Raw genomic sequence first — 41422 nt, 5'->3', positions numbered from 1 at the left:
CTGACGGCATGGATGCTGACGGCATGGACGCTGACGGCGTGGATGCTGACGCGGATGCTGACGCGGATGCTGACGCGGATGCTGACGGCATGGACGCTGACGGCGTGGATGCTGATGCGGATGCCGATGGCATGGATGCCGACGGTGTGGACGCTGACGGCATGGATGCTGACGGCATGGACGCTGACGGCGTGGATGCTGACGCGGACGCTGACGCGGATGCGGATGCTGACGGCATGGATGCAGATGCGGATGCGGACGCGGATGCTGATGGCGTGGACGCGGACGCGGACGCCGACGCGGATGCGGATGCTGATGGCGTGGACGCAGATGCAGATGCAGATGCGGATGCGGATGGCGTCGACGCAGATGCGGACGCGGATGCGGATGCTGACGGCATGGACGCAGATGCGGACGCGGATGCGGATGCTGACGGCATGGACGCAGACGCAGACGCAGATGCGGATGGCGCTGACGCAGACGCGGATACCGATGCCGACGGTGCAGACCCCGACGCCGACGCCGACGCCGACGGTACCGACGCGGACGCGACGGACGGTGGCCAGACCACGGTTCCTGAAGCGGCCGTGACGCAGACGCGGATCGTGCGCGGTACCGGGGTCACTCAGGTGGTCATCGGAACCGGGTTCCAGCCCGGCGAGACCGTTTCGGCCACCGTCCTCTCGACACCGTTCGAGTTGACCCCCGTGGTCGCCGACGCCGCCGGCAACGTGCGGTTCACCTTCCCGGTCGGGTCCACCTTCGAACTCGGTGCACACCGCGTCGAGGTGCGGGGCTCGGTATCGGGAGAGCTGCCCACCGATCGTGAGCGCACCGCGTTCACGGTGGTGGCGGCCCCGGCCGTTCCCGGGTCGCTCCCGGCGACGGGTGGAGAGATGAACGGTCTCGCGCTGGGAGGTCTCGGAATGGCGATGCTGATCGCCGGTGCTGCGGCACTGACGCTCCGCCGACGGAACACCGCTGAAGAGAGGTAGGGGGGTGGGTAGGCCTCGGGCGGGCTTGCCCACCGTCGCAACCAACGCCGCCGGCGACGGAACCACTCCGTCGCCGGCGGCGGCCCCTCCCCGCGGAGGGCCGGTCGTGGCGGTCGCGACGGCACTGACGCTGGCGATCGTCGCCGGATACGTGTTCGTCAGCGCCTCGTTCACCCTGCCGCCGACAGCGGCCCAGGCTGCCGTGCGCCAGACCTTCGCGCCGTACTTCTCGCAGCAATGGAACGTGTTCGCCCCGAACATCATGCGGTCGAATCGCGAGCTCCAGGTGCAGGTGCAGTGGCGGGAGGATGGGGAGCTCGTTCACAGCGAGTGGATCGACGTGACCGAGACCGAATTCGCGGCGGCCCGCGGCATCCCTCTTCCTTCTCGTATCTCGAAGAGCTCGTTCAACGCGGCGCAGGCCTACATGTCGCGCTACAACGCACTGTCGAGCCCGCAGAAGACGAGGGTGCGCGATACCTTCATCGAAGCGGTCGGGGGCGGAGAGTTCGCACCGATCCAGGACTCCCGGCTGCTCGACGAGATCGACGCAGCCGGATCCGCCGGCGGCGACGAGGAGTTCGAGCCGGTCACCGATGCCGACGTCGTCGACGAGAGCGCCGCGGCCGAGGCGAGCGGAAACCGTTCGGCCGTGGTGCGGTTTCTCCGTTACGACTACATGCTGGTGCGCTTCGCGTCCGCGTTCGGCTCCGCGTACTTCGACCAGGACGTGGAACGCGTCCGTTGGAGGGTCGAGACACAGCGCACCAACGACTTCCTGCACCGGTTCGACGACGAACCGCAGTCGGAGGCCTCGGTCGTCACCTTCGGATGGCGTCAGCCCGGGCGTGACGTCGACCCCGAGGTTCTCGCCATCTTCGACGACGTCGTGGAGAGGTACACCGGACGATGACCGTCACACGCACGCCGCAACAGTCTCCTCCGACACGTCTGAGTCGCATCGCGAGTCCAGCGCGGCTGTGGACCGGTCTCTCGCGATGGCTCACCGAACGCAAGCACTCCACGATCAGCTTCTCGCTCATGCGGATTCTGCTCTCGGCGGCCATGCTGGCGGTGCTCGTGCCCAGCATCCCCGACCGACACTACCTGTGGGGCCCGGGGTCGTGGTGGGTCGAGCCCGAGGCGAGTCGCCGCGGGTGGTGGGAGCCGCTGCGTCTGCTCTTCTCCAAGGACAGCATCCTTCTGTTCGACATCGTCTACGGGGCGCTGCTGGTGCTGGTGCTGGTGTTCCTCGTCGGCTGGAAGACGCGCTGGGTCACCCCGGTGCTGCTCCTGCTCTGGGTCGGGTTGTCCACGAACAGCACGCTGCTCACGAACGGCGGCGACACGCTCATGCGGATCGTGCTGCTGTTCGCGGTCTTCGCCGACCTCAGCTCGCACTTCTCGGTGGACGCGTGGCTGCGGCGTCGTCGAGGAGGTGCGGCGGCGCCCCGCCCGCGGTGGCTCCGACCCGTGCCGGTGTGGGCGTCGAACTGGGCGCACAACACCGTGCTGATCCTCTGCGTTTACCAGATCCTTCTGGTGTATCTCGTCTCGTCCGTGCTGAAACTGGCCGGTGAGGAGTGGCTGCAGGGGACGGCGATCTACTACGCGCTCAGCATCGACCAGTTCCGTGTGCTGCCGGGGCTCAGCGACCTGGCGTGGCAGTTCACCCCCGGCGTGATGCTGGCCACCTGGACGGCGCTGTGGGTGCAGCTCCTCTTCCCCGTGTTGATTCTCTGGCGCCCGACGCGCTACGTCGCCCTCGTGCTCATCACCGGCATGCACCTCGGCATCGCCGTCCTCTTGGGCCTCTGGCCCTTCTCTCTGACGATGATCGCGCTGGATCTCCTGCTCGTGCGCGATCGTTCGTGGACGCGCGCGTGGGGTGGGGCGCGGCGAGTCGGTCGAGCCATGAGGCGCGTGGTCGACGACGCCCGGGCGGACGACGGGGGATCCGGGCGGGGGAGCGGGCGCTCCGCGCGGGGGCGCACCCGCGTGGCTCGAGGGCCACGGCGTCCCACGCACGAGCCCCAGCCGATACCCGACGGTCGCGCCCTCTGACCTGTCGCGGGCCGGTTCGGGGCGCATTCCTCGCCTCGGGGCGAGGAATTCCGCGCCCCAACCGGAAGAACGCGCCCCGATCCCGCACCGCGCTCGCCGCGCGGGCGCGCGTTCGAAGCCGACGGACAGGTCGCCGCGCCTAGGATGAATCCCTATGTGCGGAATCATCGGATACGTCGGCCCCCGGCAGAGTCAGAGCATCCTTCTCGCGGGCCTCGCCCGACTGGAATACCGCGGATACGACTCGGCGGGTGTCGCCGTGATCGACGCCGACGGCGGCCTCGGCATGCGCAAGCGCGCGGGCAAGCTCGCCGTGCTCCGCGACGATCTCGTCGAGCACCCCCTGAGCGACGGCACCACCGGTATCGGGCACACCCGATGGGCGACCCACGGTGGACCGACCGACTCCAACGCGCACCCGCACCTGGCCGACGACGACAAGCTCGCCGTCATCCACAACGGCATCATCGAGAACTTCTCCGAGCTGAAGGCCGAGCTGGTCAGCGACGGCTACACCTTCCTCAGCCAGACCGACACCGAGGTCGCAGCCGTGCTCATCGGTCGCGAGTACCGCAAGACGGGCGACCTCGTCGCCGCCTTCCGTGCCGTCGTCTCCCGACTGGAGGGCGCGTACACGCTCCTCGCGATGCACCAGGACCACCCGGGACTCGTCGTCGGCGCGCGCCGCAACTCGCCGCTGGTGATCGGTCTGGGCGACGGCGAGAACTTCCTCGGCTCCGACGTCGCCGCCTTCGTCGAGCACACCCGCCACGCCCTGGCCATCGGTCAGGACGAGATCGTCGCGATCACCCCGTCGGGCGTCGAGGTCACCGACTTCGACGGCGCCCCCGTCGAGGTCGAGCCGTTCGAGGTGACCTGGGACGCCTCGGCGGCCGAAAAGGGTGGATGGTCGTCGTTCATGGCCAAGGAGGTGTCGGAAGAGCCCGACGCCGTCTCCAACACGCTGCGCGGTCGCCTCCACGACGGTGCGGTGGTCATCCCCGAACTCGAGGGACTCGACGACCTGTTCCGCGACGTCTCCCGCGTCATCGTCATCGCCTGCGGCACGGCGGCGTATGCCGGCCAGGTCGGCAAGTACGCGCTCGAGCAGTGGACCCGCGTGCCGGTCGACGTCGAGCTCGCCCACGAGTTCCGCTACCGCGACCCGGTGCTCGGACCCGACACCCTCGTCGTCTCGATCAGCCAGTCGGGCGAGACCATGGACACCCTCATGGCGGTCAAGTACGCCCGCGAGCGCGGCGCGAAGACCCTGTCGATCTGCAACACGCAGGGCGCCACCATCCCGCGCGAGTCCGACGCGGTCGTCTACACCCACGCCGGTCCCGAGGTCGCCGTGGCCTCGACCAAGGCCTTCGTCGCGCAGATCACCGCGCTCTACCTCTTCGGCCTGCACGTCGCGCGACTGCGCGGGTCGCTCTCGGCCGCCGAGATCGCCGACCACGTGGTCGAGCTCGAGTCGGTGCCTGGCAAGATCGCGCAGATCCTCGAGCGCGAGCAGCCCCGCATCGAGCAGTTCGCGCACTGGATGGCCGACACGCGCTCGGTGCTCTTCCTCGGTCGTCACGTCGGGTTCCCCATCGCGATGGAGGGCGCGCTCAAGCTGAAGGAGCTCGCCTACATCCACGCGGAGGGGTTCGCTGCCGGTGAGCTGAAGCACGGCCCGATCGCGCTCATCGAAGCCGGGCAGCCCGTGTTCGTGATCGTCCCGTCGCCGCGCGGCTCGGGCGAGCTGCACCGCAAGGTGATCTCGAGCATCGAGGAGATCAGCGCCCGCGGCGCCCGGGTCATCGCGATCGCCGAGGAGGGCGACGCTGCGGTGCTCCCGCAGGCCGACGAGGTTCTGCGCATCCCGCTCGCAGGTCCCCTGTTCGAGCCGCTGCTCGCCGTCGTGCCGCTGCACATCTTCGCGATGGGTCTGGCGACGGCGAAGGGTCTCGACGTCGACCAGCCGCGCAACCTCGCGAAGTCCGTCACGGTCGAATAGGCACCGCCCGCGGGGCGCAGAAGGAGCACTCGGTGATCGTCGGCATCGGCGTCGACCTGGTCGACATCGCGCGGTTCGAGAGGTCGATCGCGCGCACCCCTCGGCTGCTCACGCGGTTGTTCTCTCCGGACGAGCGGATGCTGAAGCCCCGGTCGCTCGCCGCTCGCTATGCTGCGAAGGAGGCCCTGATCAAGGCTCTGGGCGGCTCCGACGGCGTGCACTGGAGTGAGATCGAGATCGCTTCCGAAGCATCCGGGAGGCCTCTCTTTCGTCTCTCAGGGTCGACGGCGGCCGTCCTCACGGAGCGCGGCATCACCGCCGTGCACCTGTCGATGAGCCACGACGCGGGAATCGCGACGGCCTACGTGGTGGCCGAAGCAGAGAAGGGTGCGGCATGAACCGACTCCCCACCGGGCGCCTGCACGAGGCGCGCATCGACGTCGAGGCGATCGCCGACAACGTGCGACACCTCCGTCGGCTGACCGATTCCGAGGTCATCGCCGTCGTCAAGGCCGACGGGTACGGGCACGGCGCGTTCCGCTCTGCGGTCGCCGCCCTCCAGGGCGGGGCCACCCGCATCGGTGTCGCCGATGTCACGGAGGCGCTGGCCCTGCGCCGCGCGGGGATCCGCGCACCCATCCTCGCCTGGCTGCACGCGCCCGGCGAGACCTTCGACGACGCGATCGCCGCCGACATCGAGCTCGGCATCTCCGGGCTCGATCAGCTGCTGCAGGTCGCGGCCGCCGCATCCACGTCGCGCCCCGTCTCGGTGCACCTCAAGATCGAGACCGGCCTGTCGCGCAACGGGATCGCCCCCGCCGACTACCGCGTCGTCTTCGCCGAGGCCGCGCGCCTCGAGCGCATCGGCAAGCTGACGGTCGTCGGCCTCTTCTCGCACCTGTCGAACACGTCTCCCGAAGACGATCGGGCCGCGCTCGCCGCGTTCCAGGAGGGCGTCGTGCTCGCGGCGGCGGCGGGACTGCACCCGCCGCTGCGCCACATCGCCGCGACCCACGCCGCCATCGCCCTCCCGGAGTCGCGGATGGGGTGCGTCCGCATCGGCATCGGCATCTACGGACTCTCGCCGTTCGACGACCGCTCGTCGGCCGATCTCGGTCTTCGTCCGGCGATGACGCTGCGATCGGTGGTCGCCGCGGTGCGCCGGGTGCCGGCGGGTACGGGCGTGTCGTACGGGTACGACTACCGCACGCAGACCGACACCACCCTGGCCCTCGTGCCGCTGGGGTACGCCGACGGTGTTCCGCGCCAGGCCTCCGGATCGGGGCCCGTCCGCATCGGCGGCAACGAGTACCGCGTCGCCGGCCGCATCGCGATGGACCAGTTCGTCGTCGACGTCGGCGACGCTCCGGTCGCGGTCGGCGACGAGGTCGTGCTGTTCGGCGACCCGACCCTCGGTCACCCCGCCGCCTCGGACTGGGCGGATGCTGCGGGGACGATCGACTACGAGATCGTGACCCGCATCGGACCGCGCGTGCCTCGCGTGCAGGTGTCGTCGTGACGGTTCCCGCCGAGTTGCTCGGCACGCGCGAGGTCACGACCGCGGCCGACATGGAGCTGCTCGGTCGCGCGATCGGTGCCGCCCTCGAGCCGGGCGACGTCGTCGTGCTGAACGGCCCGCTGGGGGCGGGCAAGACCACGCTGACCCGCGGGATCGGTGCCGGACTCGGGATCCGCGGTCCGGTGCAGAGCCCCACCTTCGTTCTCGCGCGGACGCACCCGTCGCTGGTCGACGGTCCGCCGCTCGTGCACGTCGACGCCTATCGGCTCGGGTCGGCGGTGGAACTCGACGACCTCGACATCGATGTCGACCGTTCCGTCGTCGTCGTCGAGTGGGGCGGCGGCATGGCCGAGCACCTCGCCGACGCGTGGTGGGAGATCGATCTGGTCCGGCAGACCGGCGGACGCGGCATCGATACGGCCTGTGGTGACCTCTCCCGCGCGAGCGCCGACCTCGACGCCGACGCCCCGCGTACGGTCACGATCTCACGGCGGCCCTGAGGGCGGGCGCCTCCACACCGGGCGCGAGCACCTCGGTGAGCGAGCGCAGCACCTCGTCGGGGCGTTCGACGGCCGCGTAGTGACCGGCGTCGCGCAGACGCTCCGCGGAGAAGTCTCGGATCCGCCGGGCGAACCACGCGTCGTCGGACGGAGCGGAGAACACATCGCGCTCGCCGGCGACGGCTCGCACGACGCACCGGATGCGTCGCCAGCGGCGGTCGTCGTAGGTGCGCGCCGCCCGGGCCGCGCGCAAGAACGCGACCGGCCGGATCTCTCCGGCGAGGGCATCGGACACGGAACGATCGACCTCGTTCGGGTGGCGGAACAGCGGGGCGGCGAAGGCGCGGAGAAGCCCGACGTTCCTCAGGAAGAGAAGCAGGGGAGCCGCGGCCCGGCCGAGCGAGTGCAGCACGTGCATGGCGAGCAGCATGCCCGCGAACCCGGGAAGCCGGAGCCCGCCGCGGAGGGGGCGGCGAAGCACGTCGAGCACCCCGCCGCCGGTCGCGGAGACGAGACCGACGGCGAGCGTCTCCTCCGGGTGCCTGGCCGCGATGTCGAGGGCGACGAAACCGCCGAGGGAATGCCCGACGATGCGCCACCGGTCGTATCCGCACGCCCGGATGACATCGACGACCGCGGCGGAGAGATGCTCGAGCGAGGGTGCGCGTACGCCGCTGTCGCCCCAGCCGGGGAGATCGATGAGCACCACGTCGGTCAGCGGGTGCGCGGAGCGGTCGGATGCCGCCAGCAGCGGCGTCCAGGTCGTCCACCGGGCTGCGGCACCGTGAAGCATCACCACGGCCGCACCGCCGGTGCGGCGTCCCGCGTAAGACGTGATCGCCCCGACGGCCGTCGGCACGACGACCCGGCTCAGCCCCAGAGGGGTCGCGTTCACTTCGAGGGCGGTCGGCGTGGTCACGTGGTGTATTCGTGGCGGCGGCTGCTTCGGATGGCGTGGGCCGAGGCGATTATCCTGGACGAGTGTTCCTCGGCATCGATACCTCCCTCGGCACGTCCGTCGCCGTCGTCGAGGACGACGGGGTCATCGTCGCCGAAGCGTCGAGCGAGAACCCGCTCGGGCACGCCGAGGTCATCGGCGACCTGCTCGCGCGGGTCGTGGGGGAGTCGTCCGCGCCGCTGACGCATGTCGCGGCGGGCATGGGTCCCGGCCCCTTCACGGGGCTCCGCGTCGGCATCGCGGCCGCCCGCGCCTTCGCCCTCGGGCGGGGGCTGCCGGTCGTCCCCGTCGCCAGTCACGACGCCGTCGCCCTCGGCGTCCTCCTGCGCCGCGCGCTCGTCGACGGTCTCGACGCCGACTCCGCCCGCTTCGCCGTCGTCACCGACGCGCGCCGACGCGAATTCGCCTACTCGGTCTACGACGGGCTCGATGACGACGGCCTCCCGGTGCGGGAGGTCGGCCCGACGCTCGTCCCGCGCGACGACCTCGATCGCGTGCTCACAGACCTCGACGTCACGCGGCTGGACGCCGCATCCGTCCCGGCGGCCATGGTCGCGCTGATGGGTGCGCGCTCCGTCGCCGCCGGCCGAGAGGTCGCCGCCTCCGAACCCCTCTACCTCCGCGCCCCCGATGTCACCGTGGGCGGCGCGCGCAAGCGGGTGGGCTCGTGAATCTGCGTCCTGCCACCGTCGACGATCTCGACGCGATCATGGTGCTCGAACGCGCGTCGTTCCAGGGCGATGCCTGGTCGCCGGCCGTCATGCGCGCGGAGCTCGCCTCGGTGCACAACTGGTACGTGGTCGCCGAGGCACCCGGGCGTCTCGACGGCTATGCCGGCCTGCGCGCTCCCAGGGGGAGCACCGACGCCGACATCCAGACCATCGCGCTCGCCGCATCCGCCCGCGGGCGGGGGCAGGGAAGGGCGCTCCTGCGCGAGCTGTTGGGAGAGGCCGAGCGTCGCCGCATCCGCGAGGTGTTCCTCGACGTCCGCGACGACAACGCCACGGCCCAGAACCTCTACCGCTCGGAGGGATTCGTGGAGATCGGCCGACGCCCCAACTATTACCCCGACGGCAACGTCGACGCCGTGGTCATGCGGCTCGATGTCGCAGCGTGGCGTGCCGCGACGAACCCGTCTGCCACCGACGCGGGAGCGTGCACGTGAGCGGGCCGCTGGTGCTGGGTATCGAGACCAGCTGCGACGAGACGGGCATCGGCATCGTGCGGGGCCGCGAGCTGCTGTCGAACACCATCGCGTCCAGCATGGACGAGCAGGCCCGGTACGGCGGCGTCGTGCCCGAGGTCGCTGCCCGCGCGCACCTCGAAGCGCTGCAGCCGTCGATCGAGGCGGCCCTCGCCGAAGCATCCGTGACGCTCGACGACCTCGACGCGATCGCGGTGACGAGCGGGCCGGGTCTCGCCGGCGCCCTCATGGTGGGAGTGGGCGCGGCGAAGGCGCTCGCCGTGTCGCTCGGAAAGCCGCTCTACGCCGTCAATCACCTCGTCGGGCACATCGCCGCCGACATCCTCACCGAAGACGCCGACCGTCTCGAATACCCCACGGTCGCCCTCCTCGTCAGCGGCGGTCACACGTCGCTGCTGCTCGTGCGAGACCTCACGAGCGACGTCGAACTGCTCGGTGAGACCGTCGACGATGCCGCGGGCGAGGCGTTCGACAAGGTCGCGCGCGTGCTGGGGCTGCCCTATCCCGGGGGGCCCGAGATCGACCGTGCCGCGGCCGAGGGCGACCCGCTCGCGATCCGATTCCCCCGCGGCCTCTCGCGGGCATCCGACATAGCCGAGCACCGCTACGACTTCTCGTTCTCCGGGCTCAAGACCGCCGTCGCGCGCTGGGTGGAGCAGCGGGAGGACGCGGGCGAGCCCGTGCCGGTGGCCGACGTCGCGGCGTCTTTCCGAGAGGCCGTGGTCGACGTGCTGGTGACCAAGGCGCTCGACGCGTGCGCCCGTCACGGCGTGCCCCGCCTGCTGCTCGGGGGCGGCGTCATCGCCAACCGGCGCCTGCGCGACGTCGCACTGGAGCGTGCCGAGGCGGCGGGCGTCACCGTCCGCATCCCGCCGCTGAGCCTGTGCACCGACAACGGCGCCATGATCGCCGCGCTCGCGGCCGAGCTCATCACCGCCGGCCGCGAACCCTCCACCCTGGCGTTCGGCGCCGATTCGACGCTCCCCGTGACGGAGATCCAGGTATGAGCGACCACGAGCGTCTCGACGACGGCGCCCCCGTGCTGCCCGGACCGCCGCCCCCCGTGCCCGACCTCGACGCGGTGTCGGCGTCGGTCGAACGGCGTCGACGCGCGACGGTCCCTGTGCCCGAAGAGCTCGAACGCCCCGTCGAGACCGACGGTGCCACCGCTGTGCTCGCCGTCGATGATGTGGCCGTCGACGACGTGGCCGTCGCGACCGCCCACGAGGCGCCGCAACGCTCGCCGCGCCCCGTCGTAGGGCCGTGGGCGCTCGGGCTCGCGATCGTGTCGCTCGCTGCTTCGTTCGTCGGGGGATGGATGCTGCCGCTCGGGCTCGTCGCGATCGTGACGGCGATCGTCGCCTCGCGCCGACCGGTCGAGCGTCGGGGCATCGTCGTCTGGGCGATCGTGCTCGGCGCGCTCTCGGTGCTCTACAGCGCCGGCTGGCTGCTGTGGGCAGCCTCGCGCGCCGGCCTCATCGGCTGACCACCCCGCGTCGCCGCCCCGCGTCCCCGCCCCGCCGCGCCCCGCGTTCCCCTGTCACGTATCGCGGATCGCACCCGCCGTCTGCGACAGGAGAGCGAAAAAGAAGAAGCTCCCCTGTCGCGAACGGCGTGTGTGAAGGGCCAATCGCGACAGGGGAGCGGACGCAGGGGAGCGGATGCAGGGGAGCGGATGCGGCGGGGGAACGGGCGTCAGGACACCCGGTCGGCGAGGAGTGCGAGACGGCGCGAGCCGATCCGCGTGAGCAGGAGCGTCGCGGAGTCGTCGCCGTGTAGTCGGAGCTTGCCGCGGAGCGTCGCGGGATCGACGTCGACCCCCCGCTTCTTGATCTCGAGGGTGCCGATGCCTCGCGCGCGCAGCACCTTGGCCAGCGCACGGGTGTCGGACGGCACCTCTTCTCGCACGCGGAACGACGAGACGAACGGGCTCGTCAGCGCCGCATCCGAGGTGAGGTATGCCATGCCGGGCGAGAGCATGCCGGCCTCGAGTGCGCGTGCGACATCGCCGATCAGGCGCGCGCGGATCACGGCTCCGTCGGGCTCGTGCACGAACGCGCCGAGTTCGCGAACATCGACGTCTTCGGCGTCGGCGGGGCTCGTAATCTCCCACGACTGCTCGCCCCGTGTCACGAGTGCGGCTCGCCGCGCGCCCTCCCGGGCCAGCGTTCCCGACCACAGCACGAGCTCGACGGTGGAGCCGTCGGCGCTGACCCACTGTGCTTCGAGGTCGTCGGGGATCGTGTCGCGGTCGAAGGCGGGACCGAGCTTCATCCCGCCGGGAAGACGCCGCAGCTGCGCGAAGGCCCAGTCCAGCGGCGGGGAGTAGTCGGCGACCGACACGCGACTCGTCTCGGTGTGTCCGGCCGTGCGCCGAGCGGGGTCGAGCCACACGGCGTCGACGCCCGCCAGGTCCGCGGTCTCGGCCGTCGCGTGCCGCACCTCGACGGCATCGCCGAAGGGCGCCAGGTTGTACGCGGCGATCGCAGAGGTCACCTCGTCGGCGTCCACCGCCCGAACCCGCAGTCCGAGCGCGGCGAACCCCATCGCGTCGCCGCCGATACCGCAGCCCAGGTCGGCCACGCGCGAGACGCCCGCGTCGCGAAAACGCGCCGCGTGCCTCCCGGCGATCGACAGGCGGGTGGCCTGTTCGAGGCCCGCCTTGGTGAACAGCATCCGCTCGGCGAACTCTCCGAACTTCGCCGTCGCCCGGGTGCGCAACCGGGACTGCCCGACGACCGCCGAGACGAGTTCGGGGGAGTGACCCGCTGCTCGAAGCCGCGACACCGTCTGCGCCACGTCGCCCGAATGGGCCGCCGTCTCGTCGAGAAGGCGGAGGCCGTCGGGGGTCAACAGGGCGGTCAGTTCGGCGATGTCCATCGGATCCACCCTAGGTCGGCGCCGTGGCGCGCATCCGCAAACCCCCTACCCGGGGATCCCCCGGAGCCCGAAACCCCCTCGGGGCCCCCGGGAGATCCCGGAGGCATCCCCGATGTGCCTACGCGGGGGTGCTCCTACTTTGAGATGACACAGACCACTGTCGGGCTCCGGCCCTGAGCAAAGGGAATAGAAATGCCAGATGAGATCAACGTCGGCGACATCTTCGACTCGGGCAACTCCGCAGTCATCGACTCCGGCAACACCACCGAGGAGAACAACGAGCTGAACGTCGGTGTCGTCGTCGACAACGCGTTCAACGAGGACAACTCGGTCAACGACTCCGGCAACCTGGGCGTCGACGTGAACGACTCGTTCAACGAGACCACCGACACCGAGGTCACCAACGAAGACTGGGACATCGACAACTCGGGCAACACCGAGACCGTCGAAGAGGACAACTCGGTCAACGACTCGTTCAACGACGAGTCCGACAACTCGGTCAACGACTCGTTCAACGACGAGTCGGTCAACGACTCGCACAACACCCTCACCTACACCTCGTGGGACGACCACTCCATCAACGCCGGCAACCGTGAGTACAACACGGGCTTCGGCGACCTGCACTTCGGCGGCGCAGCGGGCGCTGCCGCGGCCGGTGGCGGCGAGACCCACATCTGGAGCCAGAGCACGATCGTCGACCAGTCGGTCAACAGCAACATCGTCTCGGGCGGCGACGTCCTCGGTTTCTCGGGCAACTCGGCCGTGGTCGCGTCCGGTGAGGACGCGATGGCCGCCGGCGGCGACATCACCGTCACCACGTCGCTCGACACCTCGACCAACATCGACGCCGAGGGTGACGTCAACATCGGCAACGAGACGACGATCAGCAACGTAGTCGGCTCGCACAACTCCTACCTCGACGAGTCGGTCACCACCGACGAGTCGGTCGTCATCGACGTGGACGACTCGTTCAACGACTACTCCGACAACTACGACCTGTCGGACTCGTTCAACGACTTCACCGACATCGACAGCGACCTCACGGTCAACGCCGATGTCGACCTCGTCGCCGACAGCGACGGCTCCGCGATCATCGACGGATCCGACTTCACCTTCTGATCGATCGACCCGGCCGCCGCGTTCGCGCGGCGGCCGGGTCATCCGCCCCCTCCACTTCCGCTTCGGAACACTCCTAGAAAGACACGGACATGCCTGACTTCTTCGCCGAAGACATCGCCGACTCGTTCAACACGGTCGAGTCGAACTCGAACAACACCAGCTCGACCACGAACAGCGCCACGGTCGGCTTCGACGTCACCGACGTCGGAAACACCGACGACTCGGTCAACGACAGCGGCAACACCGCCATCGGACTCGACAACGTCGGCAACGTCGACGAGACCACCACCGAGACCAACACCACCATCGGTGTCACCGACTCGTTCAACGAGTTCTTCGAAGAGACCGACAACTCGATCAACAACTCGGGCAACGACCTCTCCGACAACTCGATCAACGACTCGGGCAACGACAGCTCGATGAACAACTCGGGCAACTCGTACAGCTTCGACATCACCGACGACCACTCGATCAACGCCGGCAACCGCGACTACAACACCGGCTTCGGCGACCTGCACCTCGGTGGGGGCGCCGGCGGCGGCGGCGACCTGTGGATCAACAACTCGGCGACGATCGTCGACCAGTCGGTCAACGGCAACATCGCGGCCGAGGGTGACGTCGCATTCGGCGGTGCCAGCGAAGCGGTCGTCGCGTCGGGCGAGGGTTCGTGGGCTGCGGGCGGCGACATCTCCGTCACCCAGACGCGCGACGACTCGACCAACATCGACGCCGGCGGCGACGTGAACATCGGCAACACGACGACGATCTCGAACGAGCTGTTCTCGAACAACTCGTACACCGACTCGTCCGAGTACACGGATGCTTCGCAGGACTGGGACGTCACCGACTCGTTCAACGACGACTCGACCAACGTGGCCGTCGACAACTCGTTCAACGACGAGCTGACCGAGACGAACACCAGCGCGTGGGACATCGACGCCGACGTGATCTGGGGCAGTGACGACTCCGTCATCGCCGACGACGTGAGCGTGGACGTCGACTTCGACGCTCTGTGAGCACTCCCGTGAGGGTCTTCGCGACCTGATCGAACCGATGACCCCGGTGGCTGCCCCTGCCACCGGGGTCATCGCTCCGTTCACGGCCCTGCGTAGGCGAAAACAGGCGACAATGGCATCACCCCGGTGTGATGCGACGAAGGAGATCTCGGATGAGCCAGACCGTTCCTGCGACCACCGATCAGAGCACCACCGCCGGAGACGACACCTCTCCTACCGCGGTCGAGCTGGCGAACAAGGATCTCGTGGTCCTCGTCGAGCGCACGAAGGGCTTCACATCCGTCGCGGGGCGGGAGGACCTGGCCGAACGCCTCGACCAGACCCGCGCCCGCCTTCTCGACCCCCAGGTGCGGGTCGTCATCGTGGGCCAGTTCAAGCAGGGCAAGAGCAAGCTCGTCAACGCGCTCGTGAACGCGCCGGCCTGTCCCGTCGACGACGACGTCGCCACCAGCGTTCCGACGTACGTCTCCTACGCAGACGAGGCTTCGGCCGTCGTCCTCACCCGCGACGACAGCGGGGTCGAGCCCCGCGTGGAACGCACGACCATCCCGCTCACCGATCTCGCCGAGTACGTCTCGGAGCGCGGCAACCCGAACAACGCCCGCGACATCCTCGCCGCCGAGGTCATGCTCCCGCGCGAGATCCTCCGCGGCGGGCTCAAGCTCATCGACTCGCCCGGCGTCGGAGGGATCGAGTCGACCCGTTCGGTGAGCACTCTGGCCGCCCTGTCGACCGCGCACGCCGTGCTGCTGGTCTCCGACGCATCGCAGGAGTACACCGAGCCCGAGGTGCAGTTCCTCAAGCACGCTCTGCGGGTGTCCCCGAACGTGGCCGCCGTGCTCTCCAAGACCGACGTGTACCCCGAGTGGCGCCAGATCGAGCGCATCGACCGATCGCACCTCGGTGCTGTCGGCAAGATCCCGATCTTCGCCGTCTCGAGCGATCTGCGCCTGACCGCGGCCGACGAGCAGGACCGGGAGCTCAATGAGGAGTCGGGGTTCCCGGCTCTCGTGACACATCTTCGTCGCGACGTGCTCGGCAAGGCCGAGGCGCTGCACCAGCGCGCGGCGATGCACGACCTCATGTCGGTCACCGACCAGCTCTCGCTCAGCGTCAAGACGGAGCTGAACGCGCTGCTGCACCCCGAAGACACCCCGCAGATGATCGCCCGTCTCGACGAGGCCAAGGCGCGGGCCGACGAGTTCCGCGGGCGTTCCTCCCGGTGGCAGGTCGCACTCGGCGACGGTATCGCCGATCTCATCTCCGACACCGAGCACGACCTCCGCGACCGACTCCGCAAAGTCCAGCGCGAGGCCGAGGCGTCGATCGATGAGGGCGACCCCGGTCCGATCTGGGACCAAATCACCGAGTGGCTCGACCAGCGGGTCTCCGCCGCCGTGTCGGAGACGTTCGTCTGGACGAACGAGCGCTCCCAGTGGCTCGCGGAGCGGGTCGCCGAGGAGTTCATCACCGAGGAGGCGGGCATCCCCCTCATCCGCGTCGGCGACACCGACGGTCTGCTCGATCCCGTCGAAGACATGCAGGGCATCCAGGAGGGTCGCCTCGGCGCTGCTGAGAAGATCTACATCGGCGTCCGCGGTTCCTACGGCGGCGTGCTGATGGCGGGTCTCGCGACCAGCCTCGTCGGACTGTCGCTGCTCAACCCGATCTCGTTGCTGGTCGGTGTCGTGGTCGGACGCCGCGCATATAAAGAGGACATGTCGAACCGCCTCAACCGCCGGCAGGCCGAGGCGAAGAACCTCGTGCGCCGTCACATCGAAGACGTCGTGTTCCAGGTGGGCAAGCAGCTCAGAGACCGCCTGAGGTCGGTGCAGCGCGCCGCCCGCGATCACTTCGGCGGTATCGCCGACGAGCTGCACCGCTCGCTCTCCGATTCCGTGCTCGTCGCCAAGCAGGCGGCGGTGACCTATCAGAGCGACCGCGACTCACGGGTGAAGCAGCTGGAGATGCATCTCAACCGCATCGAGGCCCTCCGCAAGGAGATCCCGGCCCTGGTCTCCGGCGAGAGCACCGCGAAGAAGTCCATCCGATGAGCCGGGCGGGACTCGCCGACGCGGCGACCCTCGTAGAGGAGGCTCTCGAGCTCTACGCCGATGACCGCGTCGCGGTCGCGTCGCTCGAGCGGCACGCGCGCCGACTCCGTGAGCCGCTGCGGCTGGCCGTGGCGGGCATGGTCAAGGCGGGCAAGTCGACCGTGTTGAACGCCCTCATCGGCGAGCAGATCGCGCCCACCGACGCCGGTGAGTGCACCAAGATCGTCACCTGGTACCGCTACTCGGTCTCGGCGCGCATCACCGCCCACCTGAAGGGCGGAGGGGAGACGCGCTTGCCCGTCAAGCGCGCCGACGGTGCCCTGGTGATCGAACTGGGCGCGTTGACGGCCGACCAGGTCGAGTGGATCGACGTCGCGTGGCCCTCCGAGAGCCTCCGCTCCCTCGTGATCATCGACACCCCCGGCATCGCCTCGCTGTCGCAGGACGTCTCCGCTCGCTCGCACGCGTTCCTCGCTCCCGACGATGCGCCGTCCGACGCCGACGCCATCCTCTACCTGCTGCGGCACATCCACGCATCCGACATCGGATTCCTCGAGGCCTTCCGCGATAACGCGGCCGGTTCGTCGCAGACGGTGAACGCCGTCGCCCTGCTGTCGCGGGCCGACGAGATCGGCTCCGGTCGCATCGACTCGCTGCTGTCGGCCGCTCGCGTGGCCGACAGGTATCGACGCGACGGCGAGCTGCGGGCCCTCGCGCTCGGCTGCATCCCCGTGGCGGGTCTGCTCGCCGAGGGCGCGCGAGCGCTCCGAGAGAGCGAGTTCGCCGCGTTCCGTGAACTCGCGAGCCTCGACAGGGCCACGCGAGACCGGATGCTGGTGTCGGTCGATCGATTCACCCGACCCTCCACCGCGACAACCCTGTCGGTCGAGGAGCGCAAGCGCCTGCTCGCCCGCTTCGGCATCTTCGGCGTCCGCCTCGGTTCCGCGCTGGTGCGCGCGGGAGCATCCAGTTCGACCGACCTCGCCCAGCGCCTCGTGCAGCAGAGCGGTTTGCTCGAGGTGCAGCAGTTCATCGTCGAGCAGTTCCGCGCGCGGGCATCCGTGCTGAAGACGCGGGCCGTGCTGGCGGGTCTGGAAGACCTGCTGCGCGAGAAGCCCCGAGACGGCTCCGAAGACGTGCGTGCGGGCCTCGAGCGCCTGGTAGCGACGAACCACGAGCTGCGCGAACTGGTGCTGCTGTCGGAATTCCGAACGACGATCCCGCGGCTGGAGCCCGCAGATGCCGTCGAGGCCGAGCGCATCATCGGCGGCTCCGGCACGGCGGTCGCCGCGCGCCTCGGGCTCACCGACTCGGCGCGTACCGACGAGGTGCGCGAGACGCTCGCCTCGTCGCTGGCGAAGTGGCGGACCCTCAGCGAATCGCCGCTGAGTGATCGCGCCACGATCGAGATCTGCCGGGTGGTGATCCGCAGCCTCGAGGGGATCGCCTCACAGGTCGGAGCTGCTCCCGGAGCCGATCGGTCCCCGGCGGATGTCGTGGCCGCGGGCAGTCCAGCGTAGGGCCGGCGGGAACAGCCCGATCAGCAGGCCCAGGAGGGCCAATCCGAGCTGGATGAGCATGATGCGCTCCAGCGGAATGCCCCGATCGCCGACGGCGAGCAGTTCGCGCGCGATGAGCACGACTCCCGCCTGCGTCAGCAGGACACCGAACTGCCACCACCGCACGTTCGGGCGGCGGTTGGAGAACGACACCTGCAGCATGATCTGGATGAACAGCAGCAGCACCTGCATGCCGAAGAGCACCCAGAAGATGATGTCGGCCGCGGCGGTGTAGGTCTCGTCGGCTCGCGTCGCATCGACGGCCTTCACGATGTCGATGATCGCGGGCAGCTGCGCCTCGCGGATGATGAACATGTAGACGACGACCACGGCGCCCACCGCCATGCTCAAGATCCAGGCGACCTGACTCAGACCGACGGTGAAGGGGAGAGGGAGCTTCACGATGACGGGCGCACCGGGCTTGTCGGCGACAGACGGTCGCGCGGGCGGCTTGCGCTCCTCGAAGTCGTCATCGTCGTCGGGATCGTTCCCGCGGCTCGCCGGAGTGTATGCCCGCGAACGCGCGAGGGCCCGGCCCGCAGAATCATCGGATCTGCGGGCCAGGCCGTCGGACGGTGTCATCGACTAGAAGGTGTCGTCTGCCGACGAGTCGTCCACGATGACCGTGTCGGTCGAGTCGAAAACGGCGTCGCTGTTGACGGTCGTGTCGACGTCGGTCGTCTCGGTGCTCGTGTCGTTCAGCGAGTTGTCGACGTCGACGTTGGTCGAGCTGTCGTTCGCCGAACCGTCGAGGGCGACGTCGGTGGAGGTGTCCGTCGTCGTCGACGCATCCGTGGCTTCGTTGTACGAGTCATCGATGTCGGTGACGTCGGTGTCGTTGCCGACGTTCGCGTCGCCGCCGGCGTTGATGGTGGTCGAGTTGTCCTGCGTCTTGTCGATGGCGATGTCATCGCCCGCTGCCATCGAGCCGTCGCCCGAAGCGACGTTGGCCTCGTTGTCGAAGAGCTGGTTCACATCGCCCTCGGCCCAGATGTTCTGGTTGACCGACTGGTCGATGATCGTGTCGCGGTCGTCGATCGACGTGAACTGGTTGGTGATGTTCTTGATCTCGCGCACCACGGGGTTGTCCGGCGTGTGGTGCTCGGGGGTCGGCGCGGGAGTCGGCTTCGGCGAGGGGATGACGTCGTGACGCTCCACCAGCACGGGGGCGACCGAGCACACATCTGCGTGGCTGACGGAACTGAGCCCACGCGAGGCCAGCATCCCATCGGGATCCTCCTCGAACTCTGCGGCGGCCTCAGGGTCGCGCAGAAGGCTCAGGATGAATTCGATCAGCGCGTCGGCGACACTGGCCAGGGTTACGCTCATGCTCGGCTCCTTATGAAGATCTTTGTATTCGAACAGTACGACCGGCGCGCGATTCGCGCGTCGGGGTTACCCCCGAAGTGGTGAGAACCCCAGTAGGGGTTCCGGGGGGAAGCTAGGGGAACGACATGACGAGCCCGCTTCGCAGCGACGCGGTTCACGCGGAGACTCGTTCGCGCGCGGAGGAATCCTCCGCGGTGAGAGCCGCACGCAGCTTCGCGATCAGGTCGGAACGGGTCGTCGCCCCCAGCCGCCGGCGGATGCGGGCGATGTGGTGCTCAGCCGTTCGAGGCGAGATGAAGATCGATTCGCCGATCTCCACATACGTCTTGCCCTGCAGCACGAGCTCGGCGACCTCGCGCTCCCGCGGGCTCAGCGATGCGCCGTGCGCTGCGGGGGGAGTGGAGGAAGGCTGATCCGTCGACTCGGCGGGTGCGGCAGCGGGGCGCGACTCCTCGCGGGGGTGCAACTGCCGCGCACACGCCAGGAGACGCGAGATCGCCCGTTTGTCGTCGGTACGGCCTGCCGCGTGTCCGGCGAGCCGTGCTCCGTCCCACGCGAGTCCGACCGATGCGAGCCCGAGAGCGGCAGCCTCGACCACGTCGGGGTCGACCTTGCCGGCGAGGACAGCCGTCCACACCCTTCCGGCCTGCGCCATCTGCGCGGCGAGCGCGTTGGTCCCCGCCGCTTCGACGAGTGCGCGAGCGTGAGGACGTAGGTCGTCGGGCTGGCCACGGAGGATGCCGCGCTGGATGCCGGTCCAGTGCAGTGGCACGCCCCAGACGCTGCCCTTGCTCAGCCGGGCGACGCTCTCGAGCGCTCGCTGGAAGTGGGGATCCATGCGCGCCTCGTCGCCGACGCGTACCGCCGCCAGCACGAACTCGCCCAGGGGCAGGATGCTGAAGACGTCGAACTGCGACCGCATCACGTTCGAGCGCGCGCGTCGCCACTGCGCGGTCAGCTCCCCCAGGTCTCCGTAGCGACGGGCGATGGCCACCGACAGTGCGCTCGCGAGCGTCGCGTCGCGCGGTGAGAGCGGGCGAGGGGCCGCCAAGGCCTGCGCCAGCGCGGCCTCGGCGTCGACGCGGTGTTCGCACTGCAGCGACACCCACGAGCTCCACAGGAGCAGACGCGGACGCGCCCACGGTCCGCCGTGGCCGCGAGCGACCGCGTCGGCGATGACGGAGTGCGCGACATCGAGCTCGCCGATATTCAGCGCCATCAGCGTCGCGATGACGGCGGGGAGCTCCCCGATCGGCGCCGCCGTTCCGGATGCGGAGTACACCTCCGCGGCGCGTACGAGGTCGACGAGTGCGTACTGCGCCGATGCGGTGGTGCTCTCCTGGACTCCGCGTGCCATCAGGTCGAGAGAGACGGAGAGCGTGGACGGCATCGTCGGCGCTCCATCGTGCACCTTCTTCGCGTCGTCGAGCGCGACCGGGTCGCCCGCGGCCAGAGCGACGGTCGCGGCCCGGGCCGCCGAGTCGCTTCCGAGGCGGCCCGAGGCGCGGTAGACGGCGGCCGCCGATTCGACGTCTCCGCGAGCGGCCCAGATCGACGCCGACAGATCGATGGCGCGATCGCGATCGGGGTGGGCGGTGTCGAGGTCGATTCCCTCCAACAGCGCCGCCGCCGTGTCGATGTCGCCGGCGACCCACGCGGCCGATGCCTCGCGGATGCGAACGGACAGGGGATCGGCGCCGGCACTGCCGGCCCGGCGGAAGAGCTCGGCCGCGGCGGCGGGATCGCGCGAGAGACTGGCGTCGCCCTCTCGCAGCAGCATCGCGGCGATCCGGTCGTCGCTGATCCCGTCGACGATCCCGTCTTCGAGATCCGATGCGGTGGGAGTCGATGTCACGTACAGGTCGACGATGCGAGCGATGGGCAGCGTCGCGCGCACCGCATCGGTCACCAGAGGGACGGGCCTGCCGTTGCGCTGCAGCATCCCTTCGCTGTATCCCGCGAAGAGGAGATCCTCCGACGCCGTCGCCGCTGAGGACGGCGACAGGCTGACGGCGACGACGGCCTCGGCGACCGCTTCGTCGATGCCCGCGAGTCGGTGGGCGATGACGTCCTGCAGATCGCCGGTGATGTGTCCGTGGTCGCCCGCGCCGCCGCAGGACGTGTCATGCACGCGGATCGCCTCGGCGACGAGCCACGGCGTACCGGCCGTGAGCGCGAGAATCGCCGCGACGCAGACGTCGCCGAGATCCGGCAGGTCTGCCAGGTCGTGGTGACTCAGGTGCCTGAGGACGACAGCGGGATGCGCGCGCTCGATCGTGTCGGCGAGCTGTCGCATCGCGGCGGTGCGCGGCCAGGGTCGCGAGGCGACGATGATCTGCGCCGACGGGTCGGCCAGCCAGTCGATCAGCGAGGTGAGCCGGCGCTCGTCGAGCCGGTGGGCGTCATCGAGGAAGACCACATCGGTGCCGTCGAGGTCGGCGGTATCGGAGTTCGTGCGCAGAAGGGTCGATGTCACCCCGCGGTCGGTCAACCGCCGTCGGGCGTGGCGGAGCAGCAGCGTCTTGCCCGAGCCGGCCGGACCGGTGATGATCGCCCGGCGCGGTTCGTCGCCGGAATCGATCAGCGCATCGAGCTGCTGGCGCGCCGCACGGCCCCACACGGGGTCTGCGGATCCGAGCGTTGCGAGGTCGAAAGGGCGTGACTGTGTCATGACGTTTCCCCCAGTCATTCGCGTCAGACGGCCGAGGCGGTCTCGGTGGGGGTGCTTTCCGGCGCGGGAGCCGGAGCCGGAGCCTCGGTGGCCGGTGGCGTTTCGACCGGGGGCTCGGGATCGGGGGTGACGGGCGGGGTCGACGGCTCAGGAGCCGGGTCGGCCGGGGGCGTCGTGGCCGGCGGTGCGCTCGGCTCCTGGGTCGGCGTCGTGGTCGGCGTGGACGGTGTCGTCGGCGGTGTCGTCGCGGGGGTCGATCCGCCACCGGTCGAGCCGCTGGGCGTGCTCGGCTGTGCGGTCGACGGGCTGCCACCCGAGCCCGACGAGGGGTTCGAGTTCGAACCCGCCTGGTTCGAGGTCGAGGGGTTCGTCGACGTGTTCGGCTTGCCTGAGGCGCGCGTCGGTGTCTTCGAGGTGTTCGACTTCGAGGTGTTCGACTTGGGCTTCTGCGTCGAGTTGTTCGGGGTCGACGGGGCGGCGATCTCGAGCACGGGAACGTCGCTGATCGGCGCATTGACGCCGAAGGGCGTCTCGACGACCTCATCGTCGGAATCCATCGCTGACAGGCTGCCCGCGGCCAGGGCGTCGTTGAAAAACGCCGCGCCCTGCCCTGAGGCCTGCACCGGCTGCTCGGCGTTGCCGGCCAGGGCGGCGACGCCCGACAGCGTCACGCCCGCCGCGAGGACGACGACGCCCACCGTGACAGCCGCGGCGGCAGGACCGCGCCCGAACCACCGGACGCGAGACTTCTGCTGAGGGCGGGGTGCGGGAACGTGGCGGGCCTCGTCGAGCAGCGTCGACAGTTCCTCGGCGGGGTCGGCCTGTGCGCGGGCGAGCGCCGGCGGAGCCTCCTCGCCCTCGAACTCGGCGGCGGCGGCGCGCGCGGCCCCGAACGCGACGACGGCCTTCGGGTCGGCGTCGACGGCGATCGCGACGTCGACGCGCTCGGAGAGCAGTTGGGCGACGCGGGGGATCCGCGACGATCCGCCGACGAGGAGGATCGCATCCAGGCGATCGGCACGCAGGGACGCCGACTCGATCGACTGCTCGAGAGCGTCGGTGGTGCGCTCGATCTGCGCCTCGATCATGGCCTCGAACTCGGCACGGGTCACGCGCACCGAGGTCGACCGCCCACCGAGCAGTACGGGGATGACGGTCTCCGAGTCGAACGACAGCGACTCCTTCGCATCCACGCACTCCCGACGCAGAGCGGCGAGTGCGACGCGCGCGCCGGGGTCGGTGGCCAGGACGTCCGCCGAGATACCCGCGGCCGTCATCACGTGGCGAAGGAGCAGGTCGTCGAAGTCGGCGCCGCCGACGTCGGACAGTCCCGACGCGGGCGACACGATACGCAGCGCGCCCTTCTTGTCTTTACGCACGACGACGGCGTCGAACGTGCCGCCGCCGAGGTCGTAGACGGCGAGTGCTCGACCGGTCTCGAGCGGGTTGACGTGGTCGTAGTGACGCGCCGCCGCCTCCGGCTCGGGAATGAGGTTCACGTCTCGCCAGCCCTCGTGGGCGATGGCTGCGCCGACGCGCTCGGAGCGGTATTCGCCCCAGGCAGCGGGCACGGTCACGCTGATCGCCGACGGCGAGCGTCCTTCGCGCTCGCTCACCGTCTCGGTGACCCAGGTCACGACGTGCGCGAAGAGCTGTTCGGCGGTGAAGCTCTGGTCGCCGGCGACGACGGGAACGTCGTCGCCGACGCGCCTCTTGAACTCGCGGATGAGCCGGTCGGGCTGAGTCAGCCCGCGGCGCTCCGCGGCATCGCCGAAGAGCAGTCCGCTCTCGCCGACGAACACCGCCGTCGACGCGTGATCGGAGTGCCGCCCCAGCGGCACCGAGGTGACTGTCGTCACACCCCCCGAACGCTGCGAGACGGCAGCAGCCGTCCGCGTCATCCCAACATCGATCGCAAGAAAATATGGAGCACGCATGTACCGAATCCCCCTCGGCGAGCGCGTTAACGCCTCGCCAAGAAACCGAAGCGCCTTAGCTTCAGGTTCTCTTCCAGTGCCGGATCGTGCCCCTTACGACTCCGACGTCGTGGGGAAATGATGACACACGCCCACGCACGAAAAAAGGGGGGTAGCGCTCGGGGTGCGGGGTATGCAACGCGCGGTCACACGAGGAACGTTCGCTGGCACTCGCGTTGCGAGAGTGCCAGCACTTCTCTAGACTCGGGTTTAGCACTCTCCCCGCGTGGGTGCTAATGAGTCTTCCGTACCGAAGCGTCAAGAAAGAAGAGGTAGACCGTGTCGGTTTCCATCAAGCCGCTCGAAGACCGCATCGTCATCCAGCAGGTCGAGGCAGAGCAGACCACGGCCAGTGGTCTCGTCATCCCCGACACTGCCAAGGAGAAGCCCCAGGAGGGCGAGGTCGTGGCTGTCGGCCCCGGCCGCATCGACGACAACGGCAACCGTGTTCCGATCGACGTCGCCGTCGGCGACCGCGTCATCTACAGCAAGTACGGCGGCACCGAAGTGAAGTTCGGCGCCGACGACTACCTCGTGCTCTCGGCGCGCGACGTCCTGGCGGTCGTCGTTCGCTGATCGCCTCCTCGCGAGTCGGGAAAGGCCCGGATGCTTCGGCATCCGGGCCTTTCTGCGTGTACCGGAGGTGCACGTGTGCCGTGTGGGGCGGCTCCCGCGTTGCAAGGGGCGCGTACGAAGAAGCCGTCGTGAGTGCTTCGACGCGGACGGCCGATCGGATTGACCCCATGACGGGCCTAGGCTGGCAGCGTGAACGACCGTGCCGGTGCTTCCACGCCCGCGGCGCGGACCCCCTCCCGTGAAATCGCGATCGGTGGCGTCTACGCCTTCGTCGCCTATCTCCTCTGGGGATTCCTTCCCCTGTACTTCCTGACCCTCGCACCCACGGGCGCGTGGGAGGTCGTCGCCTGGCGGATCGTGCTCTCGCTGGTGTTCTGCGCGATCCTGCTCTTCGTCGTCCGCGGGTGGTCGGCGCTCTGGCGGATTGTTCGGCAACCCCGTCTTCTCGGTCTCACGGCGCTCGCCGGCGCCCTGATCTACGTCAACTGGCAGGTCTTCCTCCTCGGCACGCTGAGCGGTCACGTCATCGAGACGAGCCTCGGCTACTTCATCAACCCCATCGTCACGGTGCTGCTCGGGGTTCTCGTTCTGCGAGAGAAGCTGCGGATCACACAGTGGATCGCGATCGGCATCGCCGTGGTGGCCGTGCTCGTTATCGTGGTGGGCTATGGCACGTTCCCCTGGATCGCGCTGTCGCTGGCCTGCTCCTTCGGGCTGTACGGCCTCGTGAAGAAGAAGATCGGGCCGGCCGTCGATGCCGTCAGCGGCCTGACGCTCGAATCCTTCTGGCTGTTCCCGATCGCCATCGTCCAGCTCTGCATCGTCGCGGCCACGAGCGGGCTGACGCTCTTCACCGCCGGCGCCGGCCACGCGGCGCTCCTGCTCATGGCGGGCGTGTTCACGGCCACGCCGCTGCTCTTCTTCGCGGCGGGCACCCGGCGCGCGCCCCTCACCCTGGTCGGGCTCCTGCAGTTCGTCGCGCCCGTGCTGCAGTTCGTCACCGGGGCATGGCTCCTCGGCGAACCCATGCCGTTCGAGCGCTGGGTCGGGTTCGCGCTGGTATGGGTGGCGCTCGCCGTCCTGACGGTGGACTCGCTCCTCGCCGCCCGGCGCGGCAGGCCCTCTGTCTCGGATGTCGCCGAGCTGACCTGACTCCGCCGCGGCTCGGGGCGCAGCATCCATCGAAAGTGCCCGATCTTGCCAGAAGTGCCCGAAATCGGGGACTCGATCGGCGGAAACGGGCACTATCGACGTTTGGCGAGGGTCTCCGCATAACGATTAGGTCGCGTTACACATCGTTAACGAACGGCAACACCGCCGAGACGAACAGACACATAGGTTTAGGGCACTGGGCCGGTCCCCGAATCGCGCCCGCAATCATTCACAGCAAGGAGCAACATGAGCGTCATTTCACGTTCGCGTGCCGGCAAGGTCCTGGGCGGCATCGCCCTGGTCGGTGTCAGTGCGCTCGTCCTGGCCGGCTGTGCCGGTGGCGGCGGAACCGCGGAGTCCTCGTCGCCCAACGCGGAGGTCGGTGGAGACCTGACGCTGAAGATCGGCACCGCGCTTCCGCAGACCGGCAACCTGGCCTTCCTCGGCCCGCCCGAAGAGGCCGGCGTCGCCTACGCGGAGTCCCTCATCAACGCCGAGACCGAAACGACCGGTCTCACGCTGGAGACCGTCTACGGCGACTCCGGTGACACCGACAACAAGGCCTACGAGACCACCATCCCCCGCCTCCTGGGCGAGGATGTCTCGGCGATCATCGGTGCGGCGTCCTCGGGAACGTCGCTCCAGTTCATCGACCAGGTCGTCGGTGCGGGCGTCATCCAGTTCTCCCCGGCCAACACGTCGGACGCGTTCACCACCTACGACGACAACGACCTGTACTTCCGCACGGCCCCGTCGGACGTCCTGCAGGGTGAGGTGCTGGGTAACCTCATCGCGGAGGGCGGCGCGCAGACGCTCGGCCTCGTGGTTCTGAACGACTCGTACGGCACCGGTCTCGCCAAGTACGTCTCGGAGGCCTTCGAGGCCGCCGGTGGCGAGGTCGTCGCAGAGTCGACCTACAACACCGGTGACACCACGTTCGACTCGCAGATCAGCGAGGTCCTCGCGGCCGCGCCCGACGCGATCGCTCTGATCACGTTCGACGAGGTCTCGACGATCCTGCCGAGCCTGTTCGGTCAGTTCCCGTCCGACAAGCTCTACTTCGTCGACGGCAACCTGAAGAACTTCGCCGACGCGTTCCCCGCGGGATCGCTCACCGGCGCGAAGGGAACGCTGCCCGGTCTGTCGATCGACTCGATCGGCGAGTTCACGGCGTCTCTCGACGAGTTCCAGTCGGCCGAGGGGCGCCCCGCGCTCGAGGACTACAGCTACGCGGCGGAGTCGTTCGACGCCACCGTGCTGCTCGCTCTCGCATCCCTCGCCGCCGGTTCGACCGACTCCGAGGCCATTGCAGCGAAGCTGCAGGAGGTCTCCGGTGGTTCGGGCGACGGCACGAAGTGCGAGTCGTACGCCGACTGCGCCGCGATCATCCTCGACGGCGGCACGGCCGACTACGACGGCATCTCGGGTCCGATCACGTTCGACGAGGTCGGCGACCCGACCGAGGCGTCGATCGGCATCTACGAGTTCGGCGAAGACAACAACTACGTCGCGTACGAGGGCTGATCCTCAGCATCCGCTCGACAGGAAGGGCCCCGGTCTTCGGACCGGGGCCCTTCCCCGTGGGTTCGGCTCTACCCCGGCGAGTACGCCGCGCTCTGCCCAGACCGCCCCGCCTCCATTCGCACGAACTCAGCGCCCCGCCTCCATTCGCACGAACTCTGGCGCCCCGCCTCCATTCGCACGAACTCAGGCGCCCCGCCTCCATTCGCACGAACTCAGGCTGAGCGGGCAGCGGACGTGCGAAACGCCCCTCCCCGGGCCGCGGGTCGCGCTCAGCCTGATTACTTGCTGCAGACCGGCAGCTCTCCGTCCGCGCAATTCGCGCGGGCCGGTTGGCCCCCGCCCGGCTCGGAGCTCGGCGGCACTCGTCTCGCACGCATCGAAGACCGGGGCGCTCTCTGCCACAACTCAGGCTGAGTCGTCGCGACGGATGCGACACGCCGCCGTGGTGGGGCTGGCCCCCAGGTTCATCCTGAGTACGTGCTCGGAGGTGACGCGGCGGACGGGGAGCGCGCACACGCACCTGCCATCCGCACCCCGTAGGGCCGGATGGCAGGTGCGAAGGTCTAGACGCCCAGCGTGCCGAGGTAGAGCTCGGTGACCTTGGGGTCGTTCAGCAGCTCGCGGCCCGTGCCGGTGTAGGCGTCGCGTCCCTGGTCGAGAACGTAGCCGCGGTCGCAGATCTGCAGGCAGCGGCGCGCGTTCTGCTCGACCATGATGCACGTCACCCCGGCTTTGTTGATCTCGGAGACGCGGATGAACGCTTCGTCCTGCCGCACGGGGGAGAGGCCCGCCGACGGCTCGTCGAGGAGCAGCACCTTCGGGTCCATCATCAGGGCGCGGCTCATCGCGACCATCTGCCGCTCGCCGCCCGAGAGAGAGCCGGCGCGCTGCTTCAGCCGCTTGCCGAGCTCGGCGAAGATGCCGGTGACGAACTCGAGTCGTTCCTTGTAGATCTTGGGGTTCTGATACAGCCCCATCTGCAGGTTCTCTTCGATCGTGAGACTGGGGAAGACGTTGTTCGTCTGGGGGATGAACCCCACGCCGCGACGCACCAGCTTGTCGGCCTTGAGCCCCGTGATCTCGTCGCCCTCCAGCGAGATGGTGCCGCCGCGGACGTTCACCTGCCCGAAGATGGCCTTCAGCAGCGTCGACTTGCCGGCGCCGTTCGGGCCGATGATGCCGATGAGCTCGCCCTGCTCGGCGACCAGCGAGCAGCCGTTGAGGATGTTCACGCCCGGCAGATATCCGGCGTGGACGTTGTCGACGACCACGACGGGCGTGGCGGTGGCGGTGGCGCTCATGCGCGGTTCCCTTCGTCTTCGGCTACGCCGTCTTCGACGAGGACCGTCGCATCGGCGTCGACGGATGCTTCGGCATCGGTGGTCGGGTCGACGTCGACGACGGCGACGCGGCCTGTGACGACCCCCAGGTCGAGGTCCTGGTGAGCGCCGAGGTAGGCATCGATCACGGCGGGATTCTTCATCACCGAGAGCGGATCTCCCTCCGCGACGATGCGACCCTCCGCCATCACGACGACCCAGTCGGCGATGTGGCGCACCATGTGCATATCGTGCTCGACGAAGAGCACGGTCATGCCGAGATCCTTCAGGTCGAGGATGTGGTCGAGGAGCGACTGCGTCAGTGCGGGGTTCACACCGGCCATCGGCTCATCGAGCATCACCAGGGTCGGATCGGTCATGAGCGACCGGGCCATCTCGAGGAGCTTGCGCTGACCACCCGACAGGGACGCGGCGAAGTCGTCGGCCTTCGCGTCGAGCTTGAACTTTGCGAGGAGCTTCATGGCCCGCGCTTCGATCTCTTCGTCCTGCTTGCGCCAGATCGCGGGGATGAGCCCCTGCCAGAAGTTCTCGCCGCGCTGCTTGCGTGCGCCGAGCTTCATGTTGTCGATCACGGTGAGCAGCCCGAGTGCCTTCGTGAGCTGGAAGGTGCGCACGAGGCCCATCCGCGACACCCGGTAAGCGGGGATGCCCGAGAGCGACCTGCCCTCGAACGTCCACGACCCGCTGTTGGGCTTGTCGAAGCCGGTCAGGAGGTTGAAGAGGGTGGTCTTCCCCGCTCCGTTCGGGCCGATCAGGGCGGTGATCGCGCCGCGGGGGATTTCGAGGTGCTCGACGTCGACCGCTGTCACACCTCCGAACGATCGAGTGATGCCGTCGGCGACGATGATCGGGTCGACCTTCTTGACGCCGGGGACCGCCTCCCCGATGTGCAGGCCGGTGGCCTTCGCGCGCGGGGTGGGGGACGTCAGCGGGGCGGGCTCGAGTGGAGCGTCGCTGGGGGAGGCGCTACTTGACAAAGGTCAGCTCCTTCTTGTTGCCGAGGATTCCCTGCGGCATGAAGATCACGAGCAGCATGAGTGCCACACCCACGAGGATGAAGCGCACCGTTCCCGCCTGGATCTCCGACATGAACGGGAGGACGCCCGCGCTCACGAGAGCGGGGAGGACGTTGGAGAGGAAGGTCTGCAGCACCCAGAAGATCAGCGATCCCAGGAGGGGCCCGAAGACCGTCGCCGCTCCACCGAGGAGGAGCGCCGTCCAGACGAAGAAGGTCAGCGACGTGACGTAGACGCCGGGGCTGACCGCCGAGGGCAGCGCGTAGACGATGCCGCCGGCCGCCGCGAGGACGCCACCGAGAACGAGTGCCTGCAGCTTGTAGGAGAAGACGTTCTTTCCGAGCGAACGTACGGCGTCCTCGTCCTCGCGGATTCCCTTCAACACGCGGCCCCAGGGGCTGCGGGTGACCATCCACACGACGAGTGCGGCGATCGCGAGGGTGACCAGACCCGTGATGCGTACCCACCAGTCGGTCTCGTTGTAGGTGAACGGACCGAAACCGTACGTGCCGGCCGGGATCGGGTTCGACGACCGGAAGCTCTCGTGGTAGCCGCTCAGGCCGTCCGCCGACCCGGTGACGTCTTCGAACGCCGTCGTCAGGAACAGCAGACGAACGACCTCCGCGGCGGCGATGGTGACGATCGCGAGATAGTCACCGCGCAGTCGCAGCGTGGGTATGCCGAGGATGAGGGCGAAAACGGCGGAGGCGACGAGCCCGATGAGGGCCGCGAGCCACCAGGGGAGTCCGAAGCTCAGTACCGAGATGGCGTACCCGTAGGCGCCGATCGCCATGAAGCCGGCGATGCCCATGTTGATGAGTCCGCCGTAGCCGAAGTGCACGGCCAGGCCGAGTGCCGCCAGCGCGTAGCCGAGGGTTGCGGGGCTGAGGATCGAGGATGCGGTGTTCGAGAGGATCTGGAGCCAGTCCATGATTCGCGCCTAACCTATTCTTTCGCGGCGGCCGAGGATGCCTTGCGGGCGGAACAGCAGGATCACGATGAGGACGACCAGCGCTGTGGCGTACTTTAGATCCGAGGGGACGCCGAACAGGGTCGAGACCTCGACGAGGAGGCCGACGATGATCGAACCGACGAGCGCGCCGAGTGCGGTGCCGAGCCCGCCGAGCGTGACGGCGGCGAACATGAGCAGCAGCACCTGCGCACCCATGTCCCACTTGATGCCCGGGCGGTAGTAGGCGTAGAGCACGCCGGCGAGGGCCGCAAGGCCTCCCGCCACCACCCACACGACTCGGACGACGTAGTCCACGTCGATGCCCGACGCCGAGGCGAGCGAGGGGTTGTCGGAGATGGCTCGAGTGGCCTTGCCGAGTCGCGAGAACGTGAGCCAGAGGGCGAACGCGACGATCACGACGATCGAGATGGCGATGGAGACCATGTCGATGACGCTCAGCTGCACGACGCCGAACAGCGGGATCTTCGGCTCGGAGGCGTACGGCAGCTGGCTCGTGCCGCCGCCGATGAAGTACTGGAAGATGTAGCGCATCGCGAGCGAGAGACCGATGCTGACGATCATCAGCTGCACGGCTCCCACCCGCTTTCGCCGAAGAGGCCGCCAGAGGATCATGTCGAGGATGAGCCCCAACCCGCCGCCGAGGATGACGGCGAGGGGGAAGCCCAGCCACACGGGGAGCGCGAGCGTCGCCGGTCCCACGAGGAACAGGGCGATGACCGCACCGAAGGTGACCATCTCGCCGTGGGCGAAGTTCGAGATGCCGGTCGTACCGAAGACCAGGGACAGTCCGACCGCGGCCAGGGCGAGCATGAGGCCGAAGCTGAGACCCTGAACGACGCGCTGGACGAGCTGGTCGGCGAAACCGGTGACGCTGCGTTCTCCCTCGCCGATGAAGAAGTTGACGCTGACGCGACCGCCGGCTCCCACCTCCACTTCCTTGGCGTTCGGGGTGTCGTCTTCCGGGTCGACGACCGCGATGCCGTCGGGCAGGGTGGTCTCGTCGAGCGTGACGACGTATTCCTCGCCGCGCTCGGGAACACCGACACGCCACTGGCCCTCGGCGTCGGTCTCGACTTTCTGCTCACCGCCAGGACCGGTCACGACGAGGACGACGCCCTCCAAGGGTTCGCCGTCGAGTTGGACGTTGCCGCTGATGCGGTAAGGGTCGTCTTCGGCCGCGTGCGCCGGCGTCACGCCGGCGAAAAGCCCGAGCAGCGTCAGCATGAGTGCGATGACCGCTGGGATGACTCCCGCGCGAACTCGTGGTGGCGCGGTGGTGGTGGGTCTCACGGATCCTCCAGTCGGGGGCGCCGACATCGAGTCGCATCGGCGATGATGAAGACGTTACGAGCGTAATGTGTCGTCGGTGTTTCACAGCGAAACCCGAAGATCGCAGGAACGCTGAGGGGAATACTAGGTCGGTCACGGCCGTGTCGGGGTATTTCCGGGAATGAACTAGGGTTCCGCGCGATTAGAATCGGTGTCGGCGCGCGAGCAGCGCACCGGCCGTCGTCGTCCTTTCGAGCAACGCGCCGCGCGCGCAGGAGAACGAGAACCATGGAGCACAACGATCCCTTCGGCTTCGTAGGCCTCACCTACGACGACGTCCTCCTCCTTCCGGGGCACACGGATGTGATCCCGAGTGAGGCCGACACCTCCTCTCGTGTGTCACGGCGCATCACCGTCGCGACACCGCTGCTCTCGAGCGCGATGGACACCGTCACCGAGGCGCGTCTCGCGATCGCGATCGCGCGCGAGGGCGGGCTGGGCATCATCCACCGCAACCTGTCGATCGAAGACCAGGCAGCGCACGTCGACCGCGTCAAGCGCAGCGAGTCGGGGATGATCTCCGACCCGATCACGACCACCGCCGACGCGACGATCGAAGAGGTCAACGATCTCTGCGCGAAGTACCGCATCTCGGGTCTGCCCGTCGTCGACGACGACGGCCGGCTCGTCGGCATCGTCACCAACCGCGACATGCGCTTCGTCTCGGGCTTCGAGCGCCAGACGACGCTCGTGAAGGACGTCATGACGACCGAGGGCCTCATCACCGGCCCCGTCGGCATCAGCGCGAACGAGGTCATCGCGACGTTCGCGAAGCACCGTGTCGAGAAGCTCCCGCTCGTCGACGACGACGGGAAGCTCGCCGGACTCATCACGATCAAAGACTTCGACAAGAGCGAGAAGTACCCCCTCGCCACCAAGGACGAGCACGGCCGCCTCCGCGTCGGTGCGGCGATCGGCTTCTTCGGCGACGCGTGGGAGCGCGCCGAGGCCCTCCGCGACGCGGGCGTCGACGCGCTGGTCGTCGACACCGCCAACGGCCAGTCGGCGGGTGTGATCGATCTGGTCCGCCGGCTCAAAGCCGACCCGACGTTCGACCACATCGACGTCATCGGCGGCAACGTCGCCACCCGGGAGGGTGCGCAGGCACTCGTCGACGCGGGCGTGGACGCGGTGAAGGTGGGCGTCGGACCGGGCTCCATCTGCACCACCCGCGTCGTCGCCGGTGTCGGCGTTCCGCAGGTCACCGCCGTCTACGAAGCATCCCTCGCTGCCCGTGAGGCGGGCGTGCCGGTGATCGCCGACGGTGGTCTGCAGTACTCGGGCGACATCGCCAAGGCCCTCGTCGCCGGGGCCGACACCGTCATGCTCGGATCGCTCCTCGCCGGAACCGACGAGTCGCCCGGCGAGATCGTCTTCCAGGGCGGCAAGCAGTTCAAGCAGTACCGCGGCATGGGTTCGCTCGGAGCCATGCAGACGCGCGGTAAGAAGACGTCCTACTCCAAGGACCGCTACTTCCAGGCCGACGTGCCCAGCGACGACAAGCTCATCGCCGAAGGCATCGAGGGGCAGGTCGCGTACCGCGGCCCCGTCGCCGCTGTTGCTTATCAGCTCGTCGGTGGTCTGCGGCAGTCGATGTTCTATGTCGGCGCCCGCACGATCGACGAGCTGAAGGCCAAGGGCAAGTTCGTGCGCATCACCGCGGCGGGTCTGAAGGAGTCGCACCCGCACGACGTGCAGATCGTCGTCGAGGCGCCCAACTACAAGAAGTAGCGGCGCTACGCTGTGCGGATGTTCGCGCGGCGTACGCATTCGGATGCCACCCAGTCGACGGGTCGGCTCGAGGCTTTCACCGACGGGGTGTTCGCCATCGCGGCGACCCTGCTCGTGCTCGATCTGACGTCGCACTCGATCGGGACGGTGGCGTCGGACGGCGACCTGCTCGCCGGCCTGCGCGACATGAGCGGGTTGTTCCTCAACTTCGTGCTGAGCTTCGTGCTGCTGTGCCTGCTGTGGATGACACACACGCAGCAGTTCGAGAACGTCGCCCGCGTCGACGGCGTGATCGTCTGGCTCAACAACGCCCGGCTGCTGTTCATCGTGCTCATCCCGTTCGTGACGGGGCTCACCACGGAGTACTCGGCGTTCCTCATCGGCCGGGTCGCGATGCCCGTGACGTTCTTCTTCGCCGTCGTGATCAGCTGGCTGCAGTGGATGTGGGCCTGTCGCCACAGGGAACGGATGCTGCCGGACCTCACCGACGTCCAGGCCACCGCGATCGGTCGGGCGGGGCTGAGCGCCGTGCTCATCTCGGTCGCCGTCATCGCGCTGTCGACCTACGCGGGATCGATCGCTTTCGCGCTCTTCCTCCTCGATCCGGTCGTCACCCGAATGCTGCAACGCGGTCTTCCGCGCGACTCCGCCGCATCCTGACTTCTGCTCGAGACAGGCGAATCGGCCAAGACGCGCGGCCTGGCGATGCGTCTCGCCCGGCAACAGTGTTTCGGCGGGGCCCGGGGGGATGTCAGGCCGCGCGGGTAGGCTGAGGGGGTGAGTATGGAGATCGATCTCGGCCGCGCCAAGCGCGCTCGCCGCGCCTACACGTTCGACGACATCGCGGTCGTGCCGTCACGGCGCACGCGCAACCCCGAAGACGTCTCGACGGCGTGGACGATCGATGCGTTCCAGTTCTCGATCCCCGTGCTCGGCGCACCGATGGACTCCGTCGTCAGCCCGCGCACCGCGATCATGCTGGGTCAGCTCGGCGGTCTCGGCGTGCTCGACCTCGAAGGGCTGTGGACGCGGTACGACGACCCCGAGCCGCTCCTGGCCGAGATCGCCTCGCTCGGCGACGGCGAGGCCACCCGCCGCATGCAGGAGCTCTACGCCGAACCCATCAAGCCCGAGCTCGTGCGCGACCGCCTCGCCGAGATCCGCGCCGCGGGCGTCACCGTCGCGGGCTCGCTCACCCCGCAGCGAACCCAGGACCTCTACGAGACCGTCGTGGCCGCGGGGGTCGACCTGTTCGTCATCCGCGGCACCACGGTGTCGGCCGAGCACGTGTCGTCGGTCGACCAGCCGCTGAACCTCAAGAAGTTCATCTACGACCTCGACGTGCCCGTCATCGTCGGCGGTGCGGCGACGTACACGGCCGCCCTGCACCTCATGCGTACGGGCGCCGCGGGCGTGCTGGTGGGCTTCGGCGGTGGGGCGGCGTCGACGACGCGCGCCACTCTGGGGCTGCACGCGCCGATGGCGACCGCCGTCGCCGATGTCGCGGGTGCTCGTCGCGACTACCTCGACGAATCGGGCGGACGCTACGTGCACGTCATCGCCGACGGGGGAGTCGGCACCTCGGGCGATATCGTCAAGGCGCTCGCGATGGGCGCCGACGCCGTCATGCTCGGCGTCGCGCTCGCCCGTGCGACCGATGCGCCCGGGCACGGCTACCACTGGGGCCCTGAGGCGCACCACCCGCAGCTCCCGCGGGGACGTCGTGTGCGGGTCTCGCAGGTCGGCCCTCTCGAGGAAGTGCTCTACGGGCCGGCGCCCGTGGCCGACGGCACCGCGAATCTCATCGGAGCGCTTCGCAAATCCATGGCGACCACGGGGTACTCCGACCTCAAGGAATTCCAGCGCGTGGAGGTCGTCGTCGCGCCCTACGGCCACTGATGACCGACCCGGCCCCGAGCGCACCCCGTGACGATGCAGCCGTGACCGCGTCGATGATCGACCCCGTCAAGGCCTACGCCCCCACGTTGCGCGAGGTGATGCTGCGGCCCCGGTGGATCGGCGTGCTCGCCGTCTGCCTCGTCGTGGCCGGTGTCTTCGCGTGGCTCGGTCAGTGGCAGCTCAGTCGGGCGATCGACACCTCGCCGCCCCCGCCGGGGTCGACCGAGGTCGTGCGTCCGATCGCCGATGTCGTCGCGCCGGGAGAGTACCTCGAGGAGCCCCTCGTGGGGCAGCGGGTCGACGTGTCGGGCACCTGGGTGCCCGACGACTTCATCGTCGTCTCCTCCCGCTTCAACGACGGCGTCGCGGGCTACTGGGTCACCGGTCAGCTCCGCGTCACCGATTCACCGTCGCCGGTCTCGCTGGCCGTCGCGGTGGGATGGACGAGCGACAAGGCGCAGGCGGAGTCCGCCGCATCCGCCCTCTCTGCCCAGGCCGCCGCGTCCCCGGCGCTCGCGGATCTGACGGGGCGCATCATCTCGGACGAGGGGGCCGCCGTCCCCGCCAAGACCGACCCGCAGGAGATCCCGAGGATGTCGCCCGCCGCTCTGCTCTCGCGGTGGCACGACACGGCCGGTCTCGAGGTCTACCGCCCCTACCTGACGGCGGCCGAGCCGCTGGGCGGACTCGAGGCCATCTCGTCGCCCGCGCCCGCCGAGGGTTCGAACGTCAACTGGCTCAACATCTTCTATGCGGCGGAGTGGGCCGTCTTCGCGGGATTCGCCTTCTACCTCTGGTACCGCCTGGCCCGCGACGCCTGGGAGAAGGAGATCGAAGACCTCGAGGATGCTGCCGGAGACGCCGCGGCGTGAGGGGCGCGCCGCCCGGTCGGGCGGTGGCGCTCCGGTTCAGGGCAGGTCGAGTCCCAGTCGGTGCAGATCGGCCGTCGTGATCCGCGAACCATCCGCGCCGAGGCGGTCGACCTCGTCGCGGAGGCCGCGGACCTCTTCGGTGAGGGCGCTGATGGCGGTCTGAGCGTGGTGGAGGGCGACCGCGAGCATCCGAACGGGATTCTCGTCGTCCTCGACATGGCCCACGACGGGCATCGCCACGGACTCCCCGTCCAGGGCGATGGCGATGAGCGCCGAGTTCTGCTCGGCGAGATGCAGGTTGTCGGTCACGGTCTCTCCCAGAGGAAGGCTGCAGCGAGAATCCCACGTCGTGCCGAGCGTGGAGCTCGCGGCGAGCAGTCTGCGGGGTTCAGCCGGGGGCTGGGGCTTGCGGCGAGGCTACTCGCCTCCCGCCCCCTCCGCACGTGATCGCCGTGATCCATAGAAGAGTCCCAGTGGATGCGTCGTGGGCTCAGTCATGGGTGAACGGCGGGTGTCGCACCAGCGAACGACGAGGGCTCCACACGGGGCGGTGAGACTGCCCCGAGAACAACAATCTTCGATGCAGATGAATGTTCTCGGAACGGGCGCTTGATCTCACCGATCCGCCTCGGGCGGGCCCCCGCGCCCCGCCACAATCGGGGTGAACCCGCTACCCGAGCGGGCCGGCGCCCCCGTGCGCTTTTCTGCCGGTGTCGATCCGGCCCACTTGAGAGGTGTTCCGCGTGCCTCGATTCGCGCGTCCCGCAATGATCACGGCCGGCTGCCTGGCCGTCGTGATCGGACTGACCAGTTTCGGAGGCGGCGTCGCCGTCGCCGCCGGGGGAGGGCTCGCCCCGCCGGCCGTCGACCCCAAGACCGTCCACGCGCCCACCGCGGTGCCCGACCGGGTGATCCTGACCCCGACGGCGACCCCGACGACGAGCCAGTCGGTGACCTGGCGCACCTCCGACGCGGTCACCACGCCTCGCGTCGAATGGGCTCTGAGCGGGCCCAGCACGCCGAGCGGTGCGCAGTCCGTCGATGCGGCCTCGACCGTCCGGTACGACGCCGACCTCGGTTACCAGGTCGCGCACCACACCGCCACGATCGCGGGACTGACGGCGGATACGACCTACATCTACCGGGTGGGCGACGGCGAGACGTGGGGGGAGTGGCTGGAGTTCACCACCGCGAGCGACACCCCCGGCAACTTCAGCTTCCTCGTGCAGGGCGACGCGCAGAACGACAACAAGGCCTACACGTCGCGCACCTTCCGGGCCGCCTTCGAGGCCCGGCCTTACGCGCGGGCGGTGGTCCACGCCGGCGACCTCATCGACACCGACAACAGCGACGCCGAGTGGGGTGAGTGGCACGAGGCTGCGGCGTTCTCGAACCAGTACCTCAACGTGCTGGCCGCGACGGGCAACCACGAGTACTGGCCGTCCGCCGTGCTCTCGCGCAACTGGCGCGCGCAGTTCGAGTACCCGTTGAACGGGCCCGCGTCGCAGCCGACCCTGAGCGAGACCGTCTACTACGTCGACTACCAGGGCGTGCGGTTCATCACCCTCGACTCGACCCAGGCGGGTGTCGCCGCCGCGCGCGACGCGCAGACCGCGTGGCTCGACGGCGTGCTCGCCGACAACCCGAACCAGTGGACGGTCGTGACGTTCCACCACCCGATGTACTCGGTCACCAGCGGCCGTGACAACGCGGTGCTCCGCAACGCCTGGCAGCCGCTCTTCGAGAAGTACGACGTCGACCTGGTCGTGCAGGGTCACGACCACGCCTACGGTCGAGGCAACCTCGTCGCGAACGAGCAGAACCTGCCCGGGGGTGCTGATCCCGCCACGAGCCACACGGGTCCGGTCTACCTCGTGAGCGTGGCGGGGCCGAAGATGTACATCCCCGACCCGGCGGGCGCGAACAACTGGACCGCGAACGGTGCGAACCTGCGTGTGGTCGGCCGCGATGTGCAGCTGTTCCAGACGGTCGACGTGACCTCGGACGGGCGCATGCACGTCGAGGCGCGCACGGTCGACGGCGCACTGTTCGATGCCTTCACGATCAAGAAGGATGCTGCGGGCGCCAAGCTCGTGACCACCGACGACACCGCCTGGACGGGCGGGCCCGGGTCGACCCGCGACGGCGTCGCTGCCCCCGGCACCCCTGACCCGGAACCGACGCCCGAGCCCACCCCGACGCCGACGAGCACGCCGGAGCCGACTGCGACGCCGGAGCCGACTTCTACGCCGGAGCCGACTTCTACGCCGGAGCCGACTTCTACGCCGGAGCCGACCTCGACGCCGGAGCCGACTTCCACGCCGGAGCCGACCTCGACGCCGGAGCCGACTTCCACGCCGGAGCCGACCTCGACGCCGGAGCCGACCTCCACGCCGGAGCCGACCACGGTTCCGACGCCGACCGGTCAGCCCACCACCACGCCGACCCCCGCACCCACCCCGGGCAGCGGTGGCACCGCGACGGCGATGATGATCGGCGACAGCGTGGTGGCGCCGGGCGGTTCGCTCTCCGTGTCGGGCACCGGCTTCACGCCGGGTGAGCGCGTCGCCATCGAGCTTCACTCGGCGCCGGTCACGCTCGCGCTGAGCACCGCCGACGCGAGCGGCGCGATCGCCGCAGAGGTGACCATCCCGGCGGGCACCGAGCCCGGCGAGCACACGATCGTGTTGACCGGTCTCGACTCCGGCCGCACCGCCAGCGCGGCGATCACCGTCACGCAGGCGTCGACCGGCGCTGCCGCAACCCTCCCCGCCACCGGCGCCGCGCTGCCCGTCAGCCTCATGGTCCTCGGTGGCGCACTCGCCATCGGCGGCGGGGTCATCGTCAGCCGCTCCGTCCTCCGCAACCGAAAGGCCTCCTGATCATGGCTCGCTTCCGCACAGCCGGCCGCGTCCTGGCCGCCGGCGTCGCCTTCGGCGTCATCGCTGCGAGCGGCGTGCTCGTCGCCACGGCGCCCGCATCCGCAGCATCCGTCCCCGCGGCGGAGCGCTACGCGCCGCACATCGTGCCCGACCGCATCACCCTGCTCCCCGGGGCCGACCCCACGACGCAACAGGTCGTGTCGTGGCGATCGTCGACCGGGGTGCGCCAGGGCGTCATCGAGTACCGCACGATGACCGCCGAGCCCTACCCGGGCGGGATCGTGTCGCTCGACGCGCAGCAGCGGGTCGAGCAGGTGACGAAGTTCGGCTACACGAACGTCGTGCATACGGCCACCCTTTCCGGCCTGCGCCCGGGTGTCACCTACATGTACCGCGTCGGCGACGGCACGAACTTCAGCGAGTGGCAGGACTTCGACACCTCCGCCGCCGACGACGCCGACACGTTCTCGTTCCTCTACTTCGGGGACGTGCAGAACGGCATCCTCAGCGACGCCTCCCGCGTCGTCCGCAACGCCTTCCGCGACCGGCCCAATGCCGACCTCGTGCTCCAGATCGGCGACCTCGTGAACGACGCGGAGGCCGACGATCAGTGGGGCGAGCTGTACGAGGCGTTCTCGTACGGTCTCGGCACGCAGGAGTTGCTCACGACACCGGGCAACCACGAGTACGAGGGGCGCCTGTCACCGCAGTGGGACAGCATGTACACCTACCCCGACAACGGTCCGCAGGGCGAGGGGTCGATCTACGACGAGCTCGACGGCACGGTCTACTACACCGACCACGAGGGCGTGCGCTTCATCTCCCTCAACAGCAACGTCTCCTCGACCGAGGGGCTGAAGGTGCAGGGCGACTGGCTGCAGAAGGTGCTCGATGAGAGCACGCAGCAGTGGACCGTCGTGTACTTCCACCACCCCGTGTACTCGCTCGACGAGGGGCGCAACAACCTCGGTATCCGCCAGCAGTGGGGACCGATCCTCGAGCGCAACAACGTCGACCTCGTGCTCAACGGTCATGACCACGCGTACGGTCGGGGCAATCTGCTCGCGAACGAGAAGAACCTGCCCGCGGGCGCGGACCCCGAGCTGAGCTCGACCGGCCCCGTGTACGTCACCTCGAGCGTCGGATCGAAGTTCTACAACGCAGGTCCCCGTCACTGGAACGAGAACGAAGGACACCTCCGGCGTCTCGAGGCCGGTCTGCAGACGTACCAGATGATCGACGTCAGCGGCGGAACGATGCGCTTCGAGTCGCGCACGGCCGACGGCGCCTTCTTCGACGGATTCACGATCACGAAGAGCGGTGACACCAAGCTCGTCGTCGACGGCGTCGAGCCGCAGGTCATCGACCCCGGTACCCCCTCGCCGTGCCTCGGCTGCGAGAACCCCAACCCCACCGACCCCACGGATCCGACCGACCCCGAGGTGCCCGCGGGCGAGTTCGACTACGAGCAGACCGCCCAACTCGACGCGGTCATGCCGAACGGCACGGCGGGTGCTTCCTCCACGGCCGCCCTCCCCGCGGGCGTGGCGTACGACCAGAAGCGCGACGTGCTCTACCTGGGCGACCAGAACGGGCGCAAGATCTTCGAGATCGACCCCGACACCGACGCGGTGCTCCGCGAGATGACTCTGCCCGAGAACATCCGCGATCTGGGCATCGACGAGGAGAACAAGCTGCTCTACGTGGGTCAGCAGAACAAGAACTGGGTCGTCGTCTCGATCGCCGATGAGACGTTCGGGCAGGTCGTGCGGGGTCCGTATCCGATCATCGAGTCGCAGCGCTCGATCGATGTCGACCCGAAGAACGACTACGTCTACGTGGCGGTGCCCGCGCGCGGCGTGGAGGTGTTCCGGGCATCGACCGGTCAGTCGCTCGGCGTGATCAACGGAACGAAGGATTCCTACTACGTCGCGGCCGACCCCCAGACGGGCACGATCGTGACCACGAAGTTCCAGGGAGTGCCGGGAACCCCCGACCTCCAGGCCTTCGCGGCGAACGACGGCTTCTCCCTCGTGTGGGAGAAGGAGGTGCGCGCGGGAGCCCGCCAGGTCGACATCGACAGCGAGCACGGTCTGCTCTACGTCGGGTACACCGGCACGTCGGCCGATCGCGGCGGCTTCTCGGTGCACGCGCTCACCAGCGGTGCATCGCTGGTCGACAAGGTGGGTCCGGAGTTCGGCAAGGACGGCTACGGCATCGTCGTGGACGAGGAGGACCAGCGGGTCTTCGTCGCCAACCGCGACTTCCGCCTCAACCCT

General features: G+C 69.0%; 35 protein-coding genes (1 of these 35 only partly in view). 24 read left to right on the top strand and 11 right to left on the bottom strand.

Features of this window, described 5'->3' with window-relative positions; translation table 11 throughout:
- The 7 genes from ABTU82_RS04525 to tsaE all read left to right on the top strand — a co-directional run.
- Positions 1–995: LPXTG cell wall anchor domain-containing protein (locus ABTU82_RS04525; protein ID WP_407171995.1), on the top strand; the 995-nt coding region annotated here is incomplete at its 5' end.
- A 25-nt stretch (positions 996–1020) separates the two neighbouring features.
- Entirely contained in the window at positions 1021–1908 is an 888-nt protein-coding gene (locus tag ABTU82_RS04520; protein ID WP_407171994.1) for a DUF5819 family protein, read from the top strand.
- On the top strand, positions 1905–3059 hold the full coding sequence (locus ABTU82_RS04515; RefSeq protein WP_407171993.1) for an HTTM domain-containing protein: 1155 nt from the start codon (positions 1905–1907) through the stop codon (positions 3057–3059). Before ABTU82_RS04520 ends, ABTU82_RS04515 begins: the two co-directional genes overlap by 4 nt.
- A gap of 154 nt (positions 3060–3213) precedes the next feature.
- Positions 3214–5064, top strand: a complete 1851-nt coding sequence (glmS, locus tag ABTU82_RS04510) for a glutamine--fructose-6-phosphate transaminase (isomerizing) (RefSeq protein ID WP_116648643.1) — start codon at positions 3214–3216, stop codon at positions 5062–5064.
- A gap of 32 nt (positions 5065–5096) precedes the next feature.
- Positions 5097–5462 carry a holo-ACP synthase gene (locus tag ABTU82_RS04505; RefSeq protein ID WP_116648644.1) on the top strand — a complete coding sequence of 122 codons (366 nt, stop codon included), beginning with the start codon at positions 5097–5099 and terminating at the stop codon, positions 5460–5462.
- Positions 5459–6583, top strand: a complete 1125-nt coding sequence (alr, locus tag ABTU82_RS04500) for an alanine racemase (RefSeq protein WP_407171992.1) — start codon at positions 5459–5461, stop codon at positions 6581–6583. The genes ABTU82_RS04505 and alr overlap by 4 nt, the downstream gene beginning before the upstream one ends.
- The gene (gene tsaE, locus ABTU82_RS04495) at positions 6580–7083 is read left to right on the top strand and encodes a tRNA (adenosine(37)-N6)-threonylcarbamoyltransferase complex ATPase subunit type 1 TsaE (RefSeq protein WP_407171991.1); all 504 of its coding nucleotides are present in this window, start codon (positions 6580–6582) and stop codon (positions 7081–7083) included. Before alr ends, tsaE begins: the two co-directional genes overlap by 4 nt.
- Here tsaE and ABTU82_RS04490 read toward each other — a convergent pair.
- Positions 7061–8002: an alpha/beta fold hydrolase gene (locus ABTU82_RS04490; RefSeq protein WP_407171989.1), complete on the bottom strand. Its 942-nt coding sequence runs from the start codon at positions 8000–8002 to the stop codon at positions 7061–7063. The two genes, tsaE and ABTU82_RS04490, sit on opposite strands and share 23 nt — an antisense overlap.
- Positions 8003–8064: 62 nt before the next feature.
- On the opposite strand from ABTU82_RS04490, the gene tsaB reads away from it, so the two are divergent.
- Genes tsaB through ABTU82_RS04470 form a run of 4 tightly spaced genes read left to right on the top strand, consistent with a single transcriptional unit; the run spans position 8065 to position 10731 of the window.
- A complete protein-coding gene (gene tsaB, locus ABTU82_RS04485) occupies positions 8065–8712 on the top strand; it encodes a tRNA (adenosine(37)-N6)-threonylcarbamoyltransferase complex dimerization subunit type 1 TsaB (protein ID WP_407171988.1) in 648 nt (215 codons plus the stop codon).
- Positions 8709–9206, top strand: coding sequence for a ribosomal protein S18-alanine N-acetyltransferase (gene rimI, locus ABTU82_RS04480; protein ID WP_407171986.1), 498 nt, complete (start codon positions 8709–8711; stop codon positions 9204–9206). The genes tsaB and rimI overlap by 4 nt, the downstream gene beginning before the upstream one ends.
- Positions 9197–10252 carry a tRNA (adenosine(37)-N6)-threonylcarbamoyltransferase complex transferase subunit TsaD gene (gene tsaD, locus ABTU82_RS04475; protein ID WP_407171985.1) on the top strand — a complete coding sequence of 352 codons (1056 nt, stop codon included), beginning with the start codon at positions 9197–9199 and terminating at the stop codon, positions 10250–10252. Before rimI ends, tsaD begins: the two co-directional genes overlap by 10 nt.
- A complete protein-coding gene (locus ABTU82_RS04470) occupies positions 10249–10731 on the top strand; it encodes a hypothetical protein (protein WP_407171983.1) in 483 nt (160 codons plus the stop codon). Before tsaD ends, ABTU82_RS04470 begins: the two co-directional genes overlap by 4 nt.
- 209 nt (positions 10732–10940) lie before the next feature.
- Here the strand turns inward: ABTU82_RS04470 and ABTU82_RS04465 are convergent, their stop codons facing one another.
- The gene (locus ABTU82_RS04465; protein WP_407171982.1) at positions 10941–12125 is read right to left on the bottom strand and encodes a class I SAM-dependent methyltransferase; all 1185 of its coding nucleotides are present in this window, start codon (positions 12123–12125) and stop codon (positions 10941–10943) included.
- Positions 12126–12317: 192 nt separating this feature from the next.
- Here ABTU82_RS04465 and ABTU82_RS04460 point away from each other — a divergent pair, with 192 nt between their 5' ends.
- The 4 genes from ABTU82_RS04460 to ABTU82_RS04445 all read left to right on the top strand — a co-directional run bounded on the left by ABTU82_RS04460 (position 12318) and on the right by ABTU82_RS04445 (position 17834).
- On the top strand, positions 12318–13244 hold the full coding sequence (locus ABTU82_RS04460) for a hypothetical protein (RefSeq protein ID WP_116648652.1): 927 nt from the start codon (positions 12318–12320) through the stop codon (positions 13242–13244).
- A gap of 89 nt (positions 13245–13333) precedes the next feature.
- Positions 13334–14260, top strand: a complete 927-nt coding sequence (locus tag ABTU82_RS04455) for a hypothetical protein (RefSeq protein WP_116648653.1) — start codon at positions 13334–13336, stop codon at positions 14258–14260.
- Positions 14261–14412: 152 nt separating this feature from the next.
- Entirely contained in the window at positions 14413–16314 is a 1902-nt protein-coding gene (locus ABTU82_RS04450) for a dynamin family protein (RefSeq protein WP_407171980.1), read from the top strand.
- Positions 16311–17834 carry a dynamin family protein gene (locus ABTU82_RS04445; RefSeq protein ID WP_407171978.1) on the top strand — a complete coding sequence of 508 codons (1524 nt, stop codon included), beginning with the start codon at positions 16311–16313 and terminating at the stop codon, positions 17832–17834. The genes ABTU82_RS04450 and ABTU82_RS04445 overlap by 4 nt, the downstream gene beginning before the upstream one ends.
- Here the strand turns inward: ABTU82_RS04445 and ABTU82_RS04440 are convergent.
- From ABTU82_RS04440 to ABTU82_RS04425, 4 genes are all read right to left on the bottom strand, one after another.
- Entirely contained in the window at positions 17763–18455 is a 693-nt protein-coding gene (locus ABTU82_RS04440) for a hypothetical protein (protein ID WP_407171976.1), read from the bottom strand. The genes ABTU82_RS04445 and ABTU82_RS04440 overlap by 72 nt on opposite strands.
- Before the next feature lie 3 nt (positions 18456–18458).
- On the bottom strand, positions 18459–19202 hold the full coding sequence (locus ABTU82_RS04435; protein WP_407171974.1) for an IniB N-terminal domain-containing protein: 744 nt from the start codon (positions 19200–19202) through the stop codon (positions 18459–18461).
- A gap of 154 nt (positions 19203–19356) precedes the next feature.
- A complete protein-coding gene (locus ABTU82_RS04430) occupies positions 19357–21873 on the bottom strand; it encodes a helix-turn-helix transcriptional regulator (protein ID WP_407171973.1) in 2517 nt (838 codons plus the stop codon).
- A 23-nt stretch (positions 21874–21896) separates the two neighbouring features.
- Entirely contained in the window at positions 21897–23732 is a 1836-nt protein-coding gene (locus ABTU82_RS04425) for an Hsp70 family protein (protein ID WP_407171972.1), read from the bottom strand.
- Between the two features lie 396 nt (positions 23733–24128).
- Between ABTU82_RS04425 and groES the strand changes: the two genes are divergently transcribed.
- From groES to ABTU82_RS04410, 3 genes are all read left to right on the top strand, one after another.
- A complete protein-coding gene (groES, locus tag ABTU82_RS04420) occupies positions 24129–24425 on the top strand; it encodes a co-chaperone GroES (protein WP_116648660.1) in 297 nt (98 codons plus the stop codon).
- Positions 24426–24614: 189 nt separating this feature from the next.
- On the top strand, positions 24615–25577 hold the full coding sequence (gene rarD / locus ABTU82_RS04415; RefSeq protein ID WP_407171970.1) for an EamA family transporter RarD: 963 nt from the start codon (positions 24615–24617) through the stop codon (positions 25575–25577).
- A gap of 246 nt (positions 25578–25823) precedes the next feature.
- Complete coding sequence (locus ABTU82_RS04410; protein WP_407171968.1) at positions 25824–27101, top strand: ABC transporter substrate-binding protein; 1278 nt, start codon at positions 25824–25826, stop codon at positions 27099–27101.
- Positions 27102–27664: 563 nt separating this feature from the next.
- On the opposite strand, the gene ABTU82_RS04405 is transcribed toward ABTU82_RS04410, so the two are convergent.
- The 4 genes from ABTU82_RS04405 to ABTU82_RS04390 are packed head-to-tail and all read right to left on the bottom strand — an operon-like array spanning position 27665 to position 31654.
- Positions 27665–28402 carry an ABC transporter ATP-binding protein gene (locus ABTU82_RS04405; RefSeq protein WP_116648663.1) on the bottom strand — a complete coding sequence of 246 codons (738 nt, stop codon included), beginning with the start codon at positions 28400–28402 and terminating at the stop codon, positions 27665–27667.
- Positions 28399–29370, bottom strand: coding sequence for an ABC transporter ATP-binding protein (locus tag ABTU82_RS04400; protein ID WP_116648684.1), 972 nt, complete (start codon positions 29368–29370; stop codon positions 28399–28401). Before ABTU82_RS04400 ends, ABTU82_RS04405 begins: the two co-directional genes overlap by 4 nt.
- A gap of 37 nt (positions 29371–29407) precedes the next feature.
- Positions 29408–30388, bottom strand: coding sequence for a branched-chain amino acid ABC transporter permease (locus tag ABTU82_RS04395; RefSeq protein WP_116648664.1), 981 nt, complete (start codon positions 30386–30388; stop codon positions 29408–29410).
- 9 nt (positions 30389–30397) lie between these two features.
- Entirely contained in the window at positions 30398–31654 is a 1257-nt protein-coding gene (locus ABTU82_RS04390) for a branched-chain amino acid ABC transporter permease (protein ID WP_116648665.1), read from the bottom strand.
- A gap of 333 nt (positions 31655–31987) precedes the next feature.
- Between ABTU82_RS04390 and guaB the strand changes: the two genes are divergently transcribed.
- The 4 genes from guaB (at position 31988) to ABTU82_RS04370 (ending at position 36261) form a co-directional block, all read left to right on the top strand.
- Positions 31988–33490: an IMP dehydrogenase gene (gene guaB / locus ABTU82_RS04385; RefSeq protein ID WP_407171967.1), complete on the top strand. Its 1503-nt coding sequence runs from the start codon at positions 31988–31990 to the stop codon at positions 33488–33490.
- An 18-nt stretch (positions 33491–33508) separates the two neighbouring features.
- Positions 33509–34150: a TMEM175 family protein gene (locus tag ABTU82_RS04380; protein WP_407171966.1), complete on the top strand. Its 642-nt coding sequence runs from the start codon at positions 33509–33511 to the stop codon at positions 34148–34150.
- 123 nt (positions 34151–34273) lie between these two features.
- On the top strand, positions 34274–35389 hold the full coding sequence (locus tag ABTU82_RS04375; protein WP_116648668.1) for a GuaB3 family IMP dehydrogenase-related protein: 1116 nt from the start codon (positions 34274–34276) through the stop codon (positions 35387–35389).
- 98 nt (positions 35390–35487) lie between these two features.
- Complete coding sequence (locus ABTU82_RS04370) at positions 35488–36261, top strand: SURF1 family protein (protein WP_116648685.1); 774 nt, start codon at positions 35488–35490, stop codon at positions 36259–36261.
- A 36-nt stretch (positions 36262–36297) separates the two neighbouring features.
- Here the strand turns inward: ABTU82_RS04370 and ABTU82_RS04365 are convergent, their stop codons facing one another.
- Positions 36298–36570 carry a hypothetical protein gene (locus tag ABTU82_RS04365; RefSeq protein ID WP_407171965.1) on the bottom strand — a complete coding sequence of 91 codons (273 nt, stop codon included), beginning with the start codon at positions 36568–36570 and terminating at the stop codon, positions 36298–36300.
- A gap of 434 nt (positions 36571–37004) precedes the next feature.
- Between ABTU82_RS04365 and ABTU82_RS04360 the strand changes: the two genes are divergently transcribed.
- Positions 37005–39143: a fibronectin type III domain-containing protein gene (locus tag ABTU82_RS04360; protein ID WP_407171964.1), complete on the top strand. Its 2139-nt coding sequence runs from the start codon at positions 37005–37007 to the stop codon at positions 39141–39143.
- A 2-nt stretch (positions 39144–39145) separates the two neighbouring features.
- Positions 39146–41422, top strand: partial view of a metallophosphoesterase gene (locus tag ABTU82_RS04355; protein WP_407171963.1) — the beginning only. 2757 nt of this gene lie beyond the right edge of the window; the window shows 2277 of its 5034 coding nt (coding positions 1–2277); its start codon is at positions 39146–39148; its stop codon lies off the right edge, out of view.

The organism is Microbacterium deferens, from assembly GCF_045517775.1.
Classification (GTDB): domain Bacteria; phylum Actinomycetota; class Actinomycetes; order Actinomycetales; family Microbacteriaceae; genus Microbacterium.
The sequence above is the reverse complement of the archived record's forward strand: the minus strand, read 5'-3'. Positions and strand labels throughout refer to the sequence as shown.

What these genes read in the sequence shown, in the direction of transcription:
- ABTU82_RS04515 (WP_407171993.1), top strand. Translation starts at nt 1,905, where the DNA reads ATGACCGTCACACGCACGCCGCAACAGTCTCCTCCGACACGTCTGAGT.
- glmS (WP_116648643.1), top strand. Translation starts at nt 3,214, where the DNA reads ATGTGCGGAATCATCGGATACGTCGGCCCCCGGCAGAGTCAGAGCATC.
- alr (WP_407171992.1), top strand. Translation starts at nt 5,459, where the DNA reads ATGAACCGACTCCCCACCGGGCGCCTGCACGAGGCGCGCATCGACGTC.
- ABTU82_RS04470 (WP_407171983.1), top strand. Translation starts at nt 10,249, where the DNA reads ATGAGCGACCACGAGCGTCTCGACGACGGCGCCCCCGTGCTGCCCGGA.
- ABTU82_RS04465 (WP_407171982.1), bottom strand. Translation starts at nt 12,125, where the DNA reads ATGGACATCGCCGAACTGACCGCCCTGTTGACCCCCGACGGCCTCCGC.
- ABTU82_RS04460 (WP_116648652.1), top strand. Translation starts at nt 12,318, where the DNA reads ATGCCAGATGAGATCAACGTCGGCGACATCTTCGACTCGGGCAACTCC.
- ABTU82_RS04455 (WP_116648653.1), top strand. Translation starts at nt 13,334, where the DNA reads ATGCCTGACTTCTTCGCCGAAGACATCGCCGACTCGTTCAACACGGTC.
- ABTU82_RS04450 (WP_407171980.1), top strand. Translation starts at nt 14,413, where the DNA reads ATGAGCCAGACCGTTCCTGCGACCACCGATCAGAGCACCACCGCCGGA.
- ABTU82_RS04445 (WP_407171978.1), top strand. Translation starts at nt 16,311, where the DNA reads ATGAGCCGGGCGGGACTCGCCGACGCGGCGACCCTCGTAGAGGAGGCT.
- ABTU82_RS04440 (WP_407171976.1), bottom strand. Translation starts at nt 18,455, where the DNA reads ATGACACCGTCCGACGGCCTGGCCCGCAGATCCGATGATTCTGCGGGC.
- ABTU82_RS04435 (WP_407171974.1), bottom strand. Translation starts at nt 19,202, where the DNA reads ATGAGCGTAACCCTGGCCAGTGTCGCCGACGCGCTGATCGAATTCATC.
- ABTU82_RS04430 (WP_407171973.1), bottom strand. Translation starts at nt 21,873, where the DNA reads ATGACACAGTCACGCCCTTTCGACCTCGCAACGCTCGGATCCGCAGAC.
- ABTU82_RS04410 (WP_407171968.1), top strand. Translation starts at nt 25,824, where the DNA reads ATGAGCGTCATTTCACGTTCGCGTGCCGGCAAGGTCCTGGGCGGCATC.
- ABTU82_RS04405 (WP_116648663.1), bottom strand. Translation starts at nt 28,402, where the DNA reads ATGAGCGCCACCGCCACCGCCACGCCCGTCGTGGTCGTCGACAACGTC.
- ABTU82_RS04395 (WP_116648664.1), bottom strand. Translation starts at nt 30,388, where the DNA reads ATGGACTGGCTCCAGATCCTCTCGAACACCGCATCCTCGATCCTCAGC.
- ABTU82_RS04390 (WP_116648665.1), bottom strand. Translation starts at nt 31,654, where the DNA reads ATGCTGACGCTGCTCGGGCTTTTCGCCGGCGTGACGCCGGCGCACGCG.
- guaB (WP_407171967.1), top strand. Translation starts at nt 31,988, where the DNA reads ATGGAGCACAACGATCCCTTCGGCTTCGTAGGCCTCACCTACGACGAC.
- ABTU82_RS04380 (WP_407171966.1), top strand. Translation starts at nt 33,509, where the DNA reads ATGTTCGCGCGGCGTACGCATTCGGATGCCACCCAGTCGACGGGTCGG.
- ABTU82_RS04375 (WP_116648668.1), top strand. Translation starts at nt 34,274, where the DNA reads ATGGAGATCGATCTCGGCCGCGCCAAGCGCGCTCGCCGCGCCTACACG.
- ABTU82_RS04370 (WP_116648685.1), top strand. Translation starts at nt 35,488, where the DNA reads ATGCTGCGGCCCCGGTGGATCGGCGTGCTCGCCGTCTGCCTCGTCGTG.